This window comes from Streptomyces sp. NPDC048331, assembly GCF_043201215.1.
Lineage (GTDB): Bacteria > Actinomycetota > Actinomycetes > Streptomycetales > Streptomycetaceae > Streptomyces.
This window is the reverse complement of record NZ_JBICYT010000016.1, coordinates 16,484-72,770: the sequence shown is the minus strand read 5'-3', so window position 1 is coordinate 72,770 and position 56,287 is coordinate 16,484. Positions and strand designations below refer to the sequence as shown.

52 protein-coding genes, 1 tRNA gene and 1 pseudogene (1 of these 54 only partly in view) are annotated in these 56,287 nt (G+C 71.4%); 27 read left to right on the top strand and 27 right to left on the bottom strand.

Annotated elements, in window-relative coordinates; all coding sequences use genetic code 11:
• The 5 genes from ACGFYY_RS23095 to ACGFYY_RS23075 all read left to right on the top strand — a co-directional run.
• Window positions 1-1,417, top strand: partial view of an ATP-grasp domain-containing protein gene (locus tag ACGFYY_RS23095; RefSeq protein WP_393711905.1) — the 3' portion only. Its footprint begins 53 nt before the window's first position; 1,417 of the gene's 1,470 nt are visible here — the last part of the coding sequence; its start codon lies beyond the left edge, outside the window; its stop codon occupies window positions 1,415-1,417.
• 64 nt (window positions 1,418-1,481) lie between these two features.
• Window positions 1,482-2,783 carry an NAD(P)-binding domain-containing protein gene (locus ACGFYY_RS23090; protein ID WP_393711903.1) on the top strand — a complete coding sequence of 434 codons (1,302 nt, stop codon included), beginning with the start codon at window positions 1,482-1,484 and terminating at the stop codon, window positions 2,781-2,783.
• A 24-nt stretch (window positions 2,784-2,807) separates the two neighbouring features.
• The gene (locus tag ACGFYY_RS23085; RefSeq protein ID WP_393711901.1) at window positions 2,808-3,080 is read left to right on the top strand and encodes a hypothetical protein; all 273 of its coding nucleotides are present in this window, start codon (window positions 2,808-2,810) and stop codon (window positions 3,078-3,080) included.
• A gap of 12 nt (window positions 3,081-3,092) precedes the next feature.
• Window positions 3,093-5,180 carry a SpoIIE family protein phosphatase gene (locus ACGFYY_RS23080; protein ID WP_393711899.1) on the top strand — a complete coding sequence of 696 codons (2,088 nt, stop codon included), beginning with the start codon at window positions 3,093-3,095 and terminating at the stop codon, window positions 5,178-5,180.
• A 71-nt stretch (window positions 5,181-5,251) separates the two neighbouring features.
• On the top strand, window positions 5,252-5,419 hold the full coding sequence (locus ACGFYY_RS23075; protein WP_365267768.1) for a hypothetical protein: 168 nt from the start codon (window positions 5,252-5,254) through the stop codon (window positions 5,417-5,419).
• Between the two features lie 64 nt (window positions 5,420-5,483).
• Here ACGFYY_RS23075 and ACGFYY_RS23070 read toward each other — a convergent pair whose 3' ends face one another.
• Complete coding sequence (locus tag ACGFYY_RS23070) at window positions 5,484-5,921, bottom strand: DUF6299 family protein (RefSeq protein ID WP_393711896.1); 438 nt, start codon at window positions 5,919-5,921, stop codon at window positions 5,484-5,486.
• Between the two features lie 155 nt (window positions 5,922-6,076).
• On the opposite strand from ACGFYY_RS23070, the gene ACGFYY_RS23065 reads away from it, so the two are divergent.
• Together ACGFYY_RS23065 and ACGFYY_RS23060 are read left to right on the top strand one after the other, a co-directional pair.
• Complete coding sequence (locus ACGFYY_RS23065) at window positions 6,077-6,667, top strand: hypothetical protein (RefSeq protein WP_393711894.1); 591 nt, start codon at window positions 6,077-6,079, stop codon at window positions 6,665-6,667.
• A gap of 56 nt (window positions 6,668-6,723) precedes the next feature.
• A complete protein-coding gene (locus ACGFYY_RS23060) occupies window positions 6,724-7,218 on the top strand; it encodes a DUF5949 family protein (RefSeq protein ID WP_033223804.1) in 495 nt (164 codons plus the stop codon).
• Between the two features lie 87 nt (window positions 7,219-7,305).
• On the opposite strand, the gene ACGFYY_RS23055 is transcribed toward ACGFYY_RS23060, so the two are convergent.
• Both ACGFYY_RS23055 and ACGFYY_RS23050 read right to left on the bottom strand, forming a co-directional pair.
• On the bottom strand, window positions 7,306-8,559 hold the full coding sequence (locus tag ACGFYY_RS23055) for a cytochrome P450 (protein WP_393711891.1): 1,254 nt from the start codon (window positions 8,557-8,559) through the stop codon (window positions 7,306-7,308).
• Window positions 8,560-8,638: 79 nt separating this feature from the next.
• Window positions 8,639-9,790 carry a low temperature requirement protein A gene (locus tag ACGFYY_RS23050; RefSeq protein WP_393711889.1) on the bottom strand — a complete coding sequence of 384 codons (1,152 nt, stop codon included), beginning with the start codon at window positions 9,788-9,790 and terminating at the stop codon, window positions 8,639-8,641.
• Between the two features lie 314 nt (window positions 9,791-10,104).
• Between ACGFYY_RS23050 and ACGFYY_RS23045 the strand changes: the two genes are divergently transcribed.
• Complete coding sequence (locus tag ACGFYY_RS23045) at window positions 10,105-10,317, top strand: hypothetical protein (protein WP_365267759.1); 213 nt, start codon at window positions 10,105-10,107, stop codon at window positions 10,315-10,317.
• 22 nt (window positions 10,318-10,339) lie between these two features.
• Here ACGFYY_RS23045 and ACGFYY_RS23040 read toward each other — a convergent pair whose 3' ends face one another.
• The 8 genes from ACGFYY_RS23040 to ACGFYY_RS23005 form a co-directional block, all read right to left on the bottom strand.
• Window positions 10,340-10,831, bottom strand: coding sequence for an MscL family protein (locus tag ACGFYY_RS23040; protein ID WP_393711887.1), 492 nt, complete (start codon window positions 10,829-10,831; stop codon window positions 10,340-10,342).
• A 120-nt stretch (window positions 10,832-10,951) separates the two neighbouring features.
• The gene (locus tag ACGFYY_RS23035) at window positions 10,952-11,341 is read right to left on the bottom strand and encodes a hypothetical protein (protein WP_393711885.1); all 390 of its coding nucleotides are present in this window, start codon (window positions 11,339-11,341) and stop codon (window positions 10,952-10,954) included.
• Between the two features lie 379 nt (window positions 11,342-11,720).
• Window positions 11,721-12,479, bottom strand: coding sequence for an orotidine-5'-phosphate decarboxylase (gene pyrF / locus ACGFYY_RS23030; protein ID WP_393711883.1), 759 nt, complete (start codon window positions 12,477-12,479; stop codon window positions 11,721-11,723).
• A 16-nt stretch (window positions 12,480-12,495) separates the two neighbouring features.
• Window positions 12,496-13,053: a carboxymuconolactone decarboxylase family protein gene (locus tag ACGFYY_RS23025; RefSeq protein WP_365267754.1), complete on the bottom strand. Its 558-nt coding sequence runs from the start codon at window positions 13,051-13,053 to the stop codon at window positions 12,496-12,498.
• Between the two features lie 745 nt (window positions 13,054-13,798).
• Window positions 13,799-14,632, bottom strand: coding sequence for an S-methyl-5'-thioadenosine phosphorylase (locus ACGFYY_RS23020; RefSeq protein ID WP_030009687.1), 834 nt, complete (start codon window positions 14,630-14,632; stop codon window positions 13,799-13,801).
• A gap of 82 nt (window positions 14,633-14,714) precedes the next feature.
• Window positions 14,715-15,038: an FmdB family zinc ribbon protein gene (locus tag ACGFYY_RS23015; RefSeq protein WP_030761807.1), complete on the bottom strand. Its 324-nt coding sequence runs from the start codon at window positions 15,036-15,038 to the stop codon at window positions 14,715-14,717.
• A 67-nt stretch (window positions 15,039-15,105) separates the two neighbouring features.
• Window positions 15,106-16,512, bottom strand: a complete 1,407-nt coding sequence (locus tag ACGFYY_RS23010) for an MFS transporter (RefSeq protein WP_393711879.1) — start codon at window positions 16,510-16,512, stop codon at window positions 15,106-15,108.
• 394 nt (window positions 16,513-16,906) lie between these two features.
• A complete protein-coding gene (locus ACGFYY_RS23005; protein ID WP_393712052.1) occupies window positions 16,907-18,430 on the bottom strand; it encodes a potassium/proton antiporter in 1,524 nt (507 codons plus the stop codon).
• Between the two features lie 215 nt (window positions 18,431-18,645).
• Between ACGFYY_RS23005 and ACGFYY_RS23000 the strand changes: the two genes are divergently transcribed.
• Window positions 18,646-21,522: a penicillin acylase family protein gene (locus ACGFYY_RS23000; protein ID WP_393711877.1), complete on the top strand. Its 2,877-nt coding sequence runs from the start codon at window positions 18,646-18,648 to the stop codon at window positions 21,520-21,522.
• Here ACGFYY_RS23000 and ACGFYY_RS22995 read toward each other — a convergent pair.
• Complete coding sequence (locus ACGFYY_RS22995; RefSeq protein ID WP_393711875.1) at window positions 21,519-22,136, bottom strand: 5-formyltetrahydrofolate cyclo-ligase; 618 nt, start codon at window positions 22,134-22,136, stop codon at window positions 21,519-21,521. The genes ACGFYY_RS23000 and ACGFYY_RS22995 overlap by 4 nt on opposite strands.
• Before the next feature lie 95 nt (window positions 22,137-22,231).
• On the opposite strand from ACGFYY_RS22995, the gene galU reads away from it, so the two are divergent.
• The 7 genes from galU to ACGFYY_RS22960 all read left to right on the top strand — a co-directional run bounded on the left by galU (window position 22,232) and on the right by ACGFYY_RS22960 (window position 27,692).
• The gene (gene galU / locus ACGFYY_RS22990; RefSeq protein ID WP_301370378.1) at window positions 22,232-23,134 is read left to right on the top strand and encodes a UTP--glucose-1-phosphate uridylyltransferase GalU; all 903 of its coding nucleotides are present in this window, start codon (window positions 22,232-22,234) and stop codon (window positions 23,132-23,134) included.
• 4 nt (window positions 23,135-23,138) lie between these two features.
• A complete protein-coding gene (gene glp, locus ACGFYY_RS22985) occupies window positions 23,139-24,506 on the top strand; it encodes a gephyrin-like molybdotransferase Glp (protein ID WP_393711872.1) in 1,368 nt (455 codons plus the stop codon).
• Between the two features lie 73 nt (window positions 24,507-24,579).
• Window positions 24,580-25,059: a cyclic pyranopterin monophosphate synthase MoaC gene (gene moaC / locus ACGFYY_RS22980; RefSeq protein ID WP_030012065.1), complete on the top strand. Its 480-nt coding sequence runs from the start codon at window positions 24,580-24,582 to the stop codon at window positions 25,057-25,059.
• Window positions 25,060-25,139: 80 nt separating this feature from the next.
• Window positions 25,140-25,643, top strand: a complete 504-nt coding sequence (locus ACGFYY_RS22975) for a MogA/MoaB family molybdenum cofactor biosynthesis protein (protein WP_365267793.1) — start codon at window positions 25,140-25,142, stop codon at window positions 25,641-25,643.
• A gap of 17 nt (window positions 25,644-25,660) precedes the next feature.
• Entirely contained in the window at window positions 25,661-26,305 is a 645-nt protein-coding gene (locus tag ACGFYY_RS22970) for a GNAT family protein (RefSeq protein ID WP_365267745.1), read from the top strand.
• Between the two features lie 182 nt (window positions 26,306-26,487).
• Window positions 26,488-27,540: a hypothetical protein gene (locus ACGFYY_RS22965; RefSeq protein WP_393711869.1), complete on the top strand. Its 1,053-nt coding sequence runs from the start codon at window positions 26,488-26,490 to the stop codon at window positions 27,538-27,540.
• Window positions 27,541-27,618: 78 nt separating this feature from the next.
• Window positions 27,619-27,692: transfer RNA gene (locus tag ACGFYY_RS22960), tRNA-Ala, on the top strand.
• A 235-nt stretch (window positions 27,693-27,927) separates the two neighbouring features.
• On the opposite strand, the gene ACGFYY_RS22955 is transcribed toward ACGFYY_RS22960, so the two are convergent.
• The 12 genes and pseudogenes from ACGFYY_RS22955 to ACGFYY_RS22900 all read right to left on the bottom strand — a co-directional run bounded on the left by ACGFYY_RS22955 (window position 27,928) and on the right by ACGFYY_RS22900 (window position 38,321).
• Window positions 27,928-29,748 carry a hypothetical protein gene (locus ACGFYY_RS22955; protein WP_393711867.1) on the bottom strand — a complete coding sequence of 607 codons (1,821 nt, stop codon included), beginning with the start codon at window positions 29,746-29,748 and terminating at the stop codon, window positions 27,928-27,930.
• Window positions 29,745-31,052, bottom strand: a complete 1,308-nt coding sequence (locus tag ACGFYY_RS22950; protein WP_393711865.1) for a hypothetical protein — start codon at window positions 31,050-31,052, stop codon at window positions 29,745-29,747. Before ACGFYY_RS22950 ends, ACGFYY_RS22955 begins: the two co-directional genes overlap by 4 nt.
• Before the next feature lie 217 nt (window positions 31,053-31,269).
• Window positions 31,270-31,857, bottom strand: a complete 588-nt coding sequence (locus ACGFYY_RS22945) for a hypothetical protein (protein WP_393711863.1) — start codon at window positions 31,855-31,857, stop codon at window positions 31,270-31,272.
• 187 nt (window positions 31,858-32,044) lie between these two features.
• Complete coding sequence (locus ACGFYY_RS22940) at window positions 32,045-33,280, bottom strand: hypothetical protein (RefSeq protein ID WP_393712050.1); 1,236 nt, start codon at window positions 33,278-33,280, stop codon at window positions 32,045-32,047.
• On the bottom strand, window positions 33,280-34,104 hold the full coding sequence (locus tag ACGFYY_RS22935; protein ID WP_393711861.1) for a YwqG family protein: 825 nt from the start codon (window positions 34,102-34,104) through the stop codon (window positions 33,280-33,282). The genes ACGFYY_RS22940 and ACGFYY_RS22935 overlap by 1 nt, the downstream gene beginning before the upstream one ends.
• Before the next feature lie 66 nt (window positions 34,105-34,170).
• Window positions 34,171-34,458, bottom strand: a pseudogene (locus ACGFYY_RS22930) (DUF4265 domain-containing protein); the annotation flags it as partial.
• A gap of 44 nt (window positions 34,459-34,502) precedes the next feature.
• A complete protein-coding gene (locus ACGFYY_RS22925) occupies window positions 34,503-34,814 on the bottom strand; it encodes a hypothetical protein (RefSeq protein ID WP_393711859.1) in 312 nt (103 codons plus the stop codon).
• Complete coding sequence (locus ACGFYY_RS22920; RefSeq protein WP_393711857.1) at window positions 34,811-35,953, bottom strand: polymorphic toxin type 44 domain-containing protein; 1,143 nt, start codon at window positions 35,951-35,953, stop codon at window positions 34,811-34,813. The genes ACGFYY_RS22925 and ACGFYY_RS22920 overlap by 4 nt, the downstream gene beginning before the upstream one ends.
• Before the next feature lie 34 nt (window positions 35,954-35,987).
• Window positions 35,988-36,395 carry a hypothetical protein gene (locus tag ACGFYY_RS22915; RefSeq protein ID WP_393711855.1) on the bottom strand — a complete coding sequence of 136 codons (408 nt, stop codon included), beginning with the start codon at window positions 36,393-36,395 and terminating at the stop codon, window positions 35,988-35,990.
• A gap of 176 nt (window positions 36,396-36,571) precedes the next feature.
• Window positions 36,572-36,976 carry a DUF5958 family protein gene (locus tag ACGFYY_RS22910; protein ID WP_393711853.1) on the bottom strand — a complete coding sequence of 135 codons (405 nt, stop codon included), beginning with the start codon at window positions 36,974-36,976 and terminating at the stop codon, window positions 36,572-36,574.
• A gap of 194 nt (window positions 36,977-37,170) precedes the next feature.
• Window positions 37,171-37,659 carry a DUF4265 domain-containing protein gene (locus ACGFYY_RS22905; RefSeq protein ID WP_393711851.1) on the bottom strand — a complete coding sequence of 163 codons (489 nt, stop codon included), beginning with the start codon at window positions 37,657-37,659 and terminating at the stop codon, window positions 37,171-37,173.
• Between the two features lie 56 nt (window positions 37,660-37,715).
• The gene (locus ACGFYY_RS22900; protein WP_393711849.1) at window positions 37,716-38,321 is read right to left on the bottom strand and encodes a DUF6461 domain-containing protein; all 606 of its coding nucleotides are present in this window, start codon (window positions 38,319-38,321) and stop codon (window positions 37,716-37,718) included.
• 553 nt (window positions 38,322-38,874) lie between these two features.
• Here ACGFYY_RS22900 and ACGFYY_RS22895 point away from each other — a divergent pair.
• From ACGFYY_RS22895 to ACGFYY_RS22875, 5 genes are all read left to right on the top strand, one after another.
• The gene (locus ACGFYY_RS22895) at window positions 38,875-39,684 is read left to right on the top strand and encodes an endo-1,4-beta-glucanase (protein ID WP_393711848.1); all 810 of its coding nucleotides are present in this window, start codon (window positions 38,875-38,877) and stop codon (window positions 39,682-39,684) included.
• A gap of 52 nt (window positions 39,685-39,736) precedes the next feature.
• Entirely contained in the window at window positions 39,737-41,116 is a 1,380-nt protein-coding gene (locus ACGFYY_RS22890) for a polysaccharide lyase family 1 protein (protein WP_393711846.1), read from the top strand.
• A gap of 77 nt (window positions 41,117-41,193) precedes the next feature.
• Window positions 41,194-41,736, top strand: coding sequence for a SigE family RNA polymerase sigma factor (locus ACGFYY_RS22885; protein WP_393711844.1), 543 nt, complete (start codon window positions 41,194-41,196; stop codon window positions 41,734-41,736).
• Window positions 41,733-42,431, top strand: coding sequence for a hypothetical protein (locus tag ACGFYY_RS22880; RefSeq protein ID WP_393711842.1), 699 nt, complete (start codon window positions 41,733-41,735; stop codon window positions 42,429-42,431). Before ACGFYY_RS22885 ends, ACGFYY_RS22880 begins: the two co-directional genes overlap by 4 nt.
• 195 nt (window positions 42,432-42,626) lie before the next feature.
• Window positions 42,627-43,976: a CoA transferase gene (locus ACGFYY_RS22875; protein WP_393711840.1), complete on the top strand. Its 1,350-nt coding sequence runs from the start codon at window positions 42,627-42,629 to the stop codon at window positions 43,974-43,976.
• 80 nt (window positions 43,977-44,056) lie between these two features.
• On the opposite strand, the gene ACGFYY_RS22870 is transcribed toward ACGFYY_RS22875, so the two are convergent.
• Window positions 44,057-44,554, bottom strand: coding sequence for a GNAT family N-acetyltransferase (locus ACGFYY_RS22870; RefSeq protein WP_393711838.1), 498 nt, complete (start codon window positions 44,552-44,554; stop codon window positions 44,057-44,059).
• Window positions 44,555-44,592: 38 nt separating this feature from the next.
• Here ACGFYY_RS22870 and ACGFYY_RS22865 point away from each other — a divergent pair, with 38 nt between their 5' ends.
• Window positions 44,593-45,396 (top strand): exodeoxyribonuclease III, encoded by an 804-nt coding sequence (locus tag ACGFYY_RS22865; RefSeq protein WP_393711835.1) that lies wholly within the window; start codon window positions 44,593-44,595, stop codon window positions 45,394-45,396.
• On the opposite strand, the gene ACGFYY_RS22860 is transcribed toward ACGFYY_RS22865, so the two are convergent.
• On the bottom strand, window positions 45,378-46,079 hold the full coding sequence (locus ACGFYY_RS22860; protein WP_393711833.1) for a MerR family transcriptional regulator: 702 nt from the start codon (window positions 46,077-46,079) through the stop codon (window positions 45,378-45,380). The genes ACGFYY_RS22865 and ACGFYY_RS22860 overlap by 19 nt on opposite strands.
• 171 nt (window positions 46,080-46,250) lie before the next feature.
• On the opposite strand from ACGFYY_RS22860, the gene ACGFYY_RS22855 reads away from it, so the two are divergent.
• Genes ACGFYY_RS22855 through ACGFYY_RS22845 form a run of 3 tightly spaced genes read left to right on the top strand, consistent with a single transcriptional unit; the run spans window position 46,251 to window position 49,749 of the window.
• Window positions 46,251-47,900 (top strand): flavin-containing monooxygenase, encoded by a 1,650-nt coding sequence (locus tag ACGFYY_RS22855; protein ID WP_393711831.1) that lies wholly within the window; start codon window positions 46,251-46,253, stop codon window positions 47,898-47,900.
• Window positions 47,897-48,868 carry an alpha/beta fold hydrolase gene (locus ACGFYY_RS22850; RefSeq protein WP_393711829.1) on the top strand — a complete coding sequence of 324 codons (972 nt, stop codon included), beginning with the start codon at window positions 47,897-47,899 and terminating at the stop codon, window positions 48,866-48,868. The genes ACGFYY_RS22855 and ACGFYY_RS22850 overlap by 4 nt, the downstream gene beginning before the upstream one ends.
• Window positions 48,865-49,749: an SDR family oxidoreductase gene (locus ACGFYY_RS22845; protein ID WP_393711827.1), complete on the top strand. Its 885-nt coding sequence runs from the start codon at window positions 48,865-48,867 to the stop codon at window positions 49,747-49,749. The genes ACGFYY_RS22850 and ACGFYY_RS22845 overlap by 4 nt, the downstream gene beginning before the upstream one ends.
• A 71-nt stretch (window positions 49,750-49,820) precedes the next feature.
• On the opposite strand, the gene ACGFYY_RS22840 is transcribed toward ACGFYY_RS22845, so the two are convergent.
• On the bottom strand, window positions 49,821-53,102 hold the full coding sequence (locus ACGFYY_RS22840; RefSeq protein ID WP_365267729.1) for a S41 family peptidase: 3,282 nt from the start codon (window positions 53,100-53,102) through the stop codon (window positions 49,821-49,823).
• Window positions 53,103-53,254: 152 nt separating this feature from the next.
• Between ACGFYY_RS22840 and ACGFYY_RS22835 the strand changes: the two genes are divergently transcribed.
• The gene (locus ACGFYY_RS22835) at window positions 53,255-53,845 is read left to right on the top strand and encodes a TetR/AcrR family transcriptional regulator (protein WP_030717084.1); all 591 of its coding nucleotides are present in this window, start codon (window positions 53,255-53,257) and stop codon (window positions 53,843-53,845) included.
• A 130-nt stretch (window positions 53,846-53,975) separates the two neighbouring features.
• Window positions 53,976-56,177, top strand: coding sequence for an MMPL family transporter (locus tag ACGFYY_RS22830; protein WP_393711824.1), 2,202 nt, complete (start codon window positions 53,976-53,978; stop codon window positions 56,175-56,177).
• The last annotated feature ends 110 nt before the right edge of the window (window positions 56,178-56,287 follow it).

Below are 56,287 nucleotides of genomic sequence, written 5' to 3'. Positions count from 1 at the left end.
TCCGTTCCACCACGGAACCCTCGGCGCCGTCAGATCCCTTGGCCGCAAGGGCGTGGAGGTCCATGCCGTCGTCGAGGCCGGGGGAGGTCCCATGGGGCGTTCGCGTTATCTGCGCGCCGTGCATCCGGGGCCCGCGGGCGGGTTGGACCCCGAGGCGCCGGAGGCGTTGCTGGAGTGTCTGACCGAGGTGTCGGAGCGGATCGGCCGGCCGGCCGTGCTCATCGCCATGGACGACCTGAGCGCGATCGCCGTGTCCCGGGTCGCGCCGACGCTCCGCGAGCGTTTCCGGATCCCCCATCAGCCCGACAACCTGCCCGCCCGGGTGGCCGACAAGGCCGAGCTGTCGCGGCTCTGCGCGCGCTGGGACGTCCCGCACCCGGAGACCGTGATTCCGGCGAGCGGGGCCGAGGCGGCCGAGGCGGCCTGGCGGCTCGGCCTGCCGGTGATCGCCAAGTGGAGCCGGCCCTGGCTGCTGCCGACCGGGGCCGACGGGCTGCGCAGCACCATGCTCGTGCACACCGCCGCCGAGGCGCGCCGGCTGTACGAGCGCTCCGTCGAGGCCGGGAGCCGGCTGCTGCTCCAGCGGTTCCTGCCGGCCGGGGCGGACACCGACTGGTTCTTCCACGGCGCCTTCGCACGGGGCGGGCGTCCGCTGCTCGCCGGTTCGGGTCGCAAGGAGCTGTCCTGGCCGGTGCGGACGGGGCTGACGGCCGTGGGGCGCTGGCTGCCGGATCCGGCGGTGGAGGAGGCGGGGCTGCGGCTCGCCGAACGCCTGGGCTACCAGGGGATCCTGGACCTGGACTTCCGCCGTGACGAGCGGGGCTGCTTCCGGCTGGTGGACTTCAACCCGCGGCCCGGAGCGCAGTTCCGGCTGTTCGCGGACTCGGCCGGGCTGGACGTCGTCCAGGCCATGTATCTGGACCTGACGGGCCAGCAGGTCCCGCAGCCCTCGGGCGGACCGGGCCGGGTGTTCGTCGCCGAGAACTACGCGCTGCTGGCGCGGATCCGCGGCGGTTCGATGCCGCGTCGCCCGGCGGCGGTCCCCGCGGTGCCGGCCGGGTCGGCGGGGGCGGCCGCGTCCTCGGCGCCGGCCGCGCAGCGCGGGACGGGGCCGAAGGGGGCCCCGAAGCGGACCGCCGAACGGGGGCGCGTCGAGACGGCCTGGTTCGCCGCCGACGACCTGCTGCCGTTCCTGGCGATGCTGGGCGCCCTGCTGGGGCGGGGCGCGGGCAAGGGCGTACGGGCGCTGCGCGGGGTTCCGGAGCAGGGCCGTCGTACGGCGCTCGCGGTCGTCCGCGCGCCCCGGCAGCGCGGCCGGAGCCAGTCGGAGGACGGCCCCGCGGGATCCGCGGCTCCGTCCTCCCGACCCGTTCCGCCGGGGGCCTCGGCCGAGCCGGACGAGCTGGTGACCCGTTGACCCACCGTCGCGGCGACCGCGCCGGACCGGTGACCATCGAGCTGGAGGAGCGGCGTTGACGCGGATGGACGATCTCGTGGTGATCGGCGCGGGCCCGTACGGGCTGTCGATCGCCGCCCATGCGGCGGCCGCGGGGCTCGATGTACGGCTGCTGGGGCGGCCGATGGCCTCGTGGCGCGACCACATGCCCGACGGCATGTACCTGAAGTCGGAGCCCTGGTCGTCCAACCTGTCCGCGCCGGACGGGCGGCACACCCTGGCCGACTACTGCGCCACGCTCGGCGTGCGCGCGGAACACGGCACTCCGCTGCCGATCGGGACGTTCAGCGCGTACGGGATGTGGTTCGCGCGGCAGGCGGCCCCCGAGGTGGAGGAGGTGACCGTCCTGGAGGTGACTCCGCAGGGTGACGGCTTCCGCGTCCGCACCGCCGAGGGACCGCCCCTGCTCGCCCGTACGGTGGCCCTCGCGGTCGGGGTGATGCCCTTCGTCCGCCATCCCGAGGCGCTGCGGGAGCTGCCGCCCACGCACTACTCCCACAGCAGCGGCCACCGGGACCTGAGCGGCTTCGCGGGTCGTGAGGTCGCCGTGCTCGGAGCCGGACAGGCGGCCCTGGAGACGGCTGCCCTGCTGGCCGAGCAGGGCGCCCAACCCTGTCTGGTCGCCCGGCGCACCCGGCTGAACTGGAACACCGTCCCGCAGCCCCTGGACCGGACCCCGCTGCGGGCGCTGCGCGATCCCCACAGTGGCCTCGGTACCGGCTGGCGCAGCTGGGTGTGGTCGGAGCTGCCCGGTGCGGTGCGCCGGCTGCCCGCGCCCACCCGGGAGCGGATCGCCGCCACGGCGCTGGGCCCGGCCGGTGCCTGGTGGCTGCGGGACCGCTTCGAGCGGCGCGTCCCCGTCCTGCTCGGACACCGGCTGCACCGGGCGGTGGCGGCGGGCGAGCGGATCCGACTCGGGCTGACCACCGGGGCCGGGGAATCGGTGGTGCTGGACACCGCCCACGTCATCGCGGCCACCGGCTTCGCCCCGGAGCTGGCCCGGCTGGAGCTGCTCGACGCGGGGCTGCGGGCGGCGCTGGAGACCGTGGGGGAGAGCGGGGCGCCGGAGCTGAGCCGCGGGTTCGAGTCCTCGTGGCCCGGGCTGTTCTTCGCGGGGCTGCTGACGGCTCCCTCATTCGGCCCTTCCATGCGATTCGTACACGGCGCGGGCTTCACGGCGGGGAGACTGGTGAGAGGAGTCCGCAAGCGCCTCGGTGCCCGGGGTCCGCGGCCGGGTTCCCCCGGTGTCGCCCGGCCCGGCCGGGCTGCCACCCCCGGGCGGGTTCCGGGGGTACCTCCAGGGCATCCGAAGTCGTATCTGCGGTGAGATCCGCGGAGAGAGGGGTCCGTGATGAGCTCGGAGCGAGGGCAGGGCCGCGGCTGGGTACGCATTCCCGCCAGTCGCGGGGAACAGGGAGCCGGTCGGGCCAGGGCCGCCGGGTACGACCGCACCGCGTACGCGGGGCCGTACGCGGGCCCGTACGCGACGGCCTCGTCCGCCGACCAGCCCACGATCTACCTCTCCATGGTCAAGCGCTGGCGGGAGGCCGGTCGCACCCTGCCGGGGCATCCTGACGAGGAGTGGGAGCGGCTGATCTCCCAGCCGTGCTGGCCCGGCCGTTAGGTGGTGTGGAAGGTGGCAGCGGCGGAACGGGACGGACCCGAGCCGGTCCGGCGGTCCCCCGGAACCGGGCCGGGGGAGCGGTTCGCGCTCAACGGCATGGGCAGTCTCGAATGGGACCTGGTCGCCGGGACGGTGGTGCTGGACGAGGCCGCGCTGGAGGTCTTCGACCTCGGTCCGGAGGAGTTCGACGGCACCGTGCCCGGTATCGGGCTGCGGGTCCCGCGCGAGGACGGGCTGCGGCTGACCGACATCATCGAGGGGGTCCTGGCCGGCAGCGCGGACACGTACGGCGCGTACTTCATGGTGCGGCGGCGCGACGGCCGCGACCAGTGGACCCACACGGCGGGCCGCGTGCTGCGGGACGGCTCGGGGCGGCCGGAGCGGATCGTGGGGATCGTCCGGGACGCGACCGCGGAGCTGGCCCAGGCGACGCTGCTGCGCAAGTTGGAGGCGGCGCGGGCCCAGCAGACGACGATCGTGCAGCGGACCACGGAGGCCCTGTCGCGGGCGGTGACGGTCGACGACGTGACGGCGGCGCTGACCGGGGCGGGCGCGCTGGAACGGCTCGGTGCGGACGGGCTGGCCCTGGGGCTGGTCGAGGGCGGCAGCATCAAGATCATCGCGCTGAGCGGGGAGTCCCTGGAGATCCTCAGCGAGCGCCGGTTCACCCGACTCGACGGTTCGCTGCCGCTGTCGCACACGGTGCTCACCCGGCAGGCACGTTTCGTCACCTCGCTCGCCGAGCTCGGCGACGAGTTCCCGCTCCTCGCGGACTACCTGAACCGGATCCGGTACGACGCCGCCGCCTACCTGCCCCTGATCGCGCAGGCCAAGGCCATCGGCGGGCTGGTCCTGTTCTACCGGCGGCGCACCGAGTTCAGCCCGGAGGAACGCAACCTGTGCCTGGGCCTGGCGGGCATCGTGGCCCAGTCACTCCAACGGGCGCTCCTGTTCGACCAGGAGCGGGAGTTCGCGACCGGCCTGCAGGCGGCCATGCTGCCGCGCCGGATCCCCGAGATCAGCGGCGGGGAGATCGCGGTCCGCTACCACGCGGCCTGGAGCGGACGGGAGGTCGGCGGGGACTGGTACGACGTGATCTCGCTGCCCCGTGACCGGGTGGGCGTGGTGGTGGGCGACGTCCAGGGCCACGACACGCACGCGGCGGCGATCATGGGTCAGCTGCGAATCGCGCTGCGGGCCTATGCGGGGGAGGGCCATCCGCCGTCCACGGTGCTGGCCCGGGCCTCGCGCTTCCTCGCCGAGTTGGACACCGAGCGCTTCGCCACCTGCATGTACGCGCAGGTGGATCTGGAGACGGGAGGCGTACGGGCGGTCCGCGCGGGCCACCTCGGACCGCTGATCCGGCACACGGACGGCCGTACGGGCTGGCCCAAGGTGCGCGGTGGCCTGCCGCTCGGGCTGGCCTCGCTCTTCGAGCACGAGGAGTTCCCCGAGACCCGGCTCGACCTGGTCCCCGGGGAGACCATGGTGCTGTGCACGGACGGCCTGGTGGAGGAGCCGGGCACCACCATCACCGCCGGGATGGACGCGCTCGCCCAGGCGGTGCGCAGCGGTCCGCAGGGGGCCGGGGCGCTCGCCGACCACCTCTCCGACCGTCTCTGGGAGCGCTGGGGCTCCGGCGACGACGTGGCCCTGCTGGTGCTGCGCCGGGCCCCCGACCCGGGCACGCACCGGGCGCCGCGCATCCACCAGTACGTCCACCAGGCCGACCCGGAGGGGCTCTCGGAGGCCCGCTACGCCTTGCGTCAGGCCCTGCGCGACTGGGGCATGCCGGAGCTCGCCGACGACGTGGAGGTCGCGGCGGGGGAGTTGCTGGTCAACGCCCTGCTGCACACGGACGGCGGGGCGGTGCTGACGATGGAGGTGCTCCCGGAGCCGGTCCGGCGGATCCGGCTGTGGGTCAAGGACCGCTCCAGCGTGTGGCCGCGCCGGCGCACCCCGGGCGAGGCGGCCACCACGGGGCGCGGGCTGCTGTTGGTGGACGCGCTGGCCACGCACTGGGGCGTGGAGTCCCGGGGCGACGGCAAGGCGGTGTGGTGCGAGTTCGACGCCGCGGGCAGGAGCCGGAGCGGCGGGTGACCGATCGATCACCCCGAGTTGTGGGGCGTCGCGGGCGGGGTGATGATGCGAGCCATGGAACGGATCGTGTGGTGCGCGGGCTGACCAAGGCCGCCGTGACGGGCGGACTGGCCGTACTCCTGCTGGTGGCCGGGGTGCCGGCGGTCGTGGACTGGGCGACGGGGCGACCGCACGCCGACCCCGCGTGCCGGTCGGTGGCCTTCATGTCGATGACGGACGTCTCCCCCGACTGCCGGTAGCGGCGGCTACCGGCCCCGGGGCGCGTGCCGCGGGCGCGCGTCGCACGTCGCGGGCCCGCACCGTTCAGTGCTCGCGGACCTCGACGCTCCGCGCGTCCTGGGCGACGGTGGTGATCGACCTCGGCATCAGGCCCGAGAACCGGACCTCCTGGAGCTCGGCGGTGACCGCCGCGCGGCCCGGGTGCACGTTCGCGTAGGCCCCCGGCGCGTTCGCCACCCAGCGGCGCTCCTGTCCGTCGCAGACGATCTGCTCCGCGCCGACGCTCAGCCGGCCGCCACCCTCCTGTGCGACGGTCGCCTTGATCTGCATCGCTCCCATGGGTGACGCCTGCTCGCAGTGGTACGTCCCGGAAAGGGTGACGGCGCCGTCGTGGGCGACGTACGCGTCCTGTACGGAAATCCCCTGCTCGAAAACGGTGGCGCCGGCCGGGGCGGTGAAAAGCGTGGTGGCGGCCAGTGCGGAGAAGGCCGCGAGTGACATTCGGCGGGCGGAGATGCGCATTCATTCCTCCAGGTGCGTCGGACGGCGGGATTCCGCCGGAACGCATTGTGCTGGCAGGTGGGCGTACGCACGTGATCCGTGCGCTCGTGTCGTTGTGCGCAATTACCTCCCCAGGCGCGTGAAACTTGCCGAAATCACCCCCGAAGGGATCTTGCATGCGCCAGCCCGCCCTCCCGCTGCCCGTTCTCGTCCTGCTCCCGCTGTTGCTGCTCGGTGCCACCGCCTGTCAGAGCGCCCCCCAGCCGGACGCGCTCGCGCCCGGCGCCGCGCCGGCGGTGCTGGTGGACGACGGGGCGCCGGGTGCGATGGAGGCTCCCGCACGGCCCGCCGTGAAGGACGCCCATGTGGGTGGCACCGCACGGGTGCACGGCGCCCAGGTCGGCCGACACCTCCAGGTCGATCTCGGAGCGTTCGTCGACCCGGCGATCAGCGTGGACAAGAACTTCGCGCCGCCCGCCGGGAAGCGCTGGGTGGCCGCCTCGATGTCCTTCGTCAACGTGGGCGGGGCCTCGTACGGGGCGCTCGGGCGCATGTGGGCGCACGACAGCGCGGGGCGGCGTCACCCGGTGGTGAGGACCGGCGAGCTGACCACCGGCAAACCGATCGTCTTCGATTCCCTGGAGGTCGGTGAGCGGGCCGAGGGGTGGGTGGTGTTCGAAATTCCGGAAAGCGCGCGCATTGTGCGTCTCCAGTACCAGGACGCGAACACGCAGGCGAATCCCGGAGAGGGATTCTGGACCGTCTAGCCCGCCCGGGTGAAGGGCCGTGAAAGGGTCGGCGGAGAGACCACTAGGGTGCGCGCATGACTTCTACTCAAGCCGAAATCGACCGGTCCCAGCTCGGCACCCTTTCGGTGCTCGCCTGGATCGGCGACCCCGAAGAGGCGCACGACATCCCGTACCTCCTCGCCTACACCCTCGGGGACGGACCGAAGGGCCGGGAGGCGGGCGAGGCGGCCGCTCGCGGGCTGCTGGAGGAGATCGGCCTGCCCATCGGCGACGTGGTCATGGACGGCACCCTCAAGGCGGCCACCTTCCCGGTGCAGATCCTGCTGGAGGGCAACCAGATCGCGCTCACCCTGCCCGGGATGAACGCGCGCTGCACCGCCCCCGACGAGTGGGTCGCCGCGGCGGACGAGAGCGGCCAGGCGTACTTCCTCTTCGCCACCCGCGCCTGGCCCGAGGCGGTCCCGGGACAGCCGGTCGCCCCGGAGACCCTGCAGGCCTTCGCGGGCGACGAGTCGGTGCTCACCAGCAGCGCGCACTGCGTGCTCGCCGTGCGGCGCGTGCAGCGGTAGCCACCGACCGGGTGCCGCCGCCACCCGCTCCGGCCGCCGGGCTCCCAGCCCGCCCGGTGGCCGGTTCCGCTTTTTCCCGGGCCGCCGTCAGGGCCGCTCGAAGGCGAACTTGAGGGAACGGACCCGGTTGTCGAAGTTCGACCCCGCCAGGTCCGGCAGCCCCACCGCCCGCAACCCGACCGGCCGGGTCAGCAGCTCACGGAAGAGGGCCTTCATCTCCACCCGGGCCAGGTGCGCACCCAGGCAGAAGTGCGGGCCGCCGCCGCCGAACCCCAGGTGCGGATTGGGCGAGCGGGTGATGACGAAGGCGTCCGGGTCGGGGAAGACCGCCTCGTCGCGGTTGGCGGAGGCGTAGTAGAGGACCACCTTGTCGCCCGGCCGGAACACGTGCCCGTCCATGGTGTGTTCGGCGGCCACGGTCCGGCGGAACTGGATGATGGGCGTCGAGTGCCGGATCATCTCGTCCACCGCGCCGTCCGCGTACGTCTCGAAGTCCGAGAGCAGCAGGTCCCGCTGGTCGGGGTGGTCCGTCAGCAGGGACAGCCCATGGGTGATCGCGTTCCGGGTGGTCTCCACCCCGGCGACCATCAACAGGGAGAAGAAGGCGCCGAGCTGGCGGGCCCCGAGGGCCTGGCCGTCGACGTTCGCGCGGACCAGCGCCGAGATCAGGTCGTCGGTGGGGTGCTTGCGCCGCTCCCGTCCGATGCCCGCCACCATCCGCTGCATCCGGGCGAGCGCGCGCAGCCCGCGGCCCGGCATCCGCAGCCGGGAGGCCAGGCCCCGCTCCACACCGATGTTCTCGGAGGCGTGGTTGACGCGGTCGGCGATCTCGGCCCGGTACCGCTCCGGGATGCCCATCATGTTGCAGATGACCTCCAGGGGCAGCCGGGAGGCCACGGCCGAGACGAACTCCTCGGGCCGCTCGGCCAGTACGTCGTCCACGATGCGGGCGGCCACGGCGTGGATGTCGGCCTCGGCGGCCGCCAGCAGGCGGGGCGTGAAGGCACGCTGCACGATCTTGCGCAGTTGGGCGTGGTCGGGACCGTCCAGATTGACCATCGAGTCCCCGAACAGGGCCCGCACCCAGCGGGCCGGCTCAGGAGTGGTCACGCCGGGGGCACTGGCGAAGACCTTGGGGAGGCGGCTGGCCTCCTGCACCTGGGCGTGGCGGACCAGGGCCCAGTGGCCGCGCCCGGACCCTTCGGGGACGAACACCGGACCCTCGGCCGCGCGCAGTCGGGCGAAGGCGGCGAGGCGGTGGGCGGGGGGCTGCTGCCAGAAACCTGGCTCGGCCAGCTCCCTGCCGGGGTCGGTGCCGTGGCGTTGTGCCGGGAGTGTCAAGGCAGGGCCTCCAGTCGGTGCGCGTCGTTCTGCGCTGGAGAACGGCGGCGGGGGCACGGGGGTGACGGTTCGCCGGAGCTCAGACGGCGGCGCCGGTGCGTTCACCGGCCCGCGTGGACAGGGCCAGACCGACCGCCACCGTCAGCACCCCGACGAGGCCCGCCCACAGGACGGCGTACGTACCCGACCAGGTGCAGGCGAGGGTCACGAGGGCGGACACCGGCAGGACCAGCTGCTGGGCGAGGCCACGCTTGAAGTGGCGGGAGTGCAGCAGCCACACCATCAGCAGGAACAGCGCGCTCGGGACCATCACGGCGGCGTTCGCGGCGATCTGCGAGATGTGCGCCTTTCCGACGGCGTGCTCGACCGCGACCTCGATGCCGGCGCCGATCGCCGCACCCGAGAGGAAGATCAGCAGGTGTCCGTAACCCCACGGGATGGCCTCGCGGTTGGACGTCAGGTGCTGGTGCATCGGCACGGCGAAGTAGATCCACCACGCGGCGAAGACGATCAGCAGCCCGCCCGCGGCGATGGGCAGCAACTGGTCCAACGCCTCGTGCTCGTCGATCGCGGACTTCACGGCCACCGTGGCCGCGGCGATCGTCTCGCCGAGCACGATGATGGTGAACAGGCCGTACCGCTCCACGATGTGGTGCGCGTGCCAGGGCGTCTGGTGCCCGCGTTCCGCGATCACCGGAACCGCCAGCTCGGCGACGAGCAGGACGAGGAACGTCCAGCGCTTCAGGTCGTCGGGGACGAACAGCAGGCCGATCCAGCCCAGCTGGCAGATCACCAGTCCGGCCGCGTACTTCAGCGCCGCCGCCCGGGCCTCGCCCTGCTCCCCGGACGCGGCCCGCAGCCACTGCGCCGTCAGGGCGACGCGCATGATGATGTAGCCGGCGACCGCGACCGTCCAGTCGTTGTCGTCGAAGGCCCGGCTCACGCCGGCCGCGTACACGAGCACACCCGCGATCTGCACCAGCGTCGCGATCCGGTACGGGACGTCGTCCACGTCGTAGGCCGAGGCGAACCAGGTGAAGTTCATCCAGGCCCACCACACGCCGAAGAAGACGAAGAAGTAGCCGACCACCCCCGCGCCGGGATGGCCCTCCGCGAGCGAGTGCACCAGCCGGGCGCCGGCCTGGGCGATGGCGACGACGAAGCAGAGGTCGAAGAACAGCTCCAGCGGTGTGGAGGCACGGTGGAGCTCGTCGGGGCTGCGAGCGGTCATGGGGGAGTAGGCCATACCGGCCAGGAGACCAGAGGCGGCGACCTCCGGCAGGGCGGACGCGCGGCCCGCACGGCCGGTGTGCCCCGGGCGGAGGCGCGGCGCGGTCCGTGGCCCTGACCTGGCCGGAGCCCCAGGCGGGCGCCGTCACGGGACCCCCCTCGGCATCAGGGCCGCGTGCCCGCCGGTGTGCCGGTGGTCCTACACCCCTGCCGGGGCCGAGCCGCCCGCCCGCACCGGGCCGGGGGACGGGCCGGCGGCCGGGGCGGGCGACAGGGCCGCCGGGACGGCCCGGCGGGCGGCCGTACCCTGGAGGCATGAGCAGCACCCCCGCACCCGACCCGCGGTCCTCGCGCACCGCCCCCGAGGCCGACCGACCCCGGCCGAAGCCCCGGCTGGTCTTCGACGACCCGCTGGACCAGCAGTCCTCGGACGACACCGACCGAGGCTGGGGCGAGCGCCCGCCCGCCGGCGGAAGCGCGGCCGACCTGGCCCGCTTCCTCGACGAGAAGCCCCCGCACCACGTCTGACCGGCCGAGGCGGCCGGACAGGTCAGAACCCGCCGCGTGGACCGGTGGGGGCCGCGCCGCCGCGCTGTGCGACCAGCTCGTCCCGGATCTCCTTCAGGACCTCCAGCTCGGTGATCTCGACAAGCTCCTGAACGCCTTCCCGTGCCTTGCGCCGGGCCTCCTGCCGCGCGAGGTACTTCGACATGGGCAGCACCATGAGGAAGTACACGACCGCAGCGGTGATGACGAAGGTCAGCGTCGCGTTCAGCACCGAGCCCCAGAGGATCTCGACACCCGTCGGCTGGCCGTTCGCGCCGACGCCGCACGGGGCCTTGATGCAGGTCTTGTAGCCGTCCAGGCTCTGCGTGCCGACCGCGCCGATCACCGGGCTGATGATCCCCTTGACCACCGAGTTCACGATGTTCGTGAACGCGGCGCCGATGACCACGGCCACCGCCAGGTCGACCACGTTGCCGCGCATCAGGAAGGCCTTGAAGCCTGCCAGCACGCTCTCCTTCTTCTTCTCGCTCACCACTGAGCCTCTCTTCACATCTGCCGAACACGGAGCCAACGGTTCCGAAAGCTACGGCAGTCAGGCCGCGGCGTGTCCAATCGGGCCTCATCTCGCGGTGAATTGACCGGCCGTGTGTGCGAATCAGCACAACGTCACCGCCAGTCGGGTCGTAGCGCCCGTGCCCACGAGAACCCGAGCGGTGTCCCGCGGCACGGACAGCACCACCAGCGCCCCACCGTCCGCGACACCCTTGTCCGGCTCGGGCACTTCGCCGACCAGCGCCCCGGCGGCCACCACCTCGGGCGGCCCGGTGCGCTCCGCCGCGACCACGTCCACCCGGTCACCGGGCCGCAGCAGCCGCACCGTCGCCGCGTCCGCGATGCGCACGGGAGCCGACACCATCCGCACCGCGGCGGGTGGCGCCGCACCCTGAGCCGCCCGTACCTCCGGCCGGGCGGCGCCCCGCGAGGCCTGCGCCTCCGTCCCACCCACCGCCACGGCCGCCGCCACGACGGCCAACGCGGCCGACACGGCCCGTCGCCTCCGTCGCACGGCCCGGCGCAGCCGGTCCCCGCCCCGCCCCACGCGAAGCGGCGGGAACGCCGGGACCGGGCGCGCCGGCGGACACGCGGACGCCGTCGCGCAGGCGGCCGGAGCGTGGGAGATGTGCGGGGCGGAGGAGAGGGAGGAAGAGGAAGAGGATGAAGTGGTAGGAGATGAAGGGGCGGAAGGGGTGGAGCAGGACGAAGGGGTCGCGGAACCACGGGACATGACGAACACCACCAGACCGAGTGAGTTGCTGTGCCCGGACCCGACGCCCGGACACCTCTCACGATCCGGCCTCACCGGGAATCCCGCCGGGGCCTGTGGACGATCCCCAGCTTGTGGACAACCCCGTCACCCGTACGAGTCAGCCGACGGCCCCGACGGCCCCGACGGCCCCGACGGCCCCGACGGCCCCGGCGGCCGCCCGCACCCGCCGCAGCGCGGCGACCGGGTCCGCCGCCCGAGCGACCGACCGCCCCACCACCACGTGCGAGGCCCCGGCCGCGAAGGCGGCCCGGGGCGTCCCCGGCCGGGCGTGCCCGCCCGCCGCGCCGCCCTCCGGCTCCAGGACCACCCCCGGCGTGACGACCAACCGGTCCGGCCCCAGGAGCCCGCGCACCGCCATGGCCTCCCGCGGCGAGGCGATGACCCCGTCGCAGCCCGCCCCCTCGGCCAGCCGGGCCAGCCGTAGCACCTGCTCCTCGGTGTCCGCGGCCACGCCGATGTCCGCGAGGTCGCTCCCGGTCATGCTGGTGACCACCGTCAGGGCGAGCACCCGTAGCCGCGGGAACTCCCGCGCCGCCTCCACCGCCGCGGACATGATCCCCGTACCGCCCATGGCGTGCACCGTCACCATGGACGCGCCCAGCGCGCCGGCGGCCCGGACCGCTCCGGCGACGGAGTTCGGGATCTCGAAGAGCTTCAGGTCCAGGAAGACCTCGTGGCCGCGCGCGACGAGGTCCCGCGCGAGTCCGGGGCCCGCGGCGGTCAACAGCTCCAGGCCGATCTTGTAGAAGTCGCATGCGTCGCCGAGGCGCTCGACGAGCGCCTCGGCGGCCCTGCGGTGGTCGAAGTCGAGGGCGACGATGACGCCGCGGTCGGCGTGGGGGAGGTCGGTGTTCACGCCGTCATTGTCGAGGTCACCGGTCGGCCGGGACCTGGCAGGCCTCCGCGAAGCCCTGACCGGTCAGGCCGAAGGCGCTGTTGACGCGCGAGCGCCAGTTCTCCAGCGCGATCATCGCGGTGAGTTCGACGAACGCCTTCTCGCCCAGCCGCGCGATCAGTTCCCGCGCGAGCTCGTCCGTGACCGTCGGCTCGGTCTCCGTCATGGCCTCGGCGTACTCCATGACCAGCAACTCCAGCTCGGTGAACACCTCAGGGGCCTCCCGCCACCGCGGCACCCGCTCGATCTTCTCCGTCGGCACGCCCAGCTCGTGGCCCTCCCAGTACCCGAAGTCCATGCACCACGAGCAGTTGATACGGGCCGCCGCCGCCATCACGGCGAGGTGCTTCAGCCCGGCGTCCAGCGCGTGCCACTTCGCCACGCTCCGCTCCAGCCGGACGTACGAGAGGAGCACACGCGAGTGGTGCCCGTAGGCCTGCCCGGGGTCGAGCACCTTGCCGTACATACGGCGCGAGTACCAGGCCCCGATCCGCAGGAGCAGGGTGCGGGGCGGGGTGAGCGAGATACGCGGCATGACAGTCATCTCCCTGGCCGGGGCGGTCTTGATTCCGCCGTCACCAGGGAGGACCGGACAGCCGGCCGGGATGTGACAGCCGGCGGCGGGTTTCCAGGCGCCTGCGGCGCAGGGGCCCCGCGGGAGCGATCCCGAGAGCGCCGAGGAGCCGGACGGTGAGCTCCTCCGCGCACGGCGCGGAGCCGGTGAGAGCGGCCCATATACCGGCCGGGTCGGCCGTCAGGCCGCCCGCTGCGGCCCGGTCGAGGGCGCACGCCAGGGCCGTCTCCACCGGGAACCGGTCGACGGATATCTGGGTAGTTCTCGGCCATGACCCGGTCGAGCAGCGCCGTCCAGCGGCCCCCGGCGAAGGCGGCGGCCTCGACGACGCCGACGTGACTGTCGAGACGAGAGGGGCCACCGTGAGCGCCGGAGCTCCGGTCCGCCGTGCCGGCACAGCCGCAGCCGCAGCCGCCACCGACGCCGCAGCCACCGACGCCACGCCGTCCGGCCGGTCGGCGTGGCGCACCGCCGACCAGCCACCGCCCAGGTCCTCATCCCCGTCGACGCCCGCGCACATGGCCTCCGCCGCGAACTCACGCAGCACCGCCACCGTCGCGTGCGCCACGGCCGTCCCGCCCCGATACCCCCTGCGCGCAGGCCGGGGGACGCTACTGACAGAGCCGCCGCGGAGCCTGCGGCAGGAGAATTGCGGCAGAAGGCCTGCGGCAGAAGGCCTGCGGCAGAAGGCCTGCGGCAGAAGGGGCTACGGCAGTTCGATGCCCAGGTCCCAGCCGTCGTGCGCGTGCGTGCACAGGCAGGCCCGGGTCTCCGTGGCCGGCAGGGCCGCCACCGCGTCGAAGAGGACCTCGCGCAGCCGTCCGACGTTCTCGCCGAACACCTTCAGGACCTCCGTGTGGGACACGCCCTCACCGGTCTCCGCGCCCGCGTCCAGGTCCGTTACCAGGGCCATCGAGGTGTAGCAGAGCCCCAGCTCGCGGGCGAGGACCGCCTCCGGGTGGCCGGTCATGCCGACCACCGACCAGCCCGCCGCCGCGTGCCACCGCGACTCCGCCCGCGTGGAGAAGCGGGGTCCCTCGATCACGACCATGGTGCCGCCGTCCACCGGCTCCCAGTCCCGCCCGCGGGCCGCCGCCAGCGCCACGGACCGGCCCACCGGGCAGTACGGGTCGGCGAAGGTGGTGTGCACGACGTTCGGTACCGACCCGTCCGGCAGCGGCTCGCCGTCGAAGAAGGTCTGCGCACGGGCCTTCGTACGGTCGACCAGCTGGTCGGGGACGAGCAGCGTGCCCGGCCCGTACTCGGCCCGCAGACCGCCGACCGCGCAGGGGCCCAGCACCTGGCGGACGCCGACCGAGCGCAGGGCCCACAGGTTGGCCCGGTAGTTGATCTTGTGCGGCGGGACGGTGTGGCTGCGCCCGTGCCGAGGCAGGAAGGCCACCTGGCGCCCGGCCAGCTCACCCACGTAAAGGGAGTCGCTCGGGGGTCCGTACGGGGTCTCCACCTGGATCTCGGAGACGTCCTCCAGGAAGGAGTAGAAGCCCGAGCCGCCGATGACACCGATCTCTGCGTTCACCATGCGGTCCACCCTAAGGCCCTGCCGTGGGCATGCCGAAAGCCCCGCTGCCGGTAGGGGCGGCGGGGCCTCGGGGGAGAAGCGATCAGGCGGCCGACGTGGAGCTGCTGCTGCTCGACGAGCTCGACGACGTCGAGGAGGACGAGGCGGCAGGAGCGGCGGCAGCGGTCGACGTCGAGGACGACGAGGAGCTGGACGACGGCTTCGAGGCAGGGGTGCTGCTCGACGACGCGCCACGGCTGTCGTTCCGGTAGAAACCGGAGCCCTTGAAGACGATGCCGACCGCGGAGAACACCTTCTTCAGGCGTCCGTCGCAGCTCGGGCACACGGTCAGTGCGTCATCGGTGAACTTCTGCACGGCCTCAAGGCCCTCACCGCACTCGGTGCACTGGTACTGGTAGGTCGGCACGAATTTCCTCCTGGCACTCTGACTCAATGAGTGCTAACGACGCTCCATGGTGACGTATTCCGGCGGATCAGTCCACCGTCACCGGCACGCGGTGACCGATCCCACGCTCGTTCACCCGGTCACGGGAGGCCGGAGCGTCCGTGGCGCGGGCGGTCGTCCGGACCTCGGCCGGGATCGTCACCCGCTCCGTGACCTGCGGCTTCGCCGGGGCGGCGGGCGCGGTCTCCTGTGCGGACGCGTTCACGATCCGGCTCGGGGCCTTCGGCGCGAGCTTCGCCCGCAGGGCCAGCAGAGTGGTCAGCGCGAGAGCGGTGGCACCCATGGGCACGAGGAAGCCGAACGAGGATCCGTGCGCGTCCGTCAGTCGGCCGGCCAGGATGACGGCGATGGCCTGACCGAAGGCGATCGAGCCGGTCAGCCAGGTGAAGGCCTCGGTCCGGGCGTTCGCGGGGACCAGCTGCTCGACCATCGTGTAGCCGGTGATCAGCGCCGGGGCGATGAACAGGCCGACGACCAGGCCGAGCGCGCCCAGCAGGATCATCGAGTTCGCCGCCCACAGGACGGAGGCGGCGGCGGTGAGGCCGATGTAGCCCAGGATCAGCCGGCGACGCGGGCCGATCTTCCAGGCGACGGCGCCCATGGCGATGCCGGAGATCATGTTGCCGGCGGCGAAGACGCCGTAGAGCAGGCCGTTGGCGCCGGGGTTGCCGATCTCGGCGGAGAAGGCGGCGAGCGAGACCTGCATGCCGCCGAAGACGGCGCCGATCCCGAGGAACGCGAAGATCAGGACGCGCAGGCCCGGGAAGGACAGCGCGAAGGCGCGCTTCTCACCGGTCGGCGACGGGGCGTGGACCTTGGGCTGGCCGGCCCGCCGGGCCGCGAAGAGCAGGCCGCCGAGCAGGGTCAGCGTGGCCTCGGTGACCAGGCCGGCCGCCGGGTGGACGCCGGTGCACAGCGCGGTCGCGAGGACCGGGCCGACGACGAAGGTGAACTCGTCGGTGACGGACTCGAAGGCGGCGGCCGTCGGCAGCAGCGGAGAGCCCTCCAGCTTGGCGGCCCAGCGCGCCCGGACCATCGGTCCGACCTGCGGCACCGAGGCGCCGGTGGGTACGGCGGCGGCCGCCAGCGCGAGCAGCGGGGCGTCCAGCAGCGCGAGCGCGGCCAGGCCTGTGACGGCGACGGCGTGCGCGAGGACGACCGGCAGCAGGACGGCGCTCTGGCCGAAGCGGTCGGTGAAGATGCCCATCAGCGGGGCGGACAGGGCCATGGAGATACCGGTGACGGCGGCGACGACGCCGGCGCTGCCGTAGGAACCGGTGGTGTGCTGGACCAGCAGCAGGATGCTGATCGTCAGCATGCCGAAGGGGAGTCGTGCTGCGAAGCCGGGGAGTACGAAGCCGAGGGCGCCGGGAGTGCGCAGGAGCTGCCCGTAGCCGGGGCGGACGGACGTGTCGGACGTGACCGCGGATGTCACGGCCTTGCCTTTCCGCTGCCTGGTAGAGCGTCCCCGTCTGCGGACGATGCTCCGCTTTGTGAGCGGCCGCACCCGTACATGTGGGAGCCCCGAGAGCTGTCCTCTTGCGCAGAACCGAGTGATACCTGGGCGCCCACTACGGGGTGGTGCCACGGCCGCTTTGCGGTCGCGCCAGCTCTGCGTCAGGCAGAGTTGGTTCGATCTGGTGTGCCTTCATCGTACAGGGAAACCCACTACCACGCCCTGTGAATTCGGCGACAAGGGGTGTCTTCACCTGGGATTAACGGCCGCTTCGCATGTAAAGAGCCCGGAAAGACAGGCAAAAGGGGACATAGCTCGGCGAAATTGGCCGAATTAGAACGACGCTCTAACAAGCAACGGGCCCGACCGCGCTCTAACGGGAAACGGGTCCGCCCGTGCCCAGCCATCCCGCGAGCTTGCCGCCCCGGGCCACCGCCCGCAGCCGCGCCTCCGCCGCGTCCCGGACCGGATCCGTGGCGACCACCAGCAGCTCGTCCCCGTGGCGCAGCACGGTCGACGGCGCCGGCACGAAGCTCTTCGCGTCCCGGACCACCAGCGTGACCGAGGCCCCCGGCGGCAGTCGCAGCTCGCTCACCTCCACGCCGTGCATCCGCGAGGCCGGCGGGATGGAGAAGGACAGCAGGTGCCCGCGCAGCTTCTCCAGGGGCGCCGACTCGATCCCGAGGTCCAGGGCGCCCTCCTCCCCGCTGCCGAGGTTCAGTTTGCGCGCGAGCCACGGCAGGGTCGGCCCCTGCACCAGGGTGTAGACGACGACCAGCACGAAGACGATGTTGAAGACCCGGTCGCTGCCCTCGATCCCGGACACCATCGGGATGGTCGCCAGGATGATGGGCACGGCTCCGCGCAGACCCGCCCACGACATCAGCACCTGCTCCTGCCAGGAGAGCCGGAAGGGCAGCAGGCTGATGAACACCTCCAAGGGTCGCGCCACCATCGTCAGCACCAGCCCGATGATCACAGCGGGCCAGAAGTCGCGAACCAGCTCGTGCGGGGTGACCAGCAGGCCCAGCAGCACGAACATGCCGATCTGGGCGATCCAGCCGAGCCCGTCGGCGAAGCCCCGGGTGGCCGGCCAGTGCGGAAGCTTGGCGTTCCCGAGCACCATCGCCGCCAGGTACACGGCGAGGAAGCCGGAGCCGTGCGCGATGGCGCCGGCCGCGTACGCCACGATGGCGATGGCCATCACGGCGATCGGGTAGAGGCCGGAGGCGGGCAGCGCGACGTGCCGCAGCCCGTACGCGCCCAGGAAGCCCACGGTCAGGCCGATCGCCGCGCCGATCGCCAGCTCCAGGGCGATCTTGCCGATCAGGAGGTACCACTCGTCCACCGGACCCACCGTCGAGAAGGCCACCACCAGGATCACGACGGGTGCGTCGTTGAACCCGGACTCGGCCTCCAGCACGCCGGTGATCCGCGCGGGCAGGGGGACCTTGCGCAGCACGGAGAAGACGGCCGCCGCGTCCGTCGAGGAGACGACCGCGCCGATCAGCAGGGCCTGGCGCCATTCCAGGCCGACCAGGTAGTGCGCTCCCGCCGCCGTCACGCCCACGCTCACCGCGACGCCCACCAGTGACAGCATGACCGCTGCCGGCAGGGCCGGCTTGATCTCTTTCCACTTGGTGCCCAGACCACCCTCGGCGAGGATCACGACGAGCGCGGCATAACCGATGACCTGGGTCAGCTCGGCATTGTCGAACACGACGTTGCCGATGCCGTCCTGGCCTATCGCGATGCCTATGCCGAGGTAGATGAGCAGGCTGGGAAGGCCGCTGCGTGAAGAGATGCGTACCGCCGCCACGGCGACGAGCAGCACGAGCGAGCAGACCAGCAGAAGCTCATTGAGCGTGTGGACAGTCAGCGGGCGGCCCTCCTCAATGCGCCCGGTGGATCGATCCTCCCGGCGACAAGTTCGGCAAGTAGTTCGTTACCTTACCTAATCTTTGACGCGCCCTTTACGCGATAACCACATTGTGAAACGCCTGTTCGCTCCTGTCCTCGTCAGCTCCACCCCTGGCGGATCAACGAAGTCGGTCCTGCGCCTATGGTTGCTCCCAGCACTCCCAGGACCACCCTGCCCCTCTAAGGACAGCGATGCCCGCCAACGAAACCGCTCCTCCCGTCAAGAAGAAGGGACGACGCGCCCGTCTGATCGTGCTCGTCCTGGTCCTGGCTCTCGTCGCGGGCCTCGGCTACGGGGCGTACTGGAGCGTGGACGGCGTGCGCGCCTCCTTCCCCCAGACGACCGGCTCCCTCAAGGTGCCGGGCCTGACCGGGACCGTCGACGTCAAGCGCGACGCCCACGGCATTCCCCAGCTCTACGCCGACAACGACGACGACCTCTTCCGCGCGCAGGGCTTCGTGCACGCGCAGGACCGGTTCTGGGAGATGGACGTACGGCGTCACATGACGTCCGGCCGACTCTCCGAGATGTTCGGTTCCGGCCAGGTCGAGACCGATGCCTTCCTGCGCACGCTGGGCTGGCGCCAGGTCGCGCAGGCCGAGTTCGACACCAAGCTGTCGCCCGAGACCAAGAAGTACCTCCAGGCCTACGCCGACGGGGTCAACGCGTACCTGAAGGGGAAGTCCGGCAAGGACCTCTCCGTCGAGCACGCGGCCCTGAAGCTCACCGACGACTACCGGCCCGAGCAGTGGTCGCCGGTGGACTCGGTGGCCTGGCTCAAGGCGATGGCGTGGGACCTGCGCGGCAACATGCAGGACGAGATCGACCGCGCGCTGATGGCGACCAAGCTCTCGCAGGCGCAGATCGACGAGCTCTACCCGCCGTACCCCTTCGACCGGAACAAGCCGATCGTCGAGGGCGGCAAGGTCGACGGCGGCAAGTACACCCCGCAGGGCGTCACGGGCAGCGGCTCGGGCACCGGTACCGGCTCGGGCAGCGGCTCCGGCGGCAACGCCGTCGGCGGCCAGACCTCGACCGTCACGGGTCCGATCGGCGCCCCGACCGACGCTCCGGCCAACGGACTGGCCGACAACGTCGCCGCCCAGGGCGCGACCGTGGGGCTGCGCACCCAGCTGACCTCCCTCGCCGACACCCTGGACAAGATCCCCGCGATCCTCGGCCCCAACGGCAGCGGCATCGGATCGAACTCCTGGGTCATCTCCGGCAAGTACACGACCACCGGCAAGCCGCTGCTCGCGAACGACCCGCACCTGTCCCCGCAGCTGCCCTCGGTCTGGTACCAGATGGGCCTGCACTGCCGCGCGGTCTCGGCCCAGTGCCAGTACGACGTGGCCGGCTACACCTTCTCGGGCATGCCCGGCGTGATCATCGGCCACAACACCGACATCGCCTGGGGCATGACCAACCTCGGTGCCGACGTCACCGACCTCTACCTGGAGCAGGTCAAGCCCGAGGGCTACGTCTACGACAACAAGGTGCTCCCCTTCACCACCCGCGAAGAGGTCATCAAGATCGCGGGCGGCGACAGCAAGAAGATCACCGTTCGCACCACCAACAACGGCCCGCTCGTCTCGGACCGCAGCGAGGAGCTCGGCACGGTCGGCAGCCGCGCCCCCGTCGCCAGCTCCGCCCCCGACCGCGGTGACGGCTACGCCGTCGCCCTGCGCTGGACGGCGCTCGACCCGGGCAAGTCCATGGACGCGGTCTTCAAGCTCGACCGGGCCAAGACCTTCGACGACTTCCGCAAGGCGGCCGCCGACTTCGAGGTCCCGTCGCAGAACCTGATCTACGCCGACAACAAGGGCACCAACGGCAACATCGGCTACCAGGCCCCGGGCCGCATCCCGGTGCGTGGCCAGGGCGACGGCCGCATGCCCGCCCCGGGCTGGGACTCCAAGTACGCCTGGAAGGGCGGCAAGGACAACGCCGGCTACATCCCGCAGAGCGAGATGCCCTGGGACCAGAACCCGTCCCGCGGCTACATCGTCACCGCCAACCAGGCGGTCGTGGAGACCGGGACCGGCGCCGGCAAGTACCCGAACCTGCTGACCACCGACTGGGGCTACGGCGCCCGCAGCCAGCGGATCAACGACCTCATCGAGGCGAAGATCAAGGACGGCGGTCGGATCTCGACCGACGACATGCGCACCATGCAGATGGACAACAGCAGCGAGATCGCCGCGCTGCTGACCCCGATGCTGGCGAAGATAGAGGTCTCGGACCCGGGCGTGCGGGCCGCGCAGAAGCTGCTCGACGGCTGGAACTACACGCAGGAGCCCGACTCGGCGGCCGCGGCCTACTTCAACGCGGTCTGGCGCAACATCCTCAAGCTGGCCTTCGGCGACAAGATGCCCAAGGAGCTGCGGATCGAGGGCAGCTGCATGAGCGTCGTCGGCACCGGCACCGGCCCCGCCGACGACCTCGCCAAGACGGTCCGCGAATGCGGCACCCGCGACTCCGACTCCGCGCAGCCCGACGGCGGCGACCGCTGGTTCGAGGTGGTCCGCCGCCTGGTCAAGGACGAGAAGTCGGCGTGGTGGACCTCGCCGAGGACCATCACGCTGCCGGCCGTCACCAACCGCGACGAGCTCTTCGCCCGGGCCATGCGCGACGCCCGCTGGGAGCTGACCGCCAAGCTCGGCAAGGACCAGTCCACCTGGAGCTGGGGCCGCCTGCACCAGCTGACACTGAAGAACCAGACGATCGGCACCGAGGGCCCCGGCTTCATGCGGTGGCTCCTCAACCGCGGCCCGTGGGACGTGGGCGGCGGCGAGGCCACGGTCAACGCGACCGGCTGGAACGCCTCCAGCGGGTACGGGGTCACGTGGGTGCCCTCGATGCGGATGGTCGTGAACCTCAACGAGCTCGACAAGTCGCGCTGGATCAACCTGACGGGTGCCTCGGGGCACGCGTACAACGCGCACTACACGGACCAGACGACGATGTGGGCCAAGGGCGAGTTGCTGGAGTGGCCCTTCGGCAAGGAAGCCGTCGAGAAGGCCACGGTCGACACCCTGACCCTCAAGCCCGAGGGGGCCGGCTCCTAGGGACGACCGAAGCGGCGCATCCCTGAGGGGGTCGCCACCGCTCGTACGGGGTGGTCGTGCGGTTCCTCCGGGACCCGCGCGACCACCTCTTCGTCGTAGAGGAGCACCACCAGCGCGGGATGCGCCCCGGCGCGCTCCAGCCGCTCCAGCACCCGGTCGTACGAGCCTCCGCCGCGGCCGAGGCGCATCCCGCGGCCGTCCACCGCGAGCCCGGGCAGCAACACGGCGTCGGCCCCGGTGACCGCGTCCGGTCCGAGCGCGGGGCCGGTCGGCTCCAGCAGCCGCATCTTGCCCGGGTGGGCGGCCTCGGCGAGTGAGGCCGGGCCTTCGTACGCGGCCCAGTCGAGGTCGTTGTCGGGCAGCAGCAGCGGGAGCAGCACCCGCTTGCCGGCCGCGCGCAGGGCGTCGAGGAGGTCCCGGGTACCGGGTTCGGTGCCGACCGAGACGTACGCCGCCACCGTGCGGGCGTCGGCCAGTTCGGGCAGTTCGCATGCCCTGACGGCGAGTGCGGCGGCCGCCGCGCGGCACTGTTCGGGGGACAAGGCACGGCGCGCGGAGAGCAGTTCTCGGCGCAGTTCGGCCTTGGCGGAAGCGGTGGGCTGGTTCTCTGCCACGAGGAAATCAAATATCCTTCCGAATCGGGGCATACCTGTATCTACCTGCTGCGATCTCGTCCGGCGTTCGACGGAAGGCCACTATCGTTCGGGGCATGACTATGTTGCACCCCGTGATCAAGAAGGCCGTGATTCCGGCCGCTGGCCTCGGTACCCGCTTCCTCCCGGCGACCAAGGCGACCCCGAAGGAAATGCTCCCGGTTGTGGACAAGCCGGCCATTCAGTATGTGGTCGAGGAGGCCGTCGGGGCCGGGCTCGATGACGTTCTCATGATCACTGGGCGTAACAAGCGTGCCCTGGAAGACCACTTCGACCGGAACTACGAGCTGGAGTCGGCTCTCATCGCCAAGGGCGACGACGACCGCCTGAAGAAGGTCCAGGAGTCCAGCGACCTGGCCACCATGCACTACGTCCGCCAGGGCGACCCGCGGGGCCTCGGCCACGCGGTGCTGTGCGCCGAGCCGCACGTCGGCCGCGAGCCCTTCGCCGTCCTGCTCGGTGACGACCTCATCGACCCGCGCGACCCGCTGCTGCGCCAGATGGCCGACATCTACGCCCGCACCGGCGGCACCGTCATCGCGCTCATGGAGGTCGACCCGGCCAACGTCCACCTCTACGGCTGCGCCGCCGTCGAGGCCACGGACGAGGAGGACGTGGTCCGCATCACCGGCCTCGTCGAGAAGCCGGACCCCCAGGACGCCCCCAGCAACTACGCGGTCATCGGACGTTACGTCCTCAACCCCGCGATCTTCGACATACTGCGGGAGACCGAGCCGGGCCGCGGTGGGGAGATCCAGCTCACCGACGCCCTGCAGAAGCTGGCCGCCGACGAGACCGTCGGTGGTCCGGTGCACGGCGTGATCTTCCGGGGCCGTCGCTACGACACCGGGGACCGCGGCGACTACCTGCGGGCCATCGTCCGCCTCGCGTGCGAGCGCGAGGACCTGGGCCCCGAGTTCCGCACCTGGCTTCACCGTTACGTCACGGAGGAGATGTAGCACCTTGAGCAGTTCCGCACCGCAGGATCCTCGACCGGAGGGCGGCCACCGTCTGTGGTCCGTGGACGAGCACCTCGCGGACATCCTCTCGGCCGTCCGGCCGTTGGAGCCCATCGAGCTCCAACTGCTGGACGCCCAGGGCTGTGTCCTGGTCGAAGACGTGACCGTGCCCGTCGCCCTTCCGCCCTTCGACAACAGCTCCATGGACGGCTACGCCGTCCGAACGGCCGACGTCCAGGGTGCGAGCGAGGAGTTCCCCGCGGTGCTGACGGTCGTCGGGGACGTCGCGGCGGGCAGCGGTGAGCTGCCCACCGTCGGCCCCGGCGAGGCCGCCCGCATCATGACCGGCGCCCCGCTGCCGCCCGGCGCTGAAGCCGTCGTACCGGTCGAGTGGACCGACGGCGGCACGGGCGGCGGCGCGGCCGCCGGGATGACCCCGGCCAGTGCCGCCCCCGAGCGGGCGGGCGGCGAGGTCCGGGTGCACCGCGCCGCCGAGGCGCGGGCCCACGTCCGCGCGCGCGGTAGCGACGTACAGGCCGGTGACCTGGCCCTCGCGGCCGGCACCGTCCTGGGGCCGCCGCAGATCGCCCTGCTGGCCGCCATCGGGCGCGGCACCGTACGGGTGCGGCCGCGCCCCCGCGTGGTGGTCATGTCCACCGGCAGTGAGCTGGTCCAGCCGGGTGAGGCGCTCGCGGCGGGCACCATCTACGACTCCAACAGCTTCGCGCTGGCCGCGGCCGCCCGGGACGCCGGCGCCATCGCCTACCGGGTCGGCGCCGTCGCCGACGACGCCGACACCCTGCGCGCCACCATCGAGGACCAGCTGATCAGGGCCGACCTGCTGGTCACCACGGGCGGGGTCAGCGTCGGCGCGTACGACGTCGTCAAGGAGGCGCTGTCCTCCGTCGGGCAGTCCGACGCGGGCGAGGGCGAGGGCCAGGACGTCGACGGCGGCCGGATGGACTTCCGCAAGCTCGCCATGCAGCCCGGCAAGCCGCAGGGTTTCGGCACGATCGGCCCCGACCACACCCCGCTGCTGGCCCTGCCCGGCAACCCGGTGTCCTCGTACGTCTCCTTCGAGCTGTTCGTGCGGCCCGCGATCCGCGCCCTCATGGGGCTGCCGGAGTCCGAGGTCCGGCGGCCGAGCGTGCGCGCGGTGCTGAGCGCCGACAAGGCACTCGGCTCCCCGGCCGGCCGCCGCCAGTTCCTGCGCGGCACGTACGACGCGGAGAGCGGCACGGTCAGTCCGGTCGGCGGATCGGGCTCCCACCTGATCGCCGCGCTGGCGCACGCGGACTCCCTGATGGTCGTACCGGAGGACGTCACCTCGGTGGAGCCGGGGACCGAGCTGGAAGTGATCCTGCTCGGCTGAAGTCGGGCCGGTGCGGGTAGCGTGTGTCGCACCACACAGGCTCCCCCGGAGCCCAGAGCGGAGCGGCGCAGCAATGAGTACCGAAAGCAGGCTCACCCACATCGACGAGGCCGGCGCGGCCCGGATGGTCGACGTGTCCGGGAAGGACGTCACCACCCGGACGGCACGGGCCAGCGGACGCGTCCTCGTCGCCCCGCGGGTGATCGAGCTGCTGCGCGGCGAGGGTGTCCCCAAGGGCGACGCCCTCGCCACCGCGCGCATCGCCGGGATCATGGGGGCGAAGAAGACCCCCGACCTGATCCCGCTGTGCCACCCGCTCGCCGTCTCGGGCGTCAAGGTGGACCTGCGGGTCGCCGACGACGCCGTCGAGATCCTCGCCACCGTGAAGACGACCGACCGCACGGGCGTCGAGATGGAGGCGCTGACCGCCGTCGCGGTCGCCGGTCTCACCGTGATCGACATGGTGAAGGCGGTCGACAAGGGCGCGGTCATCACGGACGTCCGGGTGGAGGAGAAGACGGGCGGCAAGTCCGGCGACTGGGCACGCTCGTGAACGCCCCGCGCGGCGGCGACGTACACAGCCACAGCCACAGCCGGTCCACCCCGGCCGAACCGGCGGGCTCCCCGCAGGCGCTGGGCCGGGCCCTGGTCGTCACGGCCTCGAACCGCGCCTCCCAGGGCGTGTACGCGGACAAGGGCGGCCCGCTGCTGGCCGAGGCCTTGGAGCGGCTGGGCTTCACCGTTGACGGCCCGCGGGTCGTCCCGGACGGCGATCCCGTGGAGCAGGCGCTGCGCGAGGGCGTGGCCGCCGGGTACGAGGTCATCCTGACCACCGGCGGGACCGGGATCTCGCCGACCGACCGGACCCCGGACGCCACCGCGCGGGTGCTGGACTACGAGATCCCCGGCATCCCGCAGGCCATCCGCGCCGAAGGCCTGGCGAAGGTGCCGACCGCGGCCCTGTCCCGGGGCCTGGCGGGCGTGGCCGGACGCACCTTGATCGTGAACCTCCCCGGCTCGACGGGCGGGGTGCGCGACGGCCTCGCGGTCCTGGCCCGCGTCCTGCCGCACGCGGTGGACCAGATGCGGGGCGGCGACCACCCCGGACCGGCGGCACCCTCCGGGAGCCCGAGCTGAACGGCCCGACCTGGCCGGTGGTCCTGTCGGACGGCGATGTCACGCTCCGGCCGATAAAGCTGCGGGACCAGAAGGCCTGGCGCGAGGTCAACCGGCGCAACCGTGACTGGCTCCGGCCGTGGGAGGCCACGATTCCGCCGCCCGCGCCGTGGGGGCCGGTGGTCCAGCGCCCCACGTACCGCCAGATGGTCCGCCATCTGCGGGCGGAGGCGAACGCGGGCCGGATGCTGCCCTTCGTCATCGAGTACCAGGGCCGGCTGGTGGGCCAGCTCACCGTCGCCGGGATCACCTGGGGCTCGATGTGCGCGGGCCACATCGGCTACTGGGTGGACCGCGAGGTGGCGGGCCGCGGCGTGATGCCGACGGCGGTCGCGCTGGCCGTGGACCACTGCTTCGGCAAGGTGGGCCTGCACCGGATCGAGGTGTGCATCCGTCCCGAGAACATCCCGAGCCGACGGGTCGTGGAGAAGCTGGGCCTGCGCGAGGAGGGGCTCCGGCCGCGCTATCTGCACATCGACGGGGCCTGGCGCGACCACCTCGTCTACGCGGTGACGGTCGAGGAGGTCCCGGAGGGGCTGCTGCGCCGTTGGCACCGGGCGCGCCACTCGCCGAGGCCGCCGTCCTCTCCGTCCTCGCCCTCTTCACCGTCTTCGCCGAAATAGCGCGGGCACCACCCCGAGCAGCGATAAACGAATATCTGTTCGAATTAATGGCCTCGGGTAACCGATTCGCCCATAACCTGATCCGAAGAATCACAAAAAAAGTCGGTGATATCAGCGAGATCGTGCGACACACCGGCCCAATTGGCCGATCCCCTCGGCCGCGCCCCTCTACGGTGTGAGGTGTGAGCAGCAGCGGCCTCATCTACGCAGTCATTGTCGGGGCCTGGGCCGCCTACTTGGTGCCCATGTGGCTCCGGAGGCAGGACGAGCTGAACGAAGCCCGTCCGACGGAACGCTTCTCCACTGCCATTCGGCTGCTTTCCGGCCGGGCGGGAATGGAGCGCCGTTACGCCAAGGGGCTGCGTGAGCGCGGTGACGAGCAGGCGGAGCCCCAGCCCCACGCGGACCCGGACGCCGCGACGGAAACGGTTGATTCCGTCGACGCCGACGCCCGGGCCTTCGGCGTGTCCCCGACCAGGGCGGAGCCGAGACCGGCCACCGTCGAACGGGAGCAGCGCGCGGAGCGGGCCCGGCGTGAGCAGCGCCTCCAGGTCCTCGCGCGCCGCCGGCGCACCACCGCGCTCCTCTTCCTGGTCTTCACCCTCGGCGCGGTCGTCGCCGCGGTCGGCGGCCTGCGCTACCTGTGGGCCCCCGCCGTACCCGCCCTGCTGCTGAGCACGTACATCGTGCACCTGCGGGTCCAGGAGCGACGGCGCTACGAGTTCACCATGGACCGGCGGCGCGCCGAGGCGGCCGCCCGCCAGCTACGGGAGAACCGTCCGAGTCGTCGCGAGCCCGAGGCCGCGTCGGGCAGCGAACCGGACCCTGCGCCACCGGTCTCCCCGCAGGAGGCCGGACGGCGCGCCCTGGTCGAGCAGACCGACCACGCCGAGTGGGTGGACCAGCAGCGCGAGCGCGAACGCGGCCCCGCCCGCGGTGAGAGCTGGGAGCCCGTCCCGGTCCCGCTGCCGACGTACGTGACCGCGCCGGTCGCCCCCCGCGCCACGGGCCCGGCGGCCCCGGACGCCTGGAGCGCCACCCGCTCCAGCACGGCCGAGCCGACGGAACCCCGCCTGCGCGCCCAGCCCGGGGCCCCCAAGTCGGAGCTCACGTCCGAGCTCAAGCCGGACCCGAAGTCCCCGACCACCCCGCGCCCGCGCGGCCAGGGCAGGGGACGCACCCCGCTGTTCGACCAGTACGAGGGCGAGGACCGCCCGCGCGCCGCGAACGAGTGATCGATGACCTGCGCGGACGCTCCGGGATATCGGTTTTGGAGCACCCGCGCGGGGATGCTAATGTTTCACACGTCGCAAGGGCCTGTGGCGCAGTCTGGTAGCGCACCTCGTTCGCATCGAGGGGGTCTGGGGTTCAAATCCCCACAGGTCCACAGACGACTGTTCTTGAGTAGCTCTCAGGAACGTTGACGAGATCCCGTCCGATCGCAAGATCGGGCGGGATCTTCGTCGTTTCGGGGGTCGTTCGATGCCTGTTCGGGGTGGTGGATGGCGGCGTATCGGGTCTGGCGGGTTGCTGGGCAGACGCCTGGCCGTTGCCAGGGCATGCGAACCGGCCCCGATCACCCGGGGCTGGTGGTCGTGATGTGTGGCTGTGAAGCGGCACGATCAGAGGTTGGCCGGCGGATGCCGCCCTTTGTCGAGTGGTGTGGGGACGTAGGGCCGGTCGCGATCTGGCGGAGCCGGAATGGAGTCGAAGTCGGCGTCGGAGAGTCGGCTGCCAGTGCGCTCGTAGAGCCAGGTTTCCAGGATGTCCAGGTTCCCGACGGCCACCATGATCGCGATCAGGATCGTCTGGGCAACCTGGCCGGGCGCTCGGCGGTGCATGGGGTTGCCGATGTCCATGTAGGCGCCCTTGAGGCGACCGTTGAGGCCCTCGTTGTGGGAGCGGATCGGCTTGTAGATCCGGTCCCAGGCGGGGCTGAGGTAGTTACTGTCCTGTCGGAACTTTGCGATCTTCAGGTCTCCGGCCGCGTCGGCGGGGACGCTGATCGCGGATGCGCCGCAGACGGCCGGCAGCGCGTCCTTGCCGGGAGGGTCCGTCCACTCCCTGTCAGGAAGCTGGATGGTGGGGCGAGCCGAGGCATGGCTGGCGCGGGAGCGGCGATCCGCCAGCTTGATCACGGTCTGAGGCGGGCCAGAGGCGTTCGGTCGTACGGGACGGAGGCGCTCTCGGCGTGGACAGTGCACCGAGGGCGACGGGCCGGCCGCCGGGCACTGCAGGCGCACGGTTCCTCGGGCGTCGGCGTTCTGCTTGAGCTTGAGGAAGTAGGGCAGTCGCTCGGCGACCAGTGGCTTCAGTTCATCGAGGCGTCCGCGGAAGGTCTTGTCGTCCATGCCGTGAGTGGCCTGAGCCAGGGCGTTGGGGATGTGCGGGCAAGCGAGGGAGCCGTCGATCAGTACGGCCCCCTGCCAGCTGCCCTGGATGCCACGGTCGGCTGCCTTGTAGTCCAGAGCGAGGCGGTAGCCGAGTCGGCGTACGGGGATTTGGAAGTTCCCCGGCGAACAGCCGGTGTAGGCGCGATCCGCGGCACAGGTACCTGTCGGCAACCGAAGGTCGGCAAGGTGCTTCAGCACGGTGACCGCGTTCTCGCCCGTGCGGACGGTCGGAGTGTCCAGGGTGAGGCCGAGGCAGAGCTGCGGGTAGGAGGTCGCGCGGCGGTCTTTCGTGGCCCCTTCGCCTGTGCGGGAGTGGGCGGCGACGAGCAGGGTCGCGCTGTAGCCGAAGATGCCGTTGTCGGAGCCGCCGCTGAAGTGCCAGCCAGCGGTGATCTCGACGGAGGCCGTGCCCGAGTAGTCGCTGTCGGGCTTGGCCTGAACCGGGATCGAGGTGGCGTCCACTCCTACGTCACCGGCCCAGTGCCGCATGTATCCGCGTTGCTGTGCCAGCCGGACCGGGGCCAGTACGAGATCGTTCGCCAGCCGTTGGAGCCGGTTCGCGGCGGCGCGGCCAGCAGTCTCATCCCAGACAGCGGAGTGGATGTCAGCCTCCGCTTGGGCGAGGCGCCGACGCCGGTCGCAGCGCGCCGGGTCGAGCACGGTGGTGATCCGGTCCAGTCCTCGGTAGAGACGACGACTGGCAGCTATGCACGCGCGTGCCGTGGACGGCGGCATCTCGGGGATGCCGAGCCAGGCGCGGGCTGCGGGCTGGAGACGGAAGTGCAGGATCCGCCAGGCGTCGGAGACCGTGGCTCGGCCCGTGTAGTACACGGCGAGCATCAGGCCGGCCAGCACGGTCCTGGGCCGTACGCCTGGTGGCCCAGGACGGCCTTGCAGCATGTCCTCCAGCTGTTGGGGCAGGCCGGAGCGGTCGAGCACTGTCAGCAGCTGGCCGACCTTGGAGTCGGGGATCTCGGTGAGCCTTCCAGGACGCAGTCGTGGCCGCGCATGGCGGGCGGCCAGCTGGTCGGCTTCAGGCCGCGCCCTCATGAGCGGCGGCCACGCAGCAATCGGATCACCTCCGCCCTGGGTAGTGGGGGCACCCAGTGGTGGTAGCCCGCCAAGCCGGCAGGGGAGGCCATGCCTGCGGCGGAAGCGACCGCCTCCGGACTGATGCCCTCGGAAAGCCGGCCGACGATCCACGTCGACCGCAATCGCCGAGCGGAGAGCGGCGGCAGGCCCGCGTGGGGCTGATGGCGGGCAGGCCAGGACGAGACGAGGTTCTTGGCTGCGGCGACCTTCCGTCCCGGCCGGAAGAGGAATCCGGGTCCGGAGGTCTCTGCCAGCTCGGCCAGCGTGCCTTCCCAGTCGGAGTGGCACGCCACGAGTCGGCCGAGCAGCTTCTCCTCCAGCACCGCGACCCCACCAGAGGTCACGCGAACGTGACTGCCTCGCATGGGCGGGATCTCGCCCGGCATCAGGCCACACCCGGCTCCGAGCGTCATGAGGGCGAGGCCGTCGAGTCGAGCCTGGTGCGGCAGATGATTCGCCCAATCCCGCAGGCGAGCCAACTCTCCGGCACCATAAGGCTGCTGAGGTGTGCGAGGCGAGGAAAGTCGAGCCGGAGGGGCCTCTCCGCGCTGTACCCACACCAGAGCCTCCCGTGCCCGCCGCAGCCAGGTCCGGTAGGTCAGCACCGTCGAGTCCTTTGCCGCAACGCAGCCCGACAGGATGAAGGCGTCGATCGTCTCGGTCCGCAGCCAGGTTCCCGGGTCCCGCGGCAGCCCGCTCCGGTCCGCCCAGACCGCGATCCGGCCGATCACGTGCAGCAGATGCTCCGCCGCGTAGCAGGTGGCCGGAGCTGTCGCCGCCACGGTGGCTCTCACCAGCTCGGCGACCGGCGCCCACTGCCGATGCGGCAGCCGGGGCCGGTAGTCGCGGATCTTGCTGGAGACCTCCGAGCTCAGTGTCACAGACCAACAGAACCGGCTGGACAAGCAGCCAGTGAAGACGTCGAAGGCGATCTTCACGGAAAGGAGTGCATCGACATGGTCGGAGGTTTGGCCCGCAAGACCGCGCCGAGAGACCTTGCCCGCGATCCGGAATCCTGGCCCGACTCCGCCGTCGACGACGTCGCCGCCAGAGTCGTCCAGGCCATCGCCCGCGAGCTCGCGCTTGCCCTGGAGCGCGAGAAGCGAAGTTTGCGACAGGTGTCTACCGGATCCGGGGTCAACCGGCAGGCCATTGCCGACCTGCTCGCCGGCCGGTGCTGGCCGGACGTCGTCACCGTTGCCCGCCTGGAAGATTTCCTCGCTGCCCCGCTGTACCCGCGGGACGGAATGCGCAGTACGCATCAAAATCGGCCTTCCCGTCCCCAGGGAAACCCGCCCCAGGAAACGACGAAATAGGCCACGCGCCCCCGAGGCGAGGCGGATTGCTCTAGCCTCGGGGATGCGTGAGCCACTACGAGGGTCCACGTCACTGGTTCCGAAGAGGGTCCAAGCTCAACGGAGCCCGTCCCCTTCTCCCCGCAAGGGGAGGAGGGGACGTCTCATGTTCGGGGCGGCGGCGTCAGGCGTCCCCTCCCTGCGATTCCGTGACCCGGTGGGCGGCGAAGGTGCCGATCGGGTGCTCCACGGCACGGTCGTTCTTCACTAGCCGCTTGCAGGTCCGGCGGGTCGTCTCGATGGGCGCCCGCCCTTCGTCGCCCTTGGTCGGGCGCCCAAGGGCCTCTGTGATGTCCTTGACCTTCATCGGCCGTCCGGCGCCCACGAGGATCTGCTCGACCGCCTGCATCAACTGCCCGGACGGCGACCGTGAAGGCCCGCTCTGCCTGGCACGCGTCTCCTCTGGCGGCTTGCTCGGTTCTGGCTCGGCGTCGGCGGACGCATCGCCGTCCTCGTCCTCCGCGTCAGCTTCCTGCTGGGAGCTTTGATCGTCCTCGGACGGCGCCGAGCTACCTGCGAGGAGCTCGGCGAGAGCTTCGCTCAGCTGATCGCGAGTGCTCGCGTACTTTGCCGCCTCGACTCGGAGGTTCGCGAGCTCTGCTTCGAGCTCCGAGATCCGCGCCAGCGTCCGATCAGTCTTGCCGGAGTAGATCCCAACAGCCGTCCGCAACCCGGGAGCCGCATCCGGCTCGCCCGCCCCTGTGAAGTCCATCCGCCCCTCCTCGGCTCTCCCGTACGACAGGACAACGGCAGTCATCGTAGGGAATGCCAGTCGTGCCCGGCAGTCAAATGACCAACGAAGTCTGGCAGTTGAGGCGCATTGGGGCATGAGCCTGATGTCTGGCACCCCTGACCTGCGTGTCTGCGGCGCCAGTCGTAATGCTTAACAGCGTCAACAGTTATGGCAGATCAGGCTCTGCCATGATTCCCGACGCCACGTCTTCGAGGACGAGGTCCGGAAGGATGGCCAGCCCCAACCTCTGAAGATCCACATTCGGGCTGGCTGCCTTCTCTGCAACGCGGGGCGACCAGGAGGCCAGCCGGTCCAGTGCAGGTACCGAGCCTTCTCGGCCGTCACTGAGCAGGGCTGCCATGAGCGACACGACATCGGCGCGGGAGCTGCTTGCTGGAGCCGGGAGAGCGGCCAGCCCTGAGAGTGCGCGCTGGTCACGACTGCCACAGAGCGCCGTGAGGGCGGCGAGAGCGAATCGGACGGCATCGCTCTCGTCCTCCCAGCGGGACAGCAGTCTCGGCAGCTCGTTGTCGATGGCCCGCCGTGTCAGGTACTCAGCTGCAGACTCCTCCCAGGCAGCCCCGAGTGCGGTGATGCGATCGGCCAGGGAGACCTCTGCAGCCGGCCCCGAAGCAGCAAGCCGCAACAGGTCGCCGAGCAGGACCAGCCGGCTGCCGGGCGCGACGCTGTCTTCGCAGACCAGCTCCACGAGAAATGGGACAGCCTCGACGGTGGTGTCGGTGCAGGTGCCTTGGTGGGCCACGGCATCCGCGAGATCGCCGAGGAACTTGCCCGTTGACCCGTAGGGCTCGCCGAACGCGAACTCCTCATCGAGCAGCCACCCGACAGCATCCGGAGCGTCCTCCGCGCTGCCGTACAGGCGCTCTGCTACCGCCACCACGGCCTGGACCACCGCTGCGGGCTCACCGACCTCACTGCACTTCCACGGCGGACCGGCCGGAGGCCGCGCGGGATCCTCGGGCAGAGGACTCGGAAGGGCGACGTCGGCGCCGGCCTGCTCATGGACCAGGCCGTCCCGTGGGAAGACTCCTTCGAGAGTCGCAGCATGGCCCTCGTTGCACCCCTGCTGAAAACCGGCGTGGGAACGGGCCACGCCGGCCACCCGAATCCGTTCACTCCGGAAGAACGGCTCGAGAGCCATGCGCTCGTACCCGCTGTAGATGGCCAGCGAGAAGACCTGCCACCACCCCTCCAGCTCCGGGTCCATCGACGGCCTGCCGTACCAGAAGCTCGACGGGACGAACCGGAAGTGATCGTGGACGCGCATTGCCGTCAGACGGTGGCCCATCCCGGACAGCTCGGCCGCGGCGGAGCGGGCAGCGTCCTCGCTCGGCAGGCTCAGTGTGTACTGGACTCCCCAGGCGGGAGGCATGGAGGCCATCAGCTGCACTGCCAGGTGAACATCGCCCGCTCGAAGCGCCGCTCGGCCAGATCCTCCGGGCGGATCAGCCAGTACAGGGCTCCGGCATCGCCCCACATCATGTCCGCGGCGTCCTCGCTGTCGAACTGCGCCAGCAGCACCCAGTTGCCCGCCTCCTCGGACAGCTGAGGGTCGTCCCAGGACACCTGGCCGTCCAGGACCGCCTCCGCGATCTCGATCTCCACAGGGTTCTGAACGGAGTGAGCGTGGCCGCCGATCTGATGCCCCACCTCATCATCGAACTCCCACAGTGCGTCGAGGAACTCCTGCGAGCAGACGGGGTGGTCGTAACGGTTCCCTAGCGGGGCACCCGCAGCGAAGGCGTTCCGAATCCGGGGGTGCCAGGGCTCGGCCGCTGTCATCTCCAGCCTCGCGGCCAGCGGCACCACCGGGTACGACTCGACTTCGTGAGGCGTCCCACGTTCCTCGACCTCCTTACCAGCTGCCACATAGAGCACACGGGCGCCCGCCCAGCTCTCCCTGTCCTCAGAAAGGACGAGAGCTTCGCCGTCGTCCAGCTGGCCGTCGAAGTAGAAGAACAGCAGCGTTCCAGCCTCGGGTAGATCGATGTCCACTGCGGCCGTCGGCAGGACCGCACAATCGATCGAGGCGACGAAGGAGAGCGGACCATGCCCCTCCCACACCGGCCACTCCGAGGCGGCCGGCAAGGCTGGAAGGCCACCGAGCCGACCCGCCACGTCGTCAGAGCCAGTCGCTACCTCAAGACGCACGCCAGGGCGAAGCAGACCAATCCACTTCTCGGCATCCCGGGAACCATGTGTCATGCGCCCGATCATGCACGGTGCCGCTGACAGAGACCTCGGCGGCCCTCAAGCAGCACGCGCAGCCGCTTAGTCCGTGGCCGTGGACCTCCAAGCAGCGATGACGCACCCTTCCTCCCGGTGCCACCAGCCTTCCGCTGCAACGTGTTCCAGAAGCTTGCGGATTCGCGGCAGGTCCGTCTCCGGCGGGACATCCAGCGCCACCATCCGGTACCGCTCGATGCCCTCGCCCGTCGTGCCGAGCTTGTGGAAGATCTCCAGAACGCTCTGCCGGGCAGCAGCCGAGCCGCCGTCCTTCAATACGATCAGCCGGGTCGTGCAGTTCTCCCAGCATCGGACCGTCTCTTCGAACCCGTAGCTGTGGCCGTATTCGGCGCGTCACCGCGTCGGGGGCGACCTCGTCAGCAGCGGTAGCCGTTGGGAACCTGGAGGAGAGCCACGAAGATCCAAACCATGACCGCCCCGCCGGCCGTGCCGCCCAGGAGGGCGGCCGTGAGGTTCCAGCGTCCGACGTACCCGATGCACACCCCCCACCACACAGCCGCCATGATCGCGAGCAAAGTCCCGTAGAAGATCAGCGCAAGCCCATTGGCCGCGCCGTTCACCCCTACGTCGCATGCACGCCAGGCGGCTGCCAGCAGCACTGACCCGAGCACACCAGTGGCCAGACCGGCAACGGGGGCGACCACACAGCCCCACTGTCCCCGCGTCACCTCCGGTTCCTGACCTGCGGGACGTTCTCGCCGTTGCGCTGCGCTTGTTCCATCCGGTTCATCGCGTCGTTGATTCCTTGCCGGAGCTGTTCCTCGGTCAGGTTGTCGCCGTATGTGTCGTAGAGGTCGATGCCGATGCGCATCGTGATCTGATCGCCTTGGTCGTCGTCCCCGGTGAGTAGCGTTTCTCCAAGGGAGGCGCCCTTGATCAAGGTGTCCGCGTCGAAGCCGGCTGCCCGGCCGACGTATCCGTAGTGGACGTTGGAGTAGATGTCGTAGAAGACTTCGCGGTTCGTTCCGGGCTGCTTGAAGTAGTAGTCGTCAAGCGTTTGGAGGTCGTACCGTTCCTGGAGCTGCGGCTTGTGGTCCCAGTCCTGTCCCGGGGCCACCTTCACGCCCCACATCGTCAGCGCCGCGTTGATGTCGGAACCGTAGTTGCGCCCGAATTCGTACCACTCGGGCTTGTCCAGCAGGGACCGTATCTGCCCGACCGTGTCCGACTTTGCGTTCCGCTTCATCTCATCGAAGATCCACTTTTCGGCGTCGGTGAACTTCTGCTCGCTCCGCGCCGACCCCGTCGGCGGGATGACGGGAGTGGCTGACGCGTTGAACCCCCCGATGGTGCCGTCGAGGATGTTTCCGTCCACGACCACGGCTTCGAGCGCCTGCTTGACAGCCTTGTCGAGCTCGTCCACTGCCCGCACCGCTGCGGCGATGTGCGCGGTCCAGGACTCCTCCACGCTTTTCAAGTCCGGGTCGCGTCGCAGGGTCCGCGCCTGTGCCGGGTCCTGGACCCGCGTGAAGTCGAAGGTGGCGCGTCCCGCCACAGATACCGCCATGCCCGCGGCCACCGCATCGTCCCGCGCCGATTCGACCTTCTTCTTCAGGTCCGCGAAACCGGTGTGCGCGTCCGTCAGTAGTTTGGCCACCGCTTTCGCCTCGGTCTGCGCGGACTTGTACTCGCGCCGGGTTGTTGCGAACTTCGTGTGCGCCGTTTCCACGCTGAGACCGAGCCAGTTCTGGCCCAGTGTGATCTTCTGGACCGTCTCCCCGTAGCGCTCTTCTACCTTCGACAGGTCAGCGGCCATGGACTGCCACTTTTCGGCAGCCGTCGTCAGGACGCTGAGATCGGTCGTCATGACTTCCTGGTATGTCAACACGTACCCGATCCCCCTACAGTCCCTCGAGCTTGGATTTCTGGCCCACTGCGCGGAGTTGCTCACCCGTGTGCACGTCGTTCTGCACGAATAGGCCCGAGGCCCCTCGCAGGGAGGTCTTTTCGGCGCTCAGGCGTCCCATGAGCATCTTCACCTGTTGGTCCCAGGTCTCCGTCACCTTCTTCAGGCCGGAGGCCGTCTCCCAGCCATCAAAGGTCCTGGCCGCCGCGCTCGTGTTGTCCTTCGCACCGTCCGCGGCCTTCTTGGTGTGGGGCTCCAGCTCGGTCTCGATGGCGTTTGCCGCCGCCGTCTTCTCCGCCGGCGTCGAGCCGAATACGCTCCCGCCTCCCGGAGCCAAGGGGCCAGCCGGTACACCATCCACGCTGTTCAGCCTTGTTCCGGTGCTGTCCGCGCTTCCTGACATGCTCATCCTCCCCTGTTCCCCTGGTTTGGATCATAGGCAGCCCCCGCCCCGCAGGGAGAGATACGGTCAGGGGTGTCCCAAAGAAGCCGTCGGGCGCCCCGGAGCCCTCAAAGTGGATGAAGCGCGTCCGTTGTTCAGGGGCCCGTGGTCGTGGCAACACGTCCGACCGGTCGGATCTAATCAGCCGAGACGGGCAGTCTGTGCCACCAGTGACCGCAGCCGCCGGAGCAGAAGCCCTCGCGGCGCCGCTCGTCGGCAACGGCGAGGACTGCGATCAGCAGCCGGAACACCTTGCGGCGTTCGTCGAGAGGCGCGAGACCGGCGATCTTTCCCAGTTGCTCGTCGATCCGGCCGCGTGAGATCAGTACCGCAGGCGTATGCGTCGGGCGCAGCCCAGCACGGCGGATGCTCTCTGGTGCGTCCTCGGCGACAGCGCGTGCCTGGACACAGTGATGACGCAGGAACAGCAGCGCCTCGGACTGGTCTTCCGGGCCGAGGTCGTCGAACCACTCGATGCCTTCAGACATGGGGCGCAGCCCCTGTGCGAGTTCATTGAGCAGGACGTCCCGTTCGTTCACCATTGCCCCTGGGAGATCAGGCGGCACTCGGCCGCGGCGCCGGCGCGGATCCACATCCGCCCTCGTCAGGACGCGTGCCCACAGCTCACTGACCACGCCACTCTGCCGTGCGCAGCCGCTCGAGCACCAACTCATTACGAGCGGCATGGGTGCAGCCCTGAGGCCCGCCATGTACTGGGGACGAAACTCAGCTGCCCTCAGGCAGGAGCAGCGGCTTCCCAAGCGGCGGTGACACAGCCTTCCTCCCAGTGCCACCACTCCTTCGCTTCACCGTGTTCCAAGAGCGTGCGGATCCGCGGCAGGTCCGCCTCAGGTGGGACATCTAGGGCAACCATCCGGAACTGCTCGATCCCCTCGCCGGTCGTGCCGAGGCGGTGGAAGACCTCCAGCACGCTTTGCCGGGCGGCGGCTGAGCCGGCGTCCTTCAGTACGATCAGCCGGATCGTGCAGTTCTGAGACGGTCGGACCGTCTCCCCGGCCCAGAGAACACCGTCGCCATCGAACTCCACCGTGATGATGTCGCCGCTGGCGACTCCGCGTACGAACCAGGGAGTGTTGTCCAACCGCACCGTGCCGTCACCGAGGTCCACCGCCCACAGGCTCTCGACGCTTGCCGGCGGCCAGCCATCCTCATCTATGTCCATCCGGAAATGGACCTTCACGTGGGCGTCACTGATGTTCGTCACCGCGCCATCATCCACACTGCATTCACAGGGAGCCTGCGGAGGGCGGTCGCGCGATGTCATCGCACCTGGACAGTGGCGCAGATGAAGGTCGTGTCCTGGAGCAGCTCCGGAGTGATGGCCACGCTGGTCAGGTGCTCTGCCAGAGCGAACGCTGCTGGTGAGGACAGATCCGTTTCCGGAGACTCGTCCGCGAGGTGGAAGCCGATCCGCTCCATGACGTCCAGGAGTTCGTCGGGTGCGGTGCCCCATCGGTCTTCCGGGAACATGGGGTCGAAGCAGAGTCGCAGAACTCGGTCCTCTGCCCAGAGGAACGTGCCGACAGCGTTGATGTTGACGAAGTGAGAGACCCAGCTCGCCCCGGCCGAGGCCGGCAGGACTCGATCTTCGGTGACTCCGAGATAGCCGTTGGGCTCGATCAGGAGCGTCCAGGCACCCACAGTGGTCATGGCAACCAGCTGGCGGTCGCCCTCCCCCAGGTCGTACCGGGCGAAAGCGGCGTCGACGACCGCGGCTATGCCCTGCAGAGGCGCCTCCGGTCGTCCCTCGAGCCGGGACATCAGCTCAGCAGGCGACAGGCCCCGAACCAGGGTGAAGCAGTACGCCTCGGCGATGTCTGGAAAGTCGTTCTCGAACCACGCGTAATCCGCTCCGGTCTTCGTCATGCCGCCCATCCTTGCCCCTGCGTCTGACAGCGGCGGGCCCGGCCGCTGGCAGGGTGGGAAACGATCTCCGCCGATTCGGGAAGCGATCTTCATATGCCTCTGGAGTGCCTGGTCAGAGGCACTCGTGAACAGCCCACAGACGACAGTTCGCGAGTAGCTCTCGGGAACGTCACGAGATCCCGTCCGGTCGAAAGACCGGGCGGGATCTCGGCGTTTTCCAGCCCGTTCCATGCCCTGGCCTGCACCAGGCGGTCGCCCGCGCCGAGGGGGGGAGCTGGACCCAGGCCGGTGGTGTCCAGCAAGGCGGTGGGCTCGTCCCGGCCTGTCCGCAGGGGTGCGGTGCTCGCTCGACAACTGCCTGCGTCCGAGCGTGTGGTGGGCCGCCGGCACCTACCCGTCGACCACCCGGCCGCCCTGTGTGAACCACCCGGCCGCCGGAAGGACCGAGCGGGCCCCCTTCCGGCACTTCCGGAGTGGTGTGGATCACGGCAACGCATCGGGCGTGGGCGGCAACTGAAGGGTGCAAGGTCACCGAGCGAAAGGCCCCACCCCCATGGCAGCTCCAGGACGGCACCGACTCACCCGCAAGCGCTTCACCGCCGCAGCGGTCGCCCTGGCCGCGCTGGGCGGCGCGGTCGCCTACACCGTGGCCTCCCCGGCCGGGCGCGCGAACGCGGTCGGCGGATGCGCACCGTACGAATCCATCCCGATGGGCAAGTACTGGATCAACAACAACACCTGGGGGGCGAAGAACGGCAAGGGCTGGAGCTGCTCCTGGGACGCCTACACGTCGGGTTCCACCATCGGTTGGGGCACGAACTACGAGTGGTCGGGTGACCCGAACGCGGTGAAGTCGTACGCGAGCAGCGTGCTGGGGTGGCACTGGGGCTGGAAGGTGCCGCAGAACGAGCTGCCGGTGCGGCTCTCGGACCGGAAGCCGGTGCGGACGGCCTGGTCGTTCGAGGTGAAGGAGTCCCGGGAGAGCGTGTACAACGTGGCCTACGACCTGTGGCTGCACGGCTCGGACCGTACGGACTGGCGGAGCACGCCCAAGCACGAGGTGATGGTCTGGCTCGCCAGGGACGGCGGGGCCGGCCCGCTGGGGACCAGGCGGGAGCGGCTGGAGATCGGCGGCGCGACGTGGGACCTGTACCTCGGTGACATCGGCTGGAAGGTCCACTCCTTCGTCCGGGTCGGTAACACCGACTCCGCCAACCTCGACCTGGACGACTTCCTCCAAGTCCTCGTCCGGCGCGGCCTCGTGGACCCGGCCGACTATCTGAGCGGCGTCGAGGCCGGTACGGAGGTCTTCACCGGCAAGGCGCAGCTGGACACCACCGCCTACTCGGTGAACGTGGGCTGACCCCGCCGCCGCACCCCTCCCCCTCTCCCCCCAGGCAAGGAACGACCTCCCCATGTCCGATCCCTCGCACCGGCGCCCCCGTACCCGCCGTACGGCGGTCCTCGCCGCCGCCTCCGTCGCCGTCGCGGGTGCGCTCAACGCCCTCCCCCTGGCGATGAGTGCGCACGCGGCCCCCGATCTCGCGCACGCCGCACTCCCCGCACGCGACGGGTGGGCGGCGAGCGGCAAGGGCACCACCGGCGGCTCGGCGGCCGTCGCGTCCCGGGTGTTCACCGTCTCCACCCGGGCCGAGCTGGCCAAGGCGCTGAGCAGCGGCTCCAGGACGGAGCCGCGCATCATCCGCGTCAAGGGCCTCATCGACGCGAACACCGACGACGACGGCCGCTCCCTGCGCTGCGAGGACTACGCCAAGGGCACGGGCTATTCGCTCGCCTCCTACCTGAAGGCGTACGACCCGGCCGTCCGGGGACGCTCCGAAGTGCCCTCAGGTGCACAGGAGTCGGCCCGGGCCGCCGCGCAGAAGAAGCAGGCGGCGCGGATCGTGTTCGCGGTGCCGGCGAACACCACGATCGTCGGCGTGCCCGGGACCGGCGCGGGGCTGACGGGCGGCAGCCTCCAGGTCGAGAACGTGGACAACGTCATCATCCGCAACCTCGCCTTCGCCGACGTCCGCGACTGCTTCCCCCAGTGGGATCCCACCGACGGTTCGGACGGCAACTGGAACTCCGCCTATGACGCGGTCTCCCTGCGGGGGGCCACCCATGTCTGGGCCGACCACAACACCTTCACCGACGCCCCCCGTTTCGACAGCGGCAACCCCCGCCATTTCGGGCGCGAGTACCAGGTCCACGACGGATCGCTCGACATCACCAACGCCTCCGACCTGGTCACCGTCTCGTACAACCGGTTCGCCGACCACGACAAGACGATGCTCGTCGGAAGCAGTGACAAGGACAGCAAGCTGCGGGTCACCCTGCACCACAACATTTTCCGGGGGACCGTCCAGCGCGCGCCGCTGGCCCGCGTCGGACAAGTGCACCTCTACAACAACCTCTTCGACACGACCACGCGCAACGGCTATGCCTTCGACTACTCCGTCAGCTCCCGGGCGGGGGCCCAGGTGGTGGCCGAGTACAACCACTGGACGCTTCCCGGGGACGGGAAGGTCTCGCGGCTGCTGACCGGCGACGGAACCGGCGCGCTGGCGGGCACCGGGAACCTCGTGAACGGCCGGGGCGCCGACATGGTCGCCGCGTACAACGCCGAGAACCCGGGCAAGCGGATCCGGCCGACGGTCAACTGGCGGCCCGTGCTGTCCGCCGGACTGGAGACCTCCGCGGTCGCACTGGCCGACTCGCTCGGCCGGACGGCGGGTGCCGGCGTACTGACCGCCTCCGGCGGTCCGGCCGGGTCCGCCGTCCCCGCTCCGTGAAGGGAGGCCGTGCGGACATGGTTGCTACCGTCACCGCCCCACGGCATGACATGGGTACACCGAACGGAGGGTCGAGCATGGGCTCCGTACAGGAGATCCACGGGAACGCGGCCATCGAGTTCCACGCCTTCTTCGAGCGGCACCACGCCGAACTCGCGCGCCTGGCCTGCATGCTCATCGGCGAGCCGGACGGCGCCGACGACCTGGCTGCGGACGCCCTCGTCGCGGTGTGGCACCGCTGGGACCGGGTGCGCCGGGCCGACCACCCCCTCGCCTACGCCCGCGGGATCGTCGCCAACATGGCCCGTACGCGGATCCGGGCGGCGGTGCGCGAGCGCAGGCGCGTCGTCCTCTTCTGGTCGAACCGCTCCGAGGCGGCCGACGCGCCGGACGTCGCCGCAGCCCTCGACGTACGCACCGCCCTGGCGCGGCTGCCGTTTCGAAAACGGGCCTGTGTGGTCCTGCGCCATGCACTGGACCTGTCGGAGAAGGACACCGCGCTGGCCCTCGGCATTTCGGTCGGTACGGTGAAGAGCCAGACCTCCAAGGGCATGACGGAACTGCAGAAGCTGCTCGGCCCGCGGGTCGTCGGAGAACTCGCGGGAGGGAGGCGCCGGTGAACGACGTATCAAGAAAACTGCGGGAAGCGGCAGAGGCACACAAGCCCGACCGGGAGCGGATGCTCGTGCAGGTGCGGCGCGGCATGGCCGTCGCCGGCGCGGATGCTTCCGACGCCCCCCGCATCAGCCATGGCCCTCGCGCCCGGCAGAGGACTCGGGCGCTCTCCTGGGGCCGCGTCATCCTCGCCACGCTCGCCGTCGGTGCCACCCTCGTGGCCGGAGCCTTCACCGTTGCCTCCGCGCAGAAGGAGGGGGGACGAGGCCGCCAGGTGGTGACGGCGCCCGACGCCACCGGCGCCCCGAGCGCCGAGAGCGGGCCGCTGTGGTCCGACGGCTCCGTCGACCCGCACAGCAACACGTACTGGGCCCAGAGCAACATCACCCTCCAGAACGACGAACCGCTCGAAGGGCTCACCCTTGAGGTCCGTCTCGCGCAGACCGGCGGCGTGGCGACCACCGGTACCTGGCAGACCCTGCCGGGGGACGACTTCGAAGTCACCGTCGGCGGGAGCGGCGATGCGGTGGTCTACCGGTGGAAGCTGAAGGCCGGCAGGACCGTGCCGGCCGGTCGGCATGTCTTCGCCACCCAGTACGACCACGCCCCGGGCGGCCGGGACGCGGGCGACGACACCTACGCGGCGACGGCCGCCACGGCCGCGAGCGGTGGCGCGTACGAGGTCGGGGGCGGCTTCTGACCGACCCGCGTGGCCACGGGGAACGGGTGCGGGGGCTTCCGGAGCCGACCGTGCGGTCCGGGCCGCCCGTCCGGGAGAGCGAGACCGCCGCGTGGACGCCGGGTCGGCTTCGTCCCCGGTCAGGTCTCCGGGAATCCATGACCTCGACGGGCGGGCACGTCAACTCCCGGTGGAAGGGACGGGAATGATTGGGCCATGACGATCGGTGAGGAACGGGACAGCGGAACGGCCCAGGCCTGGGAGGCGCTCGGCGGGGCGCCCGAACTCGTCGGGCGGGTGCGCCTCCGCGGGGTCGGCGACCTGGGGGAAGGCCCGCTACCGGTGGCCGAGTTGGCGCGCGCCACCGTCGCGGCCTGCGCACTGGCCGCCGGGGAGCTCGCCGCGGGGCGGGCCGGGGGCGGGGTGGAGGACGTGGCTCCGCCGGTGGTGGACGAGGGCGCGGTGGCCACGGCGTTCGTCAGCGAGCGGCACCTACGGGTCGAGGGGCGCGCACCGGTGACCTTCGCGCCGTTGTCCGGCTTCTGGCGGACGGCGGACGGCTGGGTACGGACGCACGCCAACTATCCGCACCACGAGGCCGCCTTGGTACGGGCCCTGCGGCTGCCGTCGGCGACACCGGAGGCGGTACGCGCCGCGGTCGGCGGGCGGACGGCAGTCGAGGTGCAGGAGCTGGCGTACGCGGAGGGCGGCCTCGCCGTCGCCGTGGCGCGGGAGTACGGGGACCCGCAGCCGCTGCTGGAACCCGTACGGGAAACAGGGGCGCGGGGACGGACGCTCGGCCCGGCTCCGGCCGGCCGGCCCGCCGCGGGGGTGCGGGTGCTGGACCTGACCCGGGTCATCGCCGGGCCCGTCGCGACGCGCACGCTCGGGCTTCTGGGGGCGGACGTGCTGCGGATCGACCCGCCGGGTCTGCCGGAGGCGGACGACGCGTACGCGGACACCGGCTTCGGGAAGCGGTCGGCGCTGCTGGACCTGGCGGCGGCGGAGGACCGGGCCGTCTTCGAGCGGCTGCTCGCCGAGGCGGACGTGGTGGTGGCGGGCTACCGGCCGGGCGCGCTGGAACGGTACGGCTTCGGCGCGCGGGAGCTGCTGGAACGGTGGCCGGGGCTGGTGGTGGCCGAGCTGTGCGCGTGGGGGTGGCGGGCACGGGGGCCGTGGGCGGAGCGGCGGGGGTTCGATTCGCTCGTCCAGGCGGGGTACGGGATCGCCGCGGCGTGTGCCGGGCCGGGCGGGGTGCCCGGGGTGCTGCCGGCCCAGGCGCTGGACCACGGGACGGGGTACCTGGTGGCGGCCGGTGTGCTGCGGGCGCTGGCGGAGGGGGGCGGGCGGGGGCTGCGGTTCTCCCTCGCCGGGACGGGGTCGTGGCTCGTGCGGGGGCTCGCGCGGACGGGTGGCGGTGCGGGGGGCTCGTACGCGGCGGAGCCGTGGCTGCGGGTGACTCCGTCGGGGTACGGGGTGCTCCGACACGCCGCCAGTCCCTTCGGGGAGTGGGGGGCGGGGCCGTCCCGGTGGGGGACGGACCGGGCCGGTTGGCTCCCGCGGTAGGGCGGTGGGCGGTGGGCGGGTGCGGCGCCGTTGCCGGCGGCGCCGCACCCGGACCCCCGCGCATCGAACGCCGGCGGGGCTCAGGCTTCGGTCAGGGGTTTCGTCATGCAGCGGCTGGACTCGTGGAAGCGGTAGTGGCCGAACTTCGCGGACAGGGTGTAGCCCGAGGAGAGGTACAGGGCTATCGCCTCCGGCTGCTGGTCGCCCGTCTCCAGGACCATGCGGTGGCGGCCCGCCGCGCGGGCGTCCTCCTCCAGGATCGCCAGGATGCGGCGGGCGAGGCCCAGGCCTCGGGCCTCCGGGACGACGTACATGCGCTTGAGCTCGGCGTCGCCGTCCGCGTAGCCCTCGTCGTTCTCGTCCTGGGTACGCCAGCCGCCGCTCGCCACCGGCGTGCCCGTGGCGTCGTACGCCAGCAGGTACTGGCCGTGCGGCGGCGCGAACATCGCCGGGTCGAGGAAGGTGACGTCGCCCTCACCGTCGTACCGCTCCTGGTACTCCAGCTGGACCTGGTCGTCGAGTTTGACCGCGTCCGGGTGGTCGTACGGCACGGTGCGGAGGTCTATCCGGTGAGACATTCGAATATCGTACGGAACCCTCCCGCTATGGTGCTGGGATGCTCACTGTGACCTCCGTGAATGTGAATGGGATCCGCGCCGCCGCCAAGAAGGGCTTCGGGGCGTGGCTCGACGGAACCGACGCCGATGTGATCTGCCTCCAGGAGGTCCGGGCCGAGGAGGGGCAGATCCCGGACGAGGTCCGGACCCCTACGGGCCGGCACACCGTCTTCGCGCCGGCCGCCGTCAAGGGGCGGGCCGGGGTCGCGCTCTACACGCGGCGGGAGCCCGAGCGGGTGCAGGTCGGATTCGGGAGTGACGAGTTCGACACCGGCGGGCGGTACATCGAGATCGATCTGCCCGGTGTCACCGTGGCCAGTCTCTACCTGCCCTCGGGCGAGGCCGGGACGGAGAAGCAGGACGAGAAGTACCGGTTCATGGACGAGTTCCTGACGTACCTGGCGGCGCTGAAGGTGCGCGCCGCCGCCGACGGCCGCGAGGTCGTGGTGTGCGGTGACTGGAACATCTGCCACCAGGAGGCGGACCTCAAGAACTGGAAGACGAACCGGAAGAACGCGGGCTTCCTCCCCGAGGAGCGGGAGTGGCTCGGCAAGGTGTACGCGGAGGCGGGCTACGTCGACGTGGTGCGGGAACTGCACCCGGACACCGAGGGGCCGTACTCCTGGTGGTCCTACCGCGGGCGGGCCTTCGACAACGACGCCGGCTGGCGGATCGACCTCCAGGTGGCCACCCCCGGCCTGGCGGCGAAGGCCGTGAAGGCCTTCGTGGAGCGGGCCGAGACGCACCCCGAGCGCTGGTCCGACCACGCGCCCGTGACCGTGGTCTACGAGCTGGGCGTCTGACCCGGAGCTTCGGAGCCGCCCGAAGCCAGGAGGCGGTCCATCGCCATCATCAGCTCGGCCTCGACCACGCTCTTCGCCAGCGGGCGCAGGCGGGTGAGCGCGTCGGGTGAGATGTGCGTCGATATGAGCTCGGTGAACAGCAGGGCCATCGCGTCCGCGTGCTCGCGGACGCGGCGGCCGGTCTCCAGCACGGCCGCCAGCGGGACGCCCTCGCGGACCAGGGCCGAGGACACGTCCAGCAGGCGGCGGCTGACGTGCACGAGCACGTCGCCGTCGACGGCCACGTAGCCGAGGTCCAGGGAGGCCGCCAGGTTCTCCGGGGTGACCTCGCCCTCGAAGTAGTCGGCGAGCGCCTCCGGGGTGAGCCGGACCGGGGTCTCCTCGGACCCGCCGATGCCGAGCAGCTCGCCGAGCTGGCCGACGTCACGGCCGCTCTCGAAGGCGGCGGTCAGCTCGGCGATGCCGCCGAGGGTGTGACCGCGTTCCAGCAGGGCGGCGATGGTGCGCAGCCGGGCCAGGTGGTGGTCGTCGTACCAGGCGATGCGTCCCTCGCGGCGGGGCGGTGGGAGCAGTTTGCGTTCGCGGTAGAAGCGCAGGGTGCGGACCGGGATGCCGGCCGCTTCGGCCAGTTCCTCCGTGCGGTACTCGCGCACCGTCTTCGCTCGCGTCTCTTCCTTCGCCACAGACGCACCTTATGGCGTACCGGCAGTAACTTTCCGGTCCCGCCCCCTACCCATGAGTACGGAGCTGCTCTACCCTCCCGATTGTGCCAGTGATTGCTGGCAGTGTTTCGATGGTGTGGCGCGGCGGTGCGGTGCGTGGCTGGGACTGCGGATGAGCGGAAGGCGGCGGGCATGGGTGGCACAAGCGGCAGGGGCGGACGCGAGCACGTACGGGTGGCGGTGATCGGGTCCGGCTTCGGCGGGCTCGGCGCGGCCGTACGGCTGCGGCGCGAGGGAATCACGGACTTCGTCGTACTGGAACGGGCCGACTCGGTCGGCGGTACCTGGCGCGACAACAGCTACCCCGGGTGTGCGTGCGACGTGCCCTCGCACCTCTACTCCTTCTCGTTCGCGCCCAATCCCGACTGGCCTCGGACCTTCTCCGGGCAGCCGGCCATCCGCGCCTACCTGGAGCACGTCGCCGACACCTTCGGACTGCGCCGGCACATCCGGCTCGACACCGAGGTGCGGATGATGCGCTGGGACGCGGACGAGCTGCGCTGGGAGATCGAGACCTCGGCCGGATCGCTTACCGCCGACGTCGTCGTCTCCGCGACCGGGCCGCTGTCCGACCCGAAGATGCCGGAGATCCCCGGACTCGCCGAGTTCCCCGGCAAGGTCTTCCACTCCGCCCGCTGGGACCACGACTACGACCTGCGCGGCAAGCGCGTCGCGATGATCGGTACCGGCGCCTCGGCCATCCAGATCGTCCCCGCCATCGCCCCCGAGGTGGAGCGCCTCACCCTCTTCCAGCGGACCCCGCCGTGGGTCATGCCCCGCACCGACCGGTCCATCACGGCGGTGGAGCGCTGGCTGCACCGTCAGCTGCCCTTCACCCGGGCGGCGCGGCGCGGGCTGCTGTGGGGGATCCGGGAGCTCCAGGTCAGCGCCTTCACCAAGCGCCCGAACCAGCTCGGCCTCATCGAGTCCCTCGCCAAGGCCAACATGGCGCGCTCGATCAAGGACCCGGCGCTGCGCGCGAAGCTGACGCCCTCCTACCGGATCGGCTGCAAGCGGATCCTGCTGTCCAGCGAGTACTACCCGGCCCTGGCCCGGCCCGACGTGGACCTGGTCGCCTCCGGGCTCAAGGAGATCCGCGGCTCGGTGCTGGTCGCCGCCGACGGGACCGAGACCGAGGTCGACGCGATCATCTTCGGCACCGGCTTCCACGTCACGGACATGCCGATCGCGGACCGGGTGGTGGGCGCGGACGGTCGGACCCTCGCGGACGCCTGGAAGGACGGGATGCAGGCGCTGCGCGGCGCCACCGCGGCCGGCTTCCCCAACTGGATGACGATCATCGGGCCGAACACCGGTCTCGGGAACAGCTCCATGATCCTGATGATCGAGTCGCAGCTCAACTACATGGCCGATTACCTGCGGCAGCTCGCCCTCCTCGATGGGAGCAGCCTGGGCGGGAAGGTCGCGCTCGGGGCCCGGCCGTCCGCCGTCAACCGGTGGAACCGGCAGGTGCAGGCCCGTATGGAGCGGACCGTGTGGAACACCGGCGGCTGTACGAGCTGGTACCTGGACGCGCAGGGGCGCAACACGACGGTGTGGCCGGGGACGACGGGCGAGTTCCGCCGGGAGACGCGGAGCGTCGATCTGGCGGAGTACGAGGTCGTACGGGTGGGGGAGCGCGAACGGGTCCCGGCCACCGTCTCGGCTTCCGGTGCGGCGCCGTTGCCCGGTGCGCTGCCCCCGGACCCCCGCGCATCGAACGCCGGCGGGGCCGGAACGGGCCCCGGCAAGGCCGGGGTGGTCGAGGAGGGGGCCGCGTGAGTCGGTTGACGCATGTCACCTCCGGGCCCTACGCCCCGCCCGTCGCGCGGCGCGAGCTCGTCGCCGTCTCCGCCGACGGGGCCCGCCTGCACGTCGAGGTGCACGGGGACGAGGACGCGCCGGCCGTGGTGCTGGCCCACGGCTGGACCTGTTCCACGGCCTTCTGGGCCGCGCAGATCCGGGCCCTGGCCGCCACCCACCGGGTCATCGCCTACGACCAGCGCGGACACGGGCGCAGCCCCGCCGGCCGGGTGCACAGCACCACCGCCCTCGCGGACGACCTGGTGGCCGTGTTGGAGGCCGCCCTCGCTCCCGGGGAGCGGGCGGTCGTCGCCGGGCACTCCATGGGCGGAATGACGATCATGGCGGCCGCGGGCCGGCCGGAGTTGGCCGAGCGCGCCGCGGCCGTGCTGCTGTGCAGCACCGGCAGCTCCCGGCTGGTCGCCGAGTCGCTGGTCCTGCCGGTGCGCGCCGGGCGCCTCCGGAGCCGTGTCACCGGCGCGGTCCTCGGCTCCCGCGCCCCCCTCGGGCCGGTCACGCCGGTCGCCCGGAAGGTCCTCAAGTACGCCACCATGGGCCCCGGTTCCGCGCCCGACAAGGTCGAGGCGTGCGCCCGTATCGTCCACGCCTGCCCCACCGCGGCGCGGCACGCGTGGTCCCGGGTGCTGGCCGACCTGGACCTCGACGCCGACGTGGCCCGCCTCACGGCGCCCACCGCCGTGATCGGCGGCACCGCCGACCGGCTCACCCCGATCGTGCACGCCCGCGGGCTGGCCGCCGCGCTGCCGAACTGCGTGGGCCTGACCGAGCTCACCGGCATGGGGCACATGACCCCGATCGAGGCCCCCGAGGCCGTCACCGGCGTCCTGCGCGAACTCGCCGAGCTGTACCTGGGCGCCAACGAGCCCGACACCACCGAGCCGGTCACCACCGATCCGGTCACCACCGTGAAGGAGAAGACGCCGTGAGCGCTCGCAGGAGTCTGGAGGGCCAGGTCGCCGTCGTCACCGGCGCCGCCCGGGGGGTCGGCGAACTGCTGGCGCGCAAGCTGTCGGCCCGCGGTGCGAAGATCGCCCTCGTCGGCCTGGAGCCGGAGGCCCTCAAGGAGGTCTCCGAGCGGCTGCACACCGACAGCGACCACTGGTACGCCGACGTCACCGACCACGAGGCCATGGCCCGCGTCGCCGAGGAGGTCAAGCAGCGCTTCGGGAAGGTGGACATCGTCGTCGCCAACGCGGGCGTGGCCGCCGGCGGGCCGTTCGCCGACTCCGACCCGGACGCCTGGCGCCGGGTGATCGAGGTCAACCTGATCGGCGGGGCGGTCACCGCCCGCGCCTTCCTGCCCGTACTGACGGAGAGCCGCGGCTACTTCCTCCAGATCGCCTCGCTCGCCGCGATCACCCCGGCGCCGATGATGACCGCCTATTGCGCCTCCAAGTCCGGGGTCGAGGCCTTCGCGCACTGCCTGCGCGCGGAGGTCGGGTACAAGGGGGTCAAGGTCGGCGTCGGCTACCTCTCCTGGACCGACACCGACATGGTGCGCGGCGCCGATCAGGACGAGGTCATGCGGGAGTTGCGCCGGCGGCTGCCCTGGCCGTCGAACCGCACGTACCCGCTCGGGCCGGCCGTCGACCGGATCGTCGCGGGCATCGAGCGGCGCTCTGCTCACGTGTACGCGCAGTGGTGGCTGCGCGGCATGCAGAGCATGCGCGGCTACCTGCCGGGGATGATCGCGACGGTCGGGCAGCGCGAGATGAAGCGCTTCGAGCCGCGGCTGCGGAACGTCTCCAAGGGGCTCGTGGGGGCCGGCGGGGCGGCGGACGAGAACGAACGCTCACAGCGTCGCTGATCCGCACGCGCGCCGAGGGGCGCGATCCCCGCTGTTCCCGGGGATCGCGCCCCTCCCGCACGCCCGGCCGCTCACTCCCTCGGCGGCAGCTTCGGACGGCGCCGGTCCGGTACGTCGGTGTAGCCGGGCGGCACCGCGGCCGGGTCCTGTTCCAGCAGTTCCAGCGCCAGGTGCACGGCGTCGTCGAGTTGCGCGTGCCGGCCCTCCGCCCAGTCGAGGGGGGTGCGCTGGATCTCCAGGTCCGGCTCCACGCCGTGGTTCTCCACCGACCAGCCGTACTCCGGGAACCAGGCGGCGTTCATCGGCACCGTGATCACCGTGCCGTCCCCCAGCGTGTGGCGGCCCGTCATGCCGACCACCCCGCCCCAGGTACGCAGGCCCACCACCGGCCCCAGGCCCAGCAGTTTGAAGGCCGCGGTGATCATGTCCCCGTCCGAGGAGGTCGCCTCGTCGGCCAGCGCCACGATCGGACCCCGGGGCGCGTTGGAGGCGTAGCTGACCGGCTGCGCGTTGCGCGTCAGGTCCCAGCCGAGGATGGAGCGGGTCAGCTTCTCCACCACCAGCTCGCTGATGTGCCCGCCGGCGTTGCCGCGTACGTCCACGATCAGCGCGGGCCGGGACATCTCCATCCGCAGGTCGCGGTTGAACTGGGCCCAGCCGGAGCCGCCCATGTCGGGGATGTGGAGGTAGCCGCACCGGCCGCCGCTGATCTCCCGGACCGCCTCGCGCCGCTTGGACACCCAGTCCTGGTAGCGCAGCGGCCGTTCGTCGATCAGCGGCACGATGGCGACCCGGCGGGCGCGGCCCTCGCCCGCCGCGGGCTGGAAGGTCAGCTCCACCGTGGTTCCGCCGGCGGCCGCCAGCAGCGGGTAGGGGCCGGCGACCGGGTCCACCGGGCGGCCGTCCACGTGGGTGAGCACCGCGCCCTCCCGGATGCCGGTGCCGGCCAGCGGGGAGCGGGCCTTGGAGTCCGAGGACTCGCCGGGCAGGATCCGGCTGACCACCCATTCCCCGTCCCTGGGGAAGAGGTTGGCGCCGAGCAGGCCGATGGCCCGCTGGTAGTGCGGGGGGCCTTCGTTGCGGCGCGCGGGGGAGACGTAGGCGTGCGAGGTGCCCAGTTCACCGAGGACCTCGCGCAGCAGGTCGGCGAACTCGTCGGGCGAGGAGACCCGTTCGACCAGGGAGCGGTACTGGGCCAGCACCCCGTCCCAGTCGATGCCGCACATCTTCGGCTCCCAGAAGTACGCGCGGATGATCCGCCCGGCCTCCTCGTAGGCTTGGCGCCACTCGGCCGCCGGGTCCACCTCGTGCAGGATGCGCCGCAGGTCCAGGTAGACGGTCGAGTCGCTGTCGCCCGACTCGGTCGCCGGGACCGCGCGCAGGTCGCCGTCGTCGTTGATCACGAGCCGGGTGCCGTCGCCGCTGAGTGCGAACCAGTCCAGCCCCGAGGCCAGTTCGGTCTTGCGGGCCTTGGTGAGGTCGAAGTGCTCAAGCGTCGGCTTGCCGCTGATGTCGGCCGGGTTGGCGAAGGTCTCGCCGAGCGCGCCCGAGATCGGCCAGCGCAGCCACACCAGCCCGCCGCCGTGCACCGGGTAGAGCGCCGAGTACTTGGACGCGGTCACCGGGAACGGGGTGACGCGACTCTCCAGCCCTTCCACCTCCACGGTCACGGCACCGTCGCCGTCGCCCGAGTCGCCGTCGGCCACGTCGAGTCCGCCGGCCGCGGGCCGGCCCTCGGCGGAGAGCGCGAAGGGGGAGGGCGTCGCGGAGTTCAACGGCACCAGGTACGGGCGGCAGCCCAGCGGGAAGGACAGGTCGCCGGTGTGCACGTCGTAGACCGGGTCGAAACCGCGCCAGGACAGGAAGGCCAGATAGCGCCCGTCCCGGGTGAAGACCGGATTCTCGTCCTCGAAGCGGCCGTTGGTGACGTCCACGACGACGCGGGCGCCGGGGCCGGAGATCCGGGCCATCTTGATCTGCCGCAACGAGCGCCCGATGCCCGGATGCGACCAGGTCAGCCAGGCCCCGTCGGGGGAGAAGGCCAGGTCGGTGACGGGACCGTTGATGGACCGGATCAGCTCGGTGACCTCGCCGTTGGACTCCTCGGTGGCGTCGAGGAGCAGCAGCCGGCCGTCGTTGGAGGCGATGGCGAGCCGCTCGCCGTCCGGGTCGGAGAGCAGCTCGGTGACCCGCCCCAGCTCGCCCGAGGCCAGCCGGCGCGGCTCCCGCTCCCCGGAGGCCCTCGGCAGGTAGGCGATCTCGATCGCGTCCTCGCCCTCGGCGTCGGTGACGTAGGCGACCTGCCCGCCGCTGCCGAGCATCTCCGGCAGTCGTACGCGCACGCCCGGGGTGTCGGCGATGGTGCGGGCCGGGCCGTCGCGGTGGGTCAGCCAGTAGAGGCTGCCGCGCACCACGACCGCGCTGGCGCGCCCGGTGGCGTCCACGGAGAGCGAGTCGACGTGGCTGGCGGCCGGTACCTGGTACGTACGCCGGCCCGCGCGCGGGCCGGCGAGGCGGACGTCGAGCTTGCGCGGGACGGCGTCCCGGTCCAGGGACTCGACGAGCCAGAGGTCCCCGGCGCACTGGTAGACCACGCGGGAGCCGTCGCTGGATGCGTGCCGGGCGTAGAACTCCTCGTGGTCGGTGTGGCGGCGCAGGTCGGTGCCGTCGGGCAGGCAGGAGTACAGGTTGCCGATGCCCTCGTGGTCGGAGAGGAAGGCGACCCGGCCGTCCACGAACATCGGGGAGTCGAGGTGGCCCTCGACGTCCTCCAGCAGCCGCTGTCCGTGCAGCCACAGCCGGCCGGTGGCGCCGCCGCGGTAGCGCTTCCAGGCGGCGGGTTCGTGCGGGGGCTTGCCGGTGAGCAGCAGGGAGTGCCGTTCGCCCTCCGGGGTGGTGTGCACCTGGATGTCGGAGACGGGTCCCCAGGGCAGGCGGCCGCCGGGGCTGCCGTCGGTCGGGAGGGTGTAGGCCCAGGCGAAGTAGGAGAAGGGCTGGCTGTGCGAGGACACGGCGAGGATGTCGCTACGGCCCTCCTCGTCGGGCGGGGTCCAGCCGCAGACGCGGGTGTCGAGGGCGCCCCAGTAGCTGAGTTGGCGGGCGGGGCCGCCGTCGACGGGGGCGAGGTGGATCTCGGGGTCGAGGCTGCGCCAGCTGGTGAAGGCGATGTGCTTGCCGTCGGGGGAGAAACGCGGGTGGCCGACGCGGGTCCGGTCGACGGTGATGCGCCAGGCCCGTCCGGGGGTCTGGCCGTCGGGGACCAGCGGGGCGACCCAGAGATCGTCCTCGGTGGCGAAGCAGAGAAGGTCGTCGTGCAGGTGCGGGAACCGGAGGTACGCGACGTCGTGACTCACCCCCCAATGCTTTCCGTGGAGGGGGGCCCTGGCAACTCGTACAGGTGATCCATGACACTCCCCCGAGCGAAACGGAACGGTTTCGTTTCGCTTGCGGTGGGGGTATCGTCTTAAGCGTACGGAACAGTTTCGCTTCGACGGGAGGCACGGAGATGACCGAGGCGATGGCGGCCCGGCGTAGCCGGATCACCCCCGAGCGGCAGGCCGAACTGCACGAGGCGGTCCTCGACCTCCTGCGTGACGTCGGCTACGAGGCGCTGACCATGGACGCGGTCGCCGCCCGTACGAAGTCCAGCAAGGCCACCCTCTACCGCCAGTGGGGGAGCAAGCCGGAGCTGGTCGCGAAAGCCCTGCGCTGCACGCAGCCGGTCTCGCTGCGCGAGATCGACACGGGCAGCCTGCGCGGGGATTTCGCGCGCATGGTCGAGCACTCCGACGACGCGCAGATGGCCAAGGACACCGCGCTGATGCGGGGTCTGGCCCATGCCGTCCACGAGAGCCCGGAGCTGCACAAGGCCCTGCGCGACCTGTTGGTCGACCCGGAGATCAACGGTCTCCAGGCGATGCTGCGGCGTGCGGTGGACCGGGGCGAGATCCGCCCGGACTGTCCCGCGCTCGACTTCGTACCGCACATGCTCATCGGGGCGTTCATCGCGCTCCCGTTGATCGAGGACCGCCCGGTGGACCGGGCCTTCCTCGGTGACTTCATCGACGCCGTGGTCTTCCCCGCCCTCGGCGTCTGATCCTCGATCCTCCCCGTCCCCAGCTCGGCTCTTCGCTGTTCCTGACACGCCGCTCTCGTCGTCGGGCCGGCTCCACACGCCCTGATCCGATCCGGATCCATCCCACGACCTGAACGGGAGAACCACCGACGTGGCTACCTTCCTCTACCGACTCGGCAGGGGCGCCTTCCGGCGCCGCGGCCTCGTCGCCCTCCTCTGGGTGGCGCTGTTGTTCGCCGCCGGCTTCGGCGCCGCCTCGGCGGGCGCGCCCACCTCCGGCTCCTTCTCGATACCCGGTACGGAGGCCCAGAAGGCCTTCGACCTGCTGGACGAGCGCTTCCCGGGGATGGCCGCCGACGGCGCCACCGCCCGGATCGTCATCAAGGCCCCCGAGGGCGCCAAGGTCACCGACGCCGGCCCCAAGGCCGAGGTGCAGAAGATCGTCACCGGGCTGAAGACCGGCCCGGGCGCCGCGGAGATCTCCTCGGTCGCCGACCCGTACGAGGCCCAGGCCGTGAGCCAGGACGGCTCCACCGCCTACATCAGCGCCAAGTACAAAGTCAGCGGCATGGAGCTGAAGGACGACACCCGCGAGGCGCTCAAGGTCTCCGGTGACGGCGCCAAGGCCGCCGGCCTGAACGTCCAGATCGGTGGCGACGCGCTGATGGCGGCCCCCGAGACGGGCTCCGGCGAGATCATCGGCATCGCGGTCGCCGCGATCGTCCTGGTCATCACCTTCGGCTCGCTGGTCGCGGCCGGTCTGCCGCTGCTGACGGCGATCATCGGCGTGGGCATCGGCGTCTCCTCCATCACGGCGCTCGCCAACGTGTTGGACCTCGGCAACACCACCGCCACCCTCGCGACGATGATCGGCCTCGCGGTCGGCATCGACTACGCCCTCTTCATCGTCTCCCGCTACCGCGCGGAACTCGCCGAGGGCCGTGAGCGGGACGAGGCCGCGGGCCGTGCCGTCGGCACAGCCGGCTCCGCCGTCGTCTTCGCGGGTCTCACCGTGGTCATCGCCCTGGTGGGCCTGGCCGTCGTCAACATCCCGATGCTGACCAAGATGGGCTTCGCGGCCGCGGGCACCGTGGTCATCGCCGTGCTCGTCGCGCTGACCCTGGTCCCGGCCATCCTCGCCTTCGCGGGCAAGAAGGTGCTGCCGGCGGGCGAGAAGAGCCGCCTGTTCGGCAAGGGCAAGCCGGCGGGCGCCGAGAAGAAGGCCAACGGCGGCACCCGCTGGGCCCGCTTCGTCCTGCGCCGCCCCGTCATGGTGCTGCTGGCCGGTGTGATCGGCCTCGGCGTCATCGCCGTCCCGGCGAGCAAGCTGGAGATGGGCCTGCCGGACGACGGCGCCCAGCCGGTCTCCACCACTCAGCGCCAGGCGTACGACCTGCTGTCCGACGGCTTCGGCCCGGGCTTCAACGGCCCGCTGATGGTGGTCGTCGACGGCGACAAGGCACTCGCCGACTCCACCGTCGACCGGATCAAGGGCCTGGACGGGGTCGTCGCGGTCACTCCGCCCACCCTCAACGAGGCCGGCGACGCCGCGGTCATCACCGTCATCCCGAAGGACCGCCCCTCCTCCACGCACACCGAGGACCTGGTCCACGAGATCCGTGACGGCAGCGGGGACGACGTGCTCGTCACCGGCGCCACCGCGATGAACATCGACTTCTCGCAGAAGATGAACGACGCGCTGCTGCCCTACCTGGCGCTCGTCGTGGGTCTCGCCTTCCTGCTGCTGATGCTCGTCTTCCGCTCGATCCTGGTCCCGCTCAAGGCGGCCCTCGGCTTCCTGCTCTCGGTCGTCGCCGCCCTCGGCGCCGTCGTCGCGGTCTTCCAGTGGGGCTGGCTCGGCTCGATCTTCGGGGTGGAGCAGACCGGTCCGATCATGTCGATGATGCCGATCTTCATGGTGGGTGTCGTCTTCGGTCTGGCCATGGACTACGAGGTCTTCCTCGTCACCCGGATGCGTGAGGCGTACGTCCACGGCGAGCGCCCGGGCCAGGCCGTGGTCACCGGCTTCCAGTACAGCGCGCGGGTCGTCGTGGCCGCCGCCGTCATCATGATCGCGGTGTTCGCGGGCTTCATGGGAGCCAGCGACCAGATGGTCAAGATGATCGGGTTCGGTCTGGCCGTCGCCGTCTTCTTCGACGCCTTCGTGGTCCGCATGGCCATCGTCCCGGCGGTGCTCGCCCTGCTCGGGCACAAGGCCTGGTGGCTGCCGAAGTGGCTGGACCGGCTGCTGCCGAACGTGGACGTGGAGGGCGAGAGCCTGCGCAAGCACCTGGAGAAGTCCGCGGACTCCCCGGAGGGCCCGGACAAGGACCGCGAGCTGGTCAACGCCTGACCCCGCGGGTCCGTCGGACCCGCGGAACGACCCCGGCCCCCGGGCCCCCCCCCCCCGCGGGGGGGGGGGGGGGGGGGGGGGGGGGGGGAGGGGGGGGGGGGGCGGGCGCC

What these genes read in the sequence shown, in the direction of transcription:
- ACGFYY_RS23090 (WP_393711903.1), top strand. Translation starts at nt 1,482, where the DNA reads ATGGACGATCTCGTGGTGATCGGCGCGGGCCCGTACGGGCTGTCGATC.
- ACGFYY_RS23085 (WP_393711901.1), top strand. Translation starts at nt 2,808, where the DNA reads ATGAGCTCGGAGCGAGGGCAGGGCCGCGGCTGGGTACGCATTCCCGCC.
- ACGFYY_RS23070 (WP_393711896.1), bottom strand. Translation starts at nt 5,921, where the DNA reads ATGCGCATCTCCGCCCGCCGAATGTCACTCGCGGCCTTCTCCGCACTG.
- ACGFYY_RS23065 (WP_393711894.1), top strand. Translation starts at nt 6,077, where the DNA reads ATGCGCCAGCCCGCCCTCCCGCTGCCCGTTCTCGTCCTGCTCCCGCTG.
- ACGFYY_RS23060 (WP_033223804.1), top strand. Translation starts at nt 6,724, where the DNA reads ATGACTTCTACTCAAGCCGAAATCGACCGGTCCCAGCTCGGCACCCTT.
- ACGFYY_RS23050 (WP_393711889.1), bottom strand. Translation starts at nt 9,790, where the DNA reads ATGACCGCTCGCAGCCCCGACGAGCTCCACCGTGCCTCCACACCGCTG.
- ACGFYY_RS23045 (WP_365267759.1), top strand. Translation starts at nt 10,105, where the DNA reads ATGAGCAGCACCCCCGCACCCGACCCGCGGTCCTCGCGCACCGCCCCC.
- ACGFYY_RS23025 (WP_365267754.1), bottom strand. Translation starts at nt 13,053, where the DNA reads ATGCCGCGTATCTCGCTCACCCCGCCCCGCACCCTGCTCCTGCGGATC.
- ACGFYY_RS23020 (WP_030009687.1), bottom strand. Translation starts at nt 14,632, where the DNA reads ATGGTGAACGCAGAGATCGGTGTCATCGGCGGCTCGGGCTTCTACTCC.
- ACGFYY_RS23000 (WP_393711877.1), top strand. Translation starts at nt 18,646, where the DNA reads ATGCCCGCCAACGAAACCGCTCCTCCCGTCAAGAAGAAGGGACGACGC.
- galU (WP_301370378.1), top strand. Translation starts at nt 22,232, where the DNA reads ATGACTATGTTGCACCCCGTGATCAAGAAGGCCGTGATTCCGGCCGCT.
- moaC (WP_030012065.1), top strand. Translation starts at nt 24,580, where the DNA reads ATGAGTACCGAAAGCAGGCTCACCCACATCGACGAGGCCGGCGCGGCC.
- ACGFYY_RS22955 (WP_393711867.1), bottom strand. Translation starts at nt 29,748, where the DNA reads ATGAGGGCGCGGCCTGAAGCCGACCAGCTGGCCGCCCGCCATGCGCGG.
- ACGFYY_RS22950 (WP_393711865.1), bottom strand. Translation starts at nt 31,052, where the DNA reads ATGCGTACTGCGCATTCCGTCCCGCGGGTACAGCGGGGCAGCGAGGAA.
- ACGFYY_RS22945 (WP_393711863.1), bottom strand. Translation starts at nt 31,857, where the DNA reads ATGGACTTCACAGGGGCGGGCGAGCCGGATGCGGCTCCCGGGTTGCGG.
- ACGFYY_RS22940 (WP_393712050.1), bottom strand. Translation starts at nt 33,280, where the DNA reads ATGGCCTCCATGCCTCCCGCCTGGGGAGTCCAGTACACACTGAGCCTG.
- ACGFYY_RS22935 (WP_393711861.1), bottom strand. Translation starts at nt 34,104, where the DNA reads ATGACACATGGTTCCCGGGATGCCGAGAAGTGGATTGGTCTGCTTCGC.
- ACGFYY_RS22920 (WP_393711857.1), bottom strand. Translation starts at nt 35,953, where the DNA reads ATGACGACCGATCTCAGCGTCCTGACGACGGCTGCCGAAAAGTGGCAG.
- ACGFYY_RS22915 (WP_393711855.1), bottom strand. Translation starts at nt 36,395, where the DNA reads ATGTCAGGAAGCGCGGACAGCACCGGAACAAGGCTGAACAGCGTGGAT.
- ACGFYY_RS22910 (WP_393711853.1), bottom strand. Translation starts at nt 36,976, where the DNA reads ATGGTGAACGAACGGGACGTCCTGCTCAATGAACTCGCACAGGGGCTG.
- ACGFYY_RS22900 (WP_393711849.1), bottom strand. Translation starts at nt 38,321, where the DNA reads ATGACGAAGACCGGAGCGGATTACGCGTGGTTCGAGAACGACTTTCCA.
- ACGFYY_RS22895 (WP_393711848.1), top strand. Translation starts at nt 38,875, where the DNA reads ATGGCAGCTCCAGGACGGCACCGACTCACCCGCAAGCGCTTCACCGCC.
- ACGFYY_RS22890 (WP_393711846.1), top strand. Translation starts at nt 39,737, where the DNA reads ATGTCCGATCCCTCGCACCGGCGCCCCCGTACCCGCCGTACGGCGGTC.
- ACGFYY_RS22885 (WP_393711844.1), top strand. Translation starts at nt 41,194, where the DNA reads ATGGGCTCCGTACAGGAGATCCACGGGAACGCGGCCATCGAGTTCCAC.
- ACGFYY_RS22875 (WP_393711840.1), top strand. Translation starts at nt 42,627, where the DNA reads ATGACGATCGGTGAGGAACGGGACAGCGGAACGGCCCAGGCCTGGGAG.
- ACGFYY_RS22870 (WP_393711838.1), bottom strand. Translation starts at nt 44,554, where the DNA reads ATGTCTCACCGGATAGACCTCCGCACCGTGCCGTACGACCACCCGGAC.
- ACGFYY_RS22865 (WP_393711835.1), top strand. Translation starts at nt 44,593, where the DNA reads ATGCTCACTGTGACCTCCGTGAATGTGAATGGGATCCGCGCCGCCGCC.
- ACGFYY_RS22855 (WP_393711831.1), top strand. Translation starts at nt 46,251, where the DNA reads ATGGGTGGCACAAGCGGCAGGGGCGGACGCGAGCACGTACGGGTGGCG.
- ACGFYY_RS22835 (WP_030717084.1), top strand. Translation starts at nt 53,255, where the DNA reads ATGACCGAGGCGATGGCGGCCCGGCGTAGCCGGATCACCCCCGAGCGG.